At 61.5% G+C, this 57671-nt stretch carries 48 protein-coding genes and 1 tRNA gene (1 of these 49 running past the window's edge); 8 read left to right on the top strand and 41 right to left on the bottom strand.

Annotated features, from left to right (window positions below):
* Positions 1-65 precede the first annotated feature (65 nt).
* From GJA_RS15965 to GJA_RS15980, 4 genes are all read right to left on the bottom strand, one after another.
* Positions 66-389, bottom strand: a complete 324-nt coding sequence (locus GJA_RS15965) for a Dabb family protein (protein ID WP_038493997.1) — start codon at positions 387-389, stop codon at positions 66-68.
* Between the two features lie 3 nt (positions 390-392).
* Positions 393-1664 (bottom strand): glycerate kinase type-2 family protein, encoded by a 1272-nt coding sequence (locus GJA_RS15970; RefSeq protein WP_038494000.1) that lies wholly within the window; start codon positions 1662-1664, stop codon positions 393-395.
* 111 nt (positions 1665-1775) lie between these two features.
* Positions 1776-1851: transfer RNA gene (locus GJA_RS15975), tRNA-Asn, on the bottom strand.
* Between the two features lie 114 nt (positions 1852-1965).
* Positions 1966-3180: an amino acid aminotransferase gene (locus GJA_RS15980; protein WP_174525978.1), complete on the bottom strand. Its 1215-nt coding sequence runs from the start codon at positions 3178-3180 to the stop codon at positions 1966-1968.
* Between the two features lie 113 nt (positions 3181-3293).
* Here GJA_RS15980 and uvrB point away from each other — a divergent pair, with 113 nt between their 5' ends.
* Entirely contained in the window at positions 3294-5381 is a 2088-nt protein-coding gene (gene uvrB, locus GJA_RS15985) for an excinuclease ABC subunit UvrB (RefSeq protein ID WP_038494003.1), read from the top strand.
* 26 nt (positions 5382-5407) lie between these two features.
* Here the strand turns inward: uvrB and GJA_RS15990 are convergent, their stop codons facing one another.
* Complete coding sequence (locus GJA_RS15990) at positions 5408-5917, bottom strand: GNAT family N-acetyltransferase (RefSeq protein WP_038494006.1); 510 nt, start codon at positions 5915-5917, stop codon at positions 5408-5410.
* A 365-nt stretch (positions 5918-6282) separates the two neighbouring features.
* Between GJA_RS15990 and GJA_RS26815 the strand changes: the two genes are divergently transcribed.
* Positions 6283-7542 (top strand): protein kinase domain-containing protein, encoded by a 1260-nt coding sequence (locus GJA_RS26815; protein WP_144241566.1) that lies wholly within the window; start codon positions 6283-6285, stop codon positions 7540-7542.
* A 118-nt stretch (positions 7543-7660) separates the two neighbouring features.
* Here GJA_RS26815 and GJA_RS16000 read toward each other — a convergent pair whose 3' ends face one another.
* From GJA_RS16000 to ndk, 16 genes are all read right to left on the bottom strand, one after another.
* Positions 7661-8206: a phosphoribosyltransferase gene (locus GJA_RS16000; RefSeq protein WP_038494013.1), complete on the bottom strand. Its 546-nt coding sequence runs from the start codon at positions 8204-8206 to the stop codon at positions 7661-7663.
* A gap of 18 nt (positions 8207-8224) precedes the next feature.
* Positions 8225-9538 (bottom strand): adenylosuccinate synthase, encoded by a 1314-nt coding sequence (locus tag GJA_RS16005; RefSeq protein WP_038494016.1) that lies wholly within the window; start codon positions 9536-9538, stop codon positions 8225-8227.
* A 3-nt stretch (positions 9539-9541) separates the two neighbouring features.
* A complete protein-coding gene (locus GJA_RS16010) occupies positions 9542-10702 on the bottom strand; it encodes an ATP phosphoribosyltransferase regulatory subunit (RefSeq protein ID WP_038494019.1) in 1161 nt (386 codons plus the stop codon).
* Between the two features lie 232 nt (positions 10703-10934).
* Entirely contained in the window at positions 10935-11831 is an 897-nt protein-coding gene (gene hflC, locus GJA_RS16015; RefSeq protein WP_038494020.1) for a protease modulator HflC, read from the bottom strand.
* Positions 11831-13129: an FtsH protease activity modulator HflK gene (hflK, locus tag GJA_RS16020; RefSeq protein WP_038494023.1), complete on the bottom strand. Its 1299-nt coding sequence runs from the start codon at positions 13127-13129 to the stop codon at positions 11831-11833. The genes hflC and hflK overlap by 1 nt, the downstream gene beginning before the upstream one ends.
* Position 13130: 1 nt before the next feature.
* On the bottom strand, positions 13131-14348 hold the full coding sequence (gene hflX / locus GJA_RS16025; protein ID WP_038494026.1) for a GTPase HflX: 1218 nt from the start codon (positions 14346-14348) through the stop codon (positions 13131-13133).
* Positions 14349-14405: 57 nt separating this feature from the next.
* Entirely contained in the window at positions 14406-14642 is a 237-nt protein-coding gene (hfq, locus tag GJA_RS16030) for an RNA chaperone Hfq (RefSeq protein ID WP_008450615.1), read from the bottom strand.
* 215 nt (positions 14643-14857) lie between these two features.
* Entirely contained in the window at positions 14858-16201 is a 1344-nt protein-coding gene (der, locus tag GJA_RS16035) for a ribosome biogenesis GTPase Der (protein ID WP_038494031.1), read from the bottom strand.
* 4 nt (positions 16202-16205) lie between these two features.
* Positions 16206-17351: an outer membrane protein assembly factor BamB gene (bamB, locus tag GJA_RS16040; protein WP_038494034.1), complete on the bottom strand. Its 1146-nt coding sequence runs from the start codon at positions 17349-17351 to the stop codon at positions 16206-16208.
* Between the two features lie 78 nt (positions 17352-17429).
* A complete protein-coding gene (locus GJA_RS16045; protein ID WP_038494037.1) occupies positions 17430-18083 on the bottom strand; it encodes a tetratricopeptide repeat protein in 654 nt (217 codons plus the stop codon).
* Between the two features lie 69 nt (positions 18084-18152).
* Positions 18153-19511 carry a histidine--tRNA ligase gene (hisS, locus tag GJA_RS16050; RefSeq protein WP_038494039.1) on the bottom strand — a complete coding sequence of 453 codons (1359 nt, stop codon included), beginning with the start codon at positions 19509-19511 and terminating at the stop codon, positions 18153-18155.
* Positions 19512-19567: 56 nt separating this feature from the next.
* Positions 19568-20848: a flavodoxin-dependent (E)-4-hydroxy-3-methylbut-2-enyl-diphosphate synthase gene (ispG, locus tag GJA_RS16055; RefSeq protein ID WP_038494042.1), complete on the bottom strand. Its 1281-nt coding sequence runs from the start codon at positions 20846-20848 to the stop codon at positions 19568-19570.
* Between the two features lie 2 nt (positions 20849-20850).
* Positions 20851-21837, bottom strand: a complete 987-nt coding sequence (locus GJA_RS16060) for a RodZ domain-containing protein (protein WP_038494046.1) — start codon at positions 21835-21837, stop codon at positions 20851-20853.
* Positions 21838-21850: 13 nt separating this feature from the next.
* A complete protein-coding gene (gene pilW, locus GJA_RS16065) occupies positions 21851-22669 on the bottom strand; it encodes a type IV pilus biogenesis/stability protein PilW (protein ID WP_038494049.1) in 819 nt (272 codons plus the stop codon).
* On the bottom strand, positions 22669-23844 hold the full coding sequence (gene rlmN, locus GJA_RS16070) for a dual-specificity RNA methyltransferase RlmN (protein ID WP_038494053.1): 1176 nt from the start codon (positions 23842-23844) through the stop codon (positions 22669-22671). The genes pilW and rlmN overlap by 1 nt, the downstream gene beginning before the upstream one ends.
* 75 nt (positions 23845-23919) lie before the next feature.
* Positions 23920-24333, bottom strand: a complete 414-nt coding sequence (gene ndk, locus GJA_RS16075) for a nucleoside-diphosphate kinase (protein ID WP_038494056.1) — start codon at positions 24331-24333, stop codon at positions 23920-23922.
* A gap of 301 nt (positions 24334-24634) precedes the next feature.
* Here ndk and GJA_RS16080 point away from each other — a divergent pair, with 301 nt between their 5' ends.
* A complete protein-coding gene (locus GJA_RS16080) occupies positions 24635-25321 on the top strand; it encodes a Bax inhibitor-1/YccA family protein (protein WP_038494059.1) in 687 nt (228 codons plus the stop codon).
* Between the two features lie 43 nt (positions 25322-25364).
* On the opposite strand, the gene GJA_RS16085 is transcribed toward GJA_RS16080, so the two are convergent.
* The 4 genes from GJA_RS16085 to GJA_RS16100 form a co-directional block, all read right to left on the bottom strand.
* The gene (locus GJA_RS16085) at positions 25365-26252 is read right to left on the bottom strand and encodes a LysR family transcriptional regulator (protein ID WP_038494062.1); all 888 of its coding nucleotides are present in this window, start codon (positions 26250-26252) and stop codon (positions 25365-25367) included.
* A gap of 45 nt (positions 26253-26297) precedes the next feature.
* Positions 26298-27023: an HPP family protein gene (locus tag GJA_RS16090; RefSeq protein WP_422567914.1), complete on the bottom strand. Its 726-nt coding sequence runs from the start codon at positions 27021-27023 to the stop codon at positions 26298-26300.
* Positions 27024-27170: 147 nt separating this feature from the next.
* On the bottom strand, positions 27171-28193 hold the full coding sequence (locus GJA_RS16095; protein ID WP_038500086.1) for a cupin-like domain-containing protein: 1023 nt from the start codon (positions 28191-28193) through the stop codon (positions 27171-27173).
* 119 nt (positions 28194-28312) lie between these two features.
* Positions 28313-30001 (bottom strand): glycosyl hydrolase family 18 protein, encoded by a 1689-nt coding sequence (locus GJA_RS16100; RefSeq protein ID WP_242404559.1) that lies wholly within the window; start codon positions 29999-30001, stop codon positions 28313-28315.
* Positions 30002-30111: 110 nt separating this feature from the next.
* Between GJA_RS16100 and GJA_RS27430 the strand changes: the two genes are divergently transcribed.
* Entirely contained in the window at positions 30112-30363 is a 252-nt protein-coding gene (locus GJA_RS27430; RefSeq protein ID WP_144241568.1) for a hypothetical protein, read from the top strand.
* 154 nt (positions 30364-30517) lie between these two features.
* Here GJA_RS27430 and rlmD read toward each other — a convergent pair whose 3' ends face one another.
* The 7 genes from rlmD to GJA_RS16135 all read right to left on the bottom strand — a co-directional run bounded on the left by rlmD (position 30518) and on the right by GJA_RS16135 (position 39014).
* Positions 30518-31858 (bottom strand): 23S rRNA (uracil(1939)-C(5))-methyltransferase RlmD, encoded by a 1341-nt coding sequence (gene rlmD / locus GJA_RS16105; RefSeq protein ID WP_038494065.1) that lies wholly within the window; start codon positions 31856-31858, stop codon positions 30518-30520.
* Between the two features lie 125 nt (positions 31859-31983).
* Positions 31984-33030 carry an RNA polymerase sigma factor RpoS gene (gene rpoS / locus GJA_RS16110; RefSeq protein ID WP_038494068.1) on the bottom strand — a complete coding sequence of 349 codons (1047 nt, stop codon included), beginning with the start codon at positions 33028-33030 and terminating at the stop codon, positions 31984-31986.
* Between the two features lie 16 nt (positions 33031-33046).
* Positions 33047-34015, bottom strand: a complete 969-nt coding sequence (locus tag GJA_RS16115; protein ID WP_038494071.1) for a peptidoglycan DD-metalloendopeptidase family protein — start codon at positions 34013-34015, stop codon at positions 33047-33049.
* A 47-nt stretch (positions 34016-34062) separates the two neighbouring features.
* Complete coding sequence (locus GJA_RS16120) at positions 34063-34944, bottom strand: protein-L-isoaspartate(D-aspartate) O-methyltransferase (protein WP_038494073.1); 882 nt, start codon at positions 34942-34944, stop codon at positions 34063-34065.
* Positions 34941-35678: a 5'/3'-nucleotidase SurE gene (surE, locus tag GJA_RS16125; protein ID WP_038494076.1), complete on the bottom strand. Its 738-nt coding sequence runs from the start codon at positions 35676-35678 to the stop codon at positions 34941-34943. Before surE ends, GJA_RS16120 begins: the two co-directional genes overlap by 4 nt.
* Before the next feature lie 141 nt (positions 35679-35819).
* A complete protein-coding gene (locus GJA_RS16130) occupies positions 35820-38396 on the bottom strand; it encodes a tetratricopeptide repeat protein (RefSeq protein ID WP_081905452.1) in 2577 nt (858 codons plus the stop codon).
* Positions 38397-38405: 9 nt separating this feature from the next.
* Positions 38406-39014 carry a toll/interleukin-1 receptor domain-containing protein gene (locus tag GJA_RS16135; protein ID WP_038494078.1) on the bottom strand — a complete coding sequence of 203 codons (609 nt, stop codon included), beginning with the start codon at positions 39012-39014 and terminating at the stop codon, positions 38406-38408.
* Between the two features lie 276 nt (positions 39015-39290).
* Between GJA_RS16135 and GJA_RS16140 the strand changes: the two genes are divergently transcribed.
* The gene (locus GJA_RS16140; RefSeq protein ID WP_038494080.1) at positions 39291-40268 is read left to right on the top strand and encodes an NADPH:quinone oxidoreductase family protein; all 978 of its coding nucleotides are present in this window, start codon (positions 39291-39293) and stop codon (positions 40266-40268) included.
* 57 nt (positions 40269-40325) lie between these two features.
* Here GJA_RS16140 and GJA_RS16145 read toward each other — a convergent pair whose 3' ends face one another.
* The 9 genes from GJA_RS16145 to GJA_RS16185 all read right to left on the bottom strand — a co-directional run bounded on the left by GJA_RS16145 (position 40326) and on the right by GJA_RS16185 (position 52566).
* Entirely contained in the window at positions 40326-42305 is a 1980-nt protein-coding gene (locus GJA_RS16145) for a DNA repair helicase YoaA (RefSeq protein WP_038494083.1), read from the bottom strand.
* Between the two features lie 90 nt (positions 42306-42395).
* Positions 42396-42599 carry a YdcH family protein gene (locus GJA_RS16150; RefSeq protein ID WP_038494086.1) on the bottom strand — a complete coding sequence of 68 codons (204 nt, stop codon included), beginning with the start codon at positions 42597-42599 and terminating at the stop codon, positions 42396-42398.
* Between the two features lie 140 nt (positions 42600-42739).
* Complete coding sequence (locus GJA_RS16155; protein WP_081905642.1) at positions 42740-43471, bottom strand: hypothetical protein; 732 nt, start codon at positions 43469-43471, stop codon at positions 42740-42742.
* Positions 43472-43515: 44 nt separating this feature from the next.
* Entirely contained in the window at positions 43516-44613 is a 1098-nt protein-coding gene (gene zapE / locus GJA_RS16160) for a cell division protein ZapE (protein ID WP_038494089.1), read from the bottom strand.
* A gap of 91 nt (positions 44614-44704) precedes the next feature.
* On the bottom strand, positions 44705-46138 hold the full coding sequence (lpdA, locus tag GJA_RS16165; protein ID WP_038494092.1) for a dihydrolipoyl dehydrogenase: 1434 nt from the start codon (positions 46136-46138) through the stop codon (positions 44705-44707).
* Between the two features lie 4 nt (positions 46139-46142).
* Positions 46143-46499 carry a PspC domain-containing protein gene (locus GJA_RS16170; protein WP_038494095.1) on the bottom strand — a complete coding sequence of 119 codons (357 nt, stop codon included), beginning with the start codon at positions 46497-46499 and terminating at the stop codon, positions 46143-46145.
* A 119-nt stretch (positions 46500-46618) separates the two neighbouring features.
* Positions 46619-47875 (bottom strand): 2-oxoglutarate dehydrogenase complex dihydrolipoyllysine-residue succinyltransferase, encoded by a 1257-nt coding sequence (gene odhB, locus GJA_RS16175; RefSeq protein WP_038494098.1) that lies wholly within the window; start codon positions 47873-47875, stop codon positions 46619-46621.
* A 75-nt stretch (positions 47876-47950) separates the two neighbouring features.
* Positions 47951-50806, bottom strand: a complete 2856-nt coding sequence (locus tag GJA_RS16180) for a 2-oxoglutarate dehydrogenase E1 component (RefSeq protein WP_038494100.1) — start codon at positions 50804-50806, stop codon at positions 47951-47953.
* Between the two features lie 332 nt (positions 50807-51138).
* Positions 51139-52566: a M20/M25/M40 family metallo-hydrolase gene (locus GJA_RS16185; RefSeq protein WP_038494102.1), complete on the bottom strand. Its 1428-nt coding sequence runs from the start codon at positions 52564-52566 to the stop codon at positions 51139-51141.
* Between the two features lie 406 nt (positions 52567-52972).
* Between GJA_RS16185 and GJA_RS16190 the strand changes: the two genes are divergently transcribed.
* From GJA_RS16190 to GJA_RS16200, 3 genes are all read left to right on the top strand, one after another.
* Complete coding sequence (locus GJA_RS16190; protein WP_038494105.1) at positions 52973-55117, top strand: TonB-dependent receptor; 2145 nt, start codon at positions 52973-52975, stop codon at positions 55115-55117.
* A 167-nt stretch (positions 55118-55284) separates the two neighbouring features.
* Complete coding sequence (locus GJA_RS16195; RefSeq protein ID WP_051780981.1) at positions 55285-56277, top strand: sensor domain-containing diguanylate cyclase; 993 nt, start codon at positions 55285-55287, stop codon at positions 56275-56277.
* A gap of 142 nt (positions 56278-56419) precedes the next feature.
* Positions 56420-57671, top strand: partial view of a sensor domain-containing protein gene (locus GJA_RS16200; RefSeq protein WP_051780983.1) — the 5' portion only. Its footprint extends 1136 nt past the window's final position; 1252 of the gene's 2388 nt are visible here — the first part of the coding sequence; the start codon lies at positions 56420-56422; its stop codon lies off the right edge, out of view.

Consider the following 57671-nt stretch of genomic DNA (forward strand, 5'->3'; position numbering starts at 1 on the left):
GGTCCCGCCGCATCCGCTGCACCACTACCTGCGAGGCTGCTCAAGCAGCGTTTGGGCGCATAGCGTCACACCGGCGCCTGCGGCGTGTAATCGAACACCAGCACCCTGGCCAGCCACGGCTTGAGCAAATCGGTAAAGCGCAAATGCGCCGGATCGGACAGGTAGCTGTCGCGCTGGCACGCATTGTCGAACACCAGCGTGAAGCAATGGGTATAGCCGTCATCCAGGCCTTCCGGGCTGACGTTTTCGCCATATTCGAAATGGCGCACCTGCGGGATGAGCTCCTTCAGGCGCGCGAATTCGCGCACCAGTTCGGCGCCCTGCCGCTCCGGCATCTCTTCGTGAAACGCGCATAGCACGACGTGCCGCAAACCTGCTGGAATTATCATGGTTTATATCCTGTCCTGTTTTGGTTCGATCAGCATAGCGCGAAAATCGTTGACGTTGGTGTGCGTGGGTCCGCACGCCACCAGATCGCCCAATGCCGCGAAGGCGCGGTAGGCGTCGTGCCGCTCCAAGGCGCCGCGCATGTCGACGCCCTGCCGGCGGGCGCGGGCCGCGCTATCGTCCAGCCACAGCGCGCCGGCATTGTCTTCGCTGCCATCGACGCCGTCGGTGTCGCAGGCGATCGCGTGGATGCCGGGCGCGCCGCGCAAGGCCAGGCCCAGCGCCAGCAGGAACTCGGTATTGCGCCCGCCGCGTCCCGGTGTGACAGCGCCAAAACTGACCTTGGTTTCGCCGCCCGACAAGATCACCGCCGGCCCGGCCAGCGGCTGGCCGTAACGCTGCGCCGACAAGGCGATCCCGGCGTGCATTTGCGCCACTTCGCGCGCCTCGCCCTCGATGCAGTCGCCCAGTATCAGCGGCGCGTAGCCCAGCTCGGCGGCGCGCCGCGCGGCCGCCTGCAGGCTTTGCATCGGCGTGGCGATCAACTCGGTGCGGCAATGGGAAAAGTCGCCGCCCAGCGGCACGGCGACCTGCAAGGCTTTCCGCACATGTGCAGGCAAGTTGACGCCCAGGCGCTCGACAATCGCCAGCGCGGCATCGTCATGATCGGCACAGGATGGCGGCACCGTCGGCCCGGACGCGACCAGCGCCGGATCGTCGCCCGGCACGTCGGAAATCACCAGCGTCAGCACTTGCGCCGGCCATGCGGCGGCGGCCAGGCGGCCGCCCTTGACCAGCGACAGCGCCTGGCGCACGCGGTTCAATTCGCGGATCGTGGCGCCGGCCTGGAACATGTCGCGCGTCAGTTGCTGCTTGTCGGCCAGGCTGATGCCGGCCACCGGCTCGACCAGCAAGGCCGAGCCGCCGCCGGAAATCAGGCTGATCACCAGGTCGTCGGCGCTCAGGCCAGCCAGCGCCGCGTGCATCGCCCGGGCGGCGGCGATACCGTTTTGATCGGGAACAGGATGGGCCGCTTCCAGCACGCGCACCTGCCGGCACGGCACCGCGTGGCCGTAGCGCGTGACCACCACGCCTTCCAGCGGGCCGGGCCAGAGCGCTTCCAGTTGCGCGGCCATTTCGGCGGCGGCCTTGCCGGCGCCGATCACCACGGTCTTGCCGCGCGGCGGCGGCGGCAGGAATGGCGGCAGCCGCCTGGCCGGCTGCGCGGCGGCGACGGCGACCTGGAACAGGTCCAGCAAGATGGCGCGAGGAGTCATGGAGTCTGGTGAATGGCGAATGAACAACGCTCATTCTGCCATGAATGAGCAACTGTTTTCTCGCGCACAAACCAAAAAAGACCACGTTTTTCAACGTGGCCTTTTGAATTCTGGCTCCCCGACCTGGACTCGAACCAGGGACCTGCGGATTAACAGTCCGTCGCTCTACCGACTGAGCTATCAGGGAAAAGAGGCAATATTATATACTTCTTATCGCGCTTCAGCAAGCTTTCTGCATCGACTGAAGTATTTCATATTACCTTCCGGAAAGTTTTTTCAAGCGATCCGGAGAACAAAGATATTAAAGGACTTTGGCGATTGCGTCAATAACGATATCGATATTGCGCGAATTTAATGCTGCCACGCAAATACGACCGGTATCGAGCGCATAGATCGATTCCGCGCGCAGCGCTTCCACCTGGGTCTTGGTCAAGCCGGAATACGAGAACATGCCGACTTGCTGGCTGACGAAGGCGAAATCGTGGGCTGGCGCTTTTTCCTTCAGCTTGCGCACGAAGTCGACGCGCATTTCGCGGATGCGCACGCGCATGCCGGCCAGCTCGTCTTCCCACAGCTGGCGCAGTTCAGGGCTGGCCAGCACCGTGGCGACGATCTTGCCGCCCTGGGTAGGCGGATTCGAGTAGTTGGTGCGCACCACGCGTTTCAGTTGCGACAGTACCCGGGCAGCCTCTTCGGCGCTGGACGCCATCACGCTCAGCGCGCCGACGCGCTCGCCGTACAGCGAGAACGATTTCGAGAACGAGTTCGACACCAGCAGCGGGCCGCCGGCGGCCGCGAAACGGCGCACCACCGCGCCATCTTCCGAAATGCCGGCGCCAAAACCCTGGTAAGCCATGTCGAGGAACGGAATCAGGCCGCCGTTGGTCACGGTGGCGATCACTTCGGCCCATTGCGCGGACGTCAGGTCGGCGCCGGTCGGATTGTGGCAGCAGGCGTGCAGCACCACGATCGAACCGCGCGGCATCGCGTTCAGGTCGGCCAGCATGCCGTCGAAATTGACGCCGTGGGTGGCGTCATCGTAGTAGGCGTAGTTATTGACGACAAAACCGGCGCTCTCAAACAGCGCGCGGTGATTTTCCCAGCTCGGGTCGCTGATATACACTTGCGCGCCCGGCGCGAAGCGCTGCAGGAAGTCGGCGCCGATTTTCAGCGCGCCGGTGCCGCCCAGCGATTGCACGGTGACCGCGCGGCGCTCTTGAATCACGGCGCTGTCGGCCCCAAATACCAGTTCTTGCACCGCCTTGTCGTACGCGGCCAGGCCGTCGATCGGCAGGTAGGTGCGCGGCGCGGCTTGCTCGATCAGGATCGCTTCGGCTTTGCGTACGCACGATAACAGCGGCACCTTGCCATTGTCGTCATAATACACACCAACGCCCAGATTGATTTTCGCAGGATTTTGGTCCGCGTTGAAGGCTTCGGTAATTCCCAGGATAGGGTCGCGGGGAGCCATGTCGATGGCGCTGAACAGGCTGGCAGGAACAAGAGGGTTCGTCATGATAAGATTGAATTCGATTGAAGGCAGGTTCGCAGCGGAATTGCCGATAGCGCCCCTCCATTACCGTTCCAGGGCCGCTAGCAGCACCCTATTTTAACAAAGGTCTGATTCGTATGGCTGATTTATCCGTTGCAAGCGACCCGGCGCCGGCCGTGGTCACTTTTCCCGACTCCCCGTTCAGGCTGCACCAGCCGTTTTTGCCGGCCGGCGACCAGCCGACCGCGATCGCCCAGCTCAGCGAAGGCATCGAGGATGGACTGGCGTTCCAGACCCTGCTCGGCGTGACCGGCTCGGGCAAGACCTACACCATGGCGAACGTAATCGCGCGCATGGGACGGCCGGCCATCATTTTTGCGCCGAACAAGACGCTGGCGGCCCAGCTGTATAGCGAGTTCCGCGAATTCTTCCCGCAAAACGCGGTCGAATATTTCGTCAGTTATTACGACTATTACCAGCCTGAAGCCTATGTGCCGCAGCGCGACCTGTTCATTGAAAAAGATTCGTCGATCAATGAACACATCGAACAGATGCGCCTGTCGTGCACCAAGTCGCTGATGGAGCGGCGCGACGTGGTGATCGTCGCCACCGTCTCGGCCATCTACGGTATCGGTAATCCGAACGAATACCACCAGATGATTCTGACCTTGCGCGTCAAGGACAAGGTCAGCCAGCGCGACGTGATCGCGCGCCTGATCCAGATGCAGTACAGCCGCAACGAAGTCGATTTCGGCCGCGGCACCTTCCGCGTGCGCGGCGACACCATCGACATCTTCCCGGCCGAGCATGCCGAGCTGGCGGTGCGCCTGGAAATGTTCGACGATGAAATCGAATCGATCCAGCTGTTCGATCCGCTGACCGGCCGGGTGCGTCAAAAGATTCCGCGCTTCACCGTCTATCCCGGTTCGCACTACGTCACGCCGCGCTCGACCGTGCTGCGGGCGATCGAAACCATCAAGGACGAATTGCGCGAACGGCTGGAATTCTTCCGCAAGGAGACCAAGCTGATCGAAGAGCAGCGGCTGGAACAGCGCACCCGCTTCGACCTGGAAATGATGACCGAGATCGGCTTCACCAAGGGCATCGAAAATTATTCGCGCCATTTGAGCGGCGCCCTGCCCGGCGAGCCGCCGCCGACGCTGGTCGACTACCTGCCGCAGGACGCGCTGATGTTCCTCGACGAGTCGCACGTGCTGATCGGCCAGCTGAGCGCGATGTACAACGGCGACCGTTCGCGCAAGACCAACCTGGTCGATTACGGCTTCCGGCTGCCGTCGGCGCTCGACAACCGGCCGCTGAAATTCGAGGAATTCCAATCGAAGATGCGCCAGACGGTATTCGTCTCGGCCACCCCCGCCGAGTACGAGAAGCAGCATTCGGACCAGGTGGTGGAACAGGTGGTGCGCCCGACCGGCCTGGTCGATCCGCAAATCATCGTGCGTCCGGCCAGCAGCCAGGTCGACGACCTGATGTCGGAAATCCTGGACCGGGTCAAGAAGGATGAACGGGTGCTGGTCACCACGCTGACCAAGCGCATGTCGGAACAATTGACCGAATACCTGAGCGACCATGGTATCAAGGTGCGCTACCTGCACAGCGATATCGAGACCGTCGAGCGGGTCGAGATCCTGCGCGACCTGCGCATCGGCACCTTCCATGTTTTAGTCGGCATCAACTTGCTGCGCGAAGGTCTGGACTTGCCGGAAGTGTCGCTGGTGGCGATCCTCGATGCGGACAAGGAAGGCTTCCTGCGCTCCGAGCGCAGCCTGATCCAGACCATCGGCCGCGCCGCGCGCAACCTGAACGGCACCGCGATCCTGTACGGCGACCGCATCACCGATTCGATGCGCCGCGCCATCGATGAAACCGAGCGGCGCCGCGCCAAGCAGATCGCCTTCAACACCGCCAACGGCATCACGCCGATCGGCGTCAAGAAAGCGATCAAGGAATTGATCGACGGCGTCTACAGCCCGCAGGAAGCGCGCGAAACGCTGCAGGCGGCGCAAGAGACGGCCAAGTACGAGTCGATGAGCGAGAAACAGGTCAGCAAGGAAATCAAGCGCCTGGAAAAACTGATGATCGACCACGCCAAGAACCTGGAGTTCGAAAAAGCCGCCCAGGTGCGCGACCAGCTGCACATCCTGAAGCAGCAGCTGTTCGGTGCGCCGGGCAGCGACAACGTAACGTCGATCGCCGGCAAATAAGCCGGCCAGCGGCGTTGGTCTGGCCGTCAGGGCCGCGGCAAGCGGTACACCACGCAATCCAGGTCGTAATGGGCTTCGTTGCCGATGTACTGCATGCCGAGGCGCTGCATGACCTTGATCGACGCGGCATTGTCGGGGTGGGCGACCGCATACACTTCCGCCACGCCGACCGCAGTGAAAGCGTGGGACACGATGGCGGCGGCGGCCTCGCTGGCATAACCCTGGCCCCAGCCGGCGCGCGCCAGGCGCCAGCCGATTTCCAGCGGCTGGCTGACCTCGCCGTCCAGGTGCTGCAGGCACGCCATGCCGACCATTTCGCCATCGTCCAGGCGGATCAAGGCCCACCACGAATAGCCCCACTCGGCCCAGCGCCGCGTAATGCGCTCGACAGCGGCGCGGGTCTTTTCTTCGGCCTCCGGCTGGCCACGGTTCAGATAGGTCATCACCACCGGATCGCTATTGAGCGTGCGCATGCGATCGTAATGCGCCTCGGTAATCGGTTCCAGGCGCAAACGCGCCGTGTGCAAAATCGTCATAGGGCCATCTCCAGAAGAAAAACCGGTCGAAGACAGGTGTGCTAATCTTGGCTACGCCATATCCATACCATCCGGCACAGTTGTCTCTTGCTCAGTTCCAGCCTCCCCGCCCATTTTCATCGGTATTTTCATCCGACACGCTTACTTTACAGGAATTCTTGTGGGCACGGAACCGGCCTCCATCCTTTTGCTACACAGGAGTGTCGGGACGCTGCCAGCCCGCTTGGGAATCGCGCAAAGCCTACGCGCGCGCCTCGTCAACCACAGTTTCATAACGAGAGAACATCATTTCAAAATGAACTGCTTGCAACTCAGATTGCGGCGCATTGCCGTTTTTTGGTCACCCCTCCTTCTCGGACATTAACATGCCTTCCATCGGCCATTTTTTACCCATCATTTCGATCGACTCGCCCCAGAATTCCACAGCGACGCCCCCGTCCCTGGCAACGAGCGCCGATCATCCACCTGGCATGGGAGCGGCGCCAAGTGCCTCAATGAAAAGAAAAAAACCGGACACCCCCAACCCGCCATCCCCCCAGGCAAAACGCCCCCGTGGTTACACTCAACACCGTGACATTTCCCATTGGCTTTCTTCCCAGTCGGCACACTTGGCGACTCCACCGCGAAATACGTCTCGCTTGTCAACGGAGGAGGGTTCAGAGCACGGCATTCACAACCCCTTCGAAGCGTCTTTCAATATTGAAGAGGCATTGAGCCGTCATGCCGCTGATCGCTGGGATAAAAGAGAAGACGGCCTGCCCCCTACCATGATTCATTTCAAAAATAATAGCACCCTCTATTCTCTTCAATTTGACAATAAATGGACCAATAGAAAGGTACTAGGTGAAGGTGGGCAAGGTAAGGTACGTATCGCCTGTCGGCAGGATGGCCAAGTTGTTGCAGTAAAAAAATATCATCTGGATGACGATGAGTCCTCTACGCACAATTCCTCTTCTTCAATCAAGGAATCCGAAGTTGAGTATTTTATTTATCAGATGCTTGGCAAAGGCCATCATTTCCCGGAAGTTTATGACATTGCACATGTGAAGAAAGGCAATGACATAAAATCTTATCTTTTCATGGAATTGATCAATGGAGAAGATGGCGAAAAGGTGCTCAAAAAAATCACTGATGGAGAATTAACACAATCCGAGGCGAGAGCACAAATCAAGCATATCGCCCGGCAATATATACAAGCGATTGCAGACATGCATGACAAGGGAGTGGCATCTCCCGATATGAAACCAGCGAACTTTATCCATACGCCATCTGGAAACGTGAAAATAATCGACTTTGGACTGGGTAAATACTTTCCGCCCGACCAGCGCGCTCAAGATGAATTTGATGGATTTCATGAGGACCATATCCAGCTGGCTGGGATACTTGTCAGTGCACTTGGCAGAGCGCTATTGGGACTTCGCTCTGCATATACTTACGAGGAGAATGAGTATGATTACGATGCGCTTCAGGACGAATTTGAGGAAGCGCTTGAGGCTATGCCCGAAGACGACGAAACAAGACTGGATGCTGAATCCCTGGCAATTTTTGCGGAGATGCTGAAAGACAAAATATCCCCACGCCAACTATTAAGCGAAAACTACTTTGCTGAATCGCCCCGAACTTGAGGCAAGCTCCCCATTTGAAATTCAGACGAGATCAGAAGCGAGGAGCGATGCTGCGCTGCGGTATAAAAAAAGACGATCCAACGATCGTCTTTTTTGTACCAGCAAATACCACGGCAAATTACTTCGCCGCTTCGCCTTTTTTAATCCACGCCGCCAGCTGATGCGGGCGCAGGCCGTCGTAGTCTTCGAACGGCTGGTGTATCCATGGGTTGTGCGGCAGTTCTTCCAGGAAGTAATCCGGACGCACCACCGAGCTGCCCTTGAGCCAGATCACCGCCGATTTGACTTCGGTCACGCCTTCGAAGTTGTCCTTCAAGTGGCGGGTCACCTTGTTCAGCGTGACGCCCGAGTCGGCCAGGTCGTCCACCAGCAAGATGCGGCCGGCCAGCGGGCCCTTGGTCATGGTCATGTACTTGGCGATGTCGAGGTCGCCGCGCACGGTGCCGGCTTCTTCGCGGTACGAGCTGGTCGACAAAATCGCCAGCGGCAAGTCGAAAATGCGCGAGAACACGTCGCCCGGACGCACGCCGCCGCGCGCCAGGCACAGCACCTGGTCGAATTTCCAGCCCGATTCGTACACCTTCAGCGCCAGGCGCTCGATCAGGCGGTGGTACTCGTCCCAGTTGACCCAGAGGTGTTGATCGTTCGATTGTGGGGTAGTCATGTCAGTTCTTTACTCTGGTTATTCGAATGGATGGCGCAAGACGATGGTTTCTTCGCGGTCAGGACCGGTGGATACCATATCGACTGGCACACCGACCAATTCTTCGATACGTTTGATGTAGGCGCGCGCGGTGGCCGGCAACGCCGCCAGCGACTTGGCGCCGACGGTGCTTTCGGTCCAGCCCGGCATCTCTTCGTACACCGGCACGCAACGGGCGGCTTCTTCCGCGCCCGACGGGAAGATGTCCACGGACACGCCGTCGATGGTGTAGCCGGTGCACAGTTTCAGTGTTGCGATGCCGTCCAGCACGTCCAGCTTGGTCAGGCACATGCCGGTCACGCCGTTGATTTGCACCGAGCGGCGCAGCAAGGCAGCGTCGAACCAGCCGCAGCGGCGGGCGCGGCCCGTCACGGTGCCGAATTCATGGCCGACTTGCGCCAGATGGTGGCCCACGCCTGCATCGGTCGGCAGTTCCGAAGGGAACGGACCGGAACCGACGCGGGTGGTGTAGGCCTTGGTGATGCCCATGATGTAGTGCAGCATGTTCGGACCGACGCCGGCGCCGGCCGACGCATTGCCCGCCACGCAGTTGGACGAGGTGACGAACGGATAGGTGCCGTGGTCGACGTCGAGCAAGGAACCTTGCGCGCCTTCGAACAGCAGGTTGGCGCCGGCCTTGTGCGCGGCGTACAGCGCGCTCGACACGTCGGTCACCATCGGACGCAAACGCGGCACGTAGGCCAGCGCGTCATCCAGGGTTTTCTGGTACTCGACGCGTGGCGCCTTCAGGTAGTGCTCCAGCACGAAATTGTGGTAATCCAGGTTTTCGGCCAGTTTTTCGGCGAAACGTTTTTCGTTCAGCAAGTCGGCGACGCGGATCGCGCGGCGCGCCACTTTGTCTTCGTAGGCCGGGCCGATGCCCTTGCCGGTGGTGCCGATCTTGGCCGCACCGCGCGCCGCTTCACGGGCCAGGTCGAGCGCCGAGTGGTAAGGCAGGATCACCGGTGCGGCGTCCGACACTTTCAGGCGCGACGCGACTTCGACGCCGACTTTTTCCAGCTTGTCGATTTCGCGCAGCACGTCCGGCACCGACACCACCACGCCGTTACCGATGTAGCAGGCGACGCCCGGGCGCATGATGCCCGAAGGGATCAGTTGCAAGGCGGTTTTGACGCCGCCGATGACCAGCGTGTGGCCTGCATTGTGGCCGCCCTGGAAGCGCACCACGCCCTGGGCGTGATCGGTCAACCAGTCGACGATCTTGCCTTTACCTTCATCGCCCCATTGGGTGCCGATGACAACGACGTTCTTTGCCATAATTTTCTTTGACATCACTTAACCTAAGTTTTTAAGAATCCAGCTACTACCATTATCGGCAAGCACCAGCGCGCGATCGCACTCGAACTCGTCTTGTTCATTACTGTGACCAGGCATGCTCTGGATCACCACCTCGCCCGCTTTGCGCAGCGCGGCGATTTTTTCCTTCAATTCTGGTGCGTTGCCCCACGGTGCGCGGATCGAATGCTTGCGCTCCGCGGTCGGCAACAGGCGCGCCAGTTCGCGCAAGTCGAGCGAAAAGCCGGTCGCCGGGCGGGCCCGGCCGAACGCTTCGCCGACGTGATCGTAACGGCCGCCGCGCGCCACCGCGTTCGGCAAGCCCGGCACGTACAAGGCGAACATCGCGCCGCTTTCATATTGATAGCCGCGCAAGTCGGCCAGATCGATCGCCACCTCGGCGCGGCCCAACGCCGAGCCGGCCAGCGCGGCGAGTTCGGCCAGCGCGCGGGTCACGCCCGGCAGCGCCGGCAAGACTTCGCGGGCGCGCGCCAGCACGTCGATGTCGCCATACAGTCCCGGCAACGCCAGCAAGGCGCCGCGCGTGGCGGCGCCGTACCCGGCGCTGATGTCGCGCAGGCCCGGCGCATCCTTGGCGCGCAGCAGCGCGTACAGCGCCGCTTCGTCCTTCAGCGCGGCCGCGTCTTCGACGATGATGGCGCGCAGCAGTCCGGCATGCGACAAGTCCAGCCGCACTTCGGTGAAACCGGCCAGGGCCAGCGAGGCCAGCGCCAGTTCCTGGATTTCAGCGTCGGCTTCCAGGCCGCCGTGACCATACATTTCGGCGCCGATCTGCAGCGGTTCGCGGGTCGCGTGCAAACCCGACGGACGGGTGTGCAGCACGCTGCCGGCGTAGCACAAGCGGGTCACCGACGCGCGGTTCAGCAAGTGCGCATCGATGCGCGCCACCTGGGTGGTCATGTCGGCGCGCAGGCCGAGCATGCGGCCCGACAGCTGGTCGACCAGCTTGAAGGTGCGCAGGTCGGTATCCTTGCCGGCGCCGGTCATCAGCGACTCCAGGTATTCGAGCAGCGGCGGCATCACCAGTTCATATCCGTACAGACGGAAATTATCCAGCATCAAACGACGCAGCTCTTCGATCTTGCGCGCTTCCGACGGCAAAACATCGGCAATATTTTCGGGCAAAAGCCAATTCGGCATGAGGGAGCGAGTTACGGAAGAAAGTTGAAAAATGCACCATGCGAGGCAGCGGCGGGCGCGCCAGGCAAGAGGCCGAACCTGATATTTTACGCGAAAATATGGCGTTACAGGGAGGAATTGCCAAAATGATGTGCCAAAAACATCGGGGCCGGCCTTTGCGCGACGCCATTTTTGGAAAATAGCGACACTCAAAAACCGGCCCCGACGGGCTTGCGGCGTAGCCGCTACAGACTTACTTCCTGGCCGGAGCCGCCGGGCCGGCGGAGCCGGAACCCTTGAAGTATTTGAAGAAGTCCGAATTGGCGTCGACCACCATCACGTCGCCATGATTTTTAAAGGTGGCGCGATACGCTTCCAGGCTGCGGTAGAACTTGTAGAACTCCGGGTTCCTGCCAAACGCCTGGGCGTAAATCTGCGACGCCTTGGCATCGCCCTCGCCGCGGATCTTTTCAGCGTCGCGGTAGGCTTCGGCCAAAATCACGGTGCGCTGCTTGTCGGCGTCGGCGCGGATTTTTTCCGAATCGGCCGAACCGGTCGAACGCAATTCATTCGCCACCCGTACCCGCTCCGACTTCATGCGGTCGTACACCGAGTTATTGATCTGCTCGACATAATCGACACGCTTCAGGCGCACGTCGATGATCTCGACGCCAATCAGCTTGGCTTCCGCCACCACCTTGGCGCGGATCGATTCCATCACCTTGCCGCGCTGGCCCGAAATCACTTCGCGCACGGTGCGCTTGGTGATTTCATCGTTCAGCGCCGCCTTGACGATTTGCGACATGCGGTCGCGCGCGCGGCCCTCATCGCCGCCGAAACTGACGAAATACAGTTTCGGTTCGATGATGCGCCATTTGACGAAGGCATCGACCAAAATGTTTTTCTTTTCGGCGGTGATAAAACGTTCCGGTTCAGGCGTATCGATGGTCAGGATGCGCTTGTCCAGGTACAGCACGTTCTGGAACGGCGGCGGCAGCTTGAAGTGCAAGCCCGGCTCGCTGATCACCTGCTTGACCTCACCCAGGGCGAACACGATGGCGTACTTGCGCTGGTCGACCACGAACACGGTGGACGACAACAGCAGGATCACGATAAAGCCCGCGATCAGGGCTGCTACGATACGATTCATTAACGACTCTCCCGTTCACGTGAGGAATCCCGGGAACGACTGCGCGACCCTTCGATGACGACTTCCTGCGGCAGCACGGCATTGACCGGCGGCTGCGGCGCGGCGGCGGCACTGGCGGCCGCGCGCGCCGCGGCTGCCGTGGCGTCGCCGGCGGCGGCCTGGGAGATCAGCTTGTCGAGCGGCAGATACAGCAGGTTGCTGCCGTTCTTGGCGTCGACCATGACCTTGCTGGCGCTGGAGAACACTTGCTGCATGGTTTCCAGGTACATCCGGTCGCGCGTGACGGCCGGCGCCTTCTGGTACTCGACCAGCACTTGCTGGAAGCGCGAAGCATTACCCTCGGCGTTTTCAGTGACCAGCGAACGGTATGCCTCGGCTTCCTGGATCAGGCGGAATGCCGCGCCGCGCGCTTTCGGGATCACGTCGTTGGCGTAGGCCTGGCCTTCGTTCTTTTGACGCTCGCGGTCCTGGCCCGCCTTGACGGCGTCGTCGAACGCGCTTTGCACCTGCTCCGGCGGCTGCACCGCCTGCATCGTGACGTTGGTGATTTGCGCGCCGACCGCGTAACGGTCCAGCACATGCTGCATCAGCTGCTGCGTGTCGAAGGCGACCTTTTCGCGGCCTTCATACAGCACGAAGTCCATCTTGCTGCGGCCGACGATTTCGCGGATCGCCGTTTCGGCGACCTGGCGCAGCGACTCTTCCGCGTCGCGGTTGTTGAACAGCCAGGCCACCGGGTCCTTCAGCGTGTATTGCACCGCGAACTGGATGTCGATGATGTTTTCATCGTCGGTCAGCATCAGCGATTCGCCGGCCTGCTTGTTCTTCAGCGTCGAACGGTAGCCGACTTCCACCGTGCGCACTTGCGACACGTTGACGATTTCATTCGACTGTATCGGATACGGCAGGCGCCAGTTGAAGCCGGACGGCGTGGTATGGCTGTATTTGCCGAACGTCAGCACCACGCCGGACTGGCCTTCCTGGACGATGAAGGCGCCGCTGGCAAGCCAGATCAGCACGGCGATGCCGCCGACCACGCCGGCGGTGATGCCGGCGCCCTTCATGTCCGGACGCTGGCCGCCGCCCCCCGCGCCACCGCCATTGTCGGGCCGGTTCTTCTGGCCGAAAAAGGCGTTCAGGCGCTGGTTGAAATCGCGCCACAGTTGGTCGAGGTCGGGAGGACCTTCGCCTGGCTTTTTGCCTTCTTGGGCTTTCTTGCCGTCATCCTTGCGATTGCCCCAGCGGGGATCGTTGAGGGATAACTTCAAGCCTAGTTTTTTGTTGAGGTTGACAAGCATACTATCGTGTTCCGACTTGGGAGTGGGTTGGAATACTATCAGCCTGGTCAGCTTCTACTGCCTGATCCTGGCCGGCGTCATCCTGCAGATCATCCGCCTGATCGTCCTGCATTGCGGCGTCGCCGTGATGATAGAGATGGGCCGCCGCCGGCGCGTCCCTGGCCGCTTCGACGATGGCCTCACGCAACAGGTCGAGACCGCTGCCGGTCCGGGCACTGATGAAAACGCGGTGCAGCTTGTCGTTTTCATCGCGTTCGACCGACGGCTCCAGGTCAGCCGCGTCGATCTTGTTCCACACCAGAATCTGCGGAATGTGATCGGCGCCGATCTCTTTCAAGACCAGGTTGACCTGTTCGATCTGCTCCATGCGCACCGGCGACGCGGCGTCGACGACGTGCAGCAGCAAATCCGCGTGAATGGTCTCTTCCAGCGTGGCGCGGAAAGCCGCCACCAGCTGGTGCGGCAATTCGCGCACGAAACCGACCGTGTCCGAGATCACCACGTTGCCCACTTCCTGGCCGAGATAGACCCGCCGCGAAGTGGTATCCAGGGTGGCGAACAATTGGTCGGCCACGTACACGCCGGCCTTGGTCACGGCGTTGAACAGGGTCGACTTGCCGGCATTGGTATAACCGACCAGCGACACTGAAAACGTATGGCTGCGGCCGCGCGAGCGGCGCTGGGTTTCGCGTTGCTTGTGCAGCTTTTCCAGCCGCGCGCGCAAGGCCTTGACACGGTCGCCGATCAGCCGGCGGTCGGTTTCCAGCTGGGTTTCGCCGGGACCGCGCAAGCCGATACCGCCTTTTTGCCGTTCCAGATGGGTCCAGCCGCGTATCAGGCGGGTGGCCAGATGCTGCAACTGGGCCAGCTCGACCTGCAATTTTCCTTCGTGGCTCTTGGCGCGCTGCGCAAAGATATCGAGGATCAGGCTGGTACGGTCGAGCACCCGGGTATTCAGGCGTTTTTCCAGGTTGCGCTGCTGGGCAGGCGACAAGGCGTGGTTGAAGATGACGATTTCCAGCCCGTCGTTGAGGACGGCGTCGCCGATTTCATCGGCCTTGCCGCTACCGACGAAATATGCGGAATCGGGACTGGAGCGCTTTGCCGTGATGGTCATGATCGGCTCCGCTCCCGCGGAACGCGATAGCAACGTCAATTCCTCGACGCTGGCGGCAAAGTCGCCCTGGCCGAAATCGACGCCGACTAGGGCCGCGCGCATGGCAGCCCGGCGATGGTTGAGTGGAAGGCCCGGCCTGGGACCGTCATGCTCAACGGTTTACTCCGCTTCGGATTCAATATTGAGATTGACGGCGCGAGCCGGCACCACTGTCGAGATGGCATGCTTATAAACCATCTGGGTTACCGTATTGCGCAGCAACACGACATATTGATCGAAAGATTCGATATGGCCCTGCAATTTAATGCCATTAACCAGGTAAATCGACACTGGAACATGCTCTTTGCGTAATGCATTGAGGAATGGGTCTTGTAACAGTTGCCCTTTGTTGCTCATAACAGCTCCATAATGTTGTTGTATTTAAGAATTGGAGGCGACTCGCTTGATTTCAAGTGCTGGGGCATCATTCTCTGCAAAGAGAATGATGCCTCGGAGCTACTGTAACCTGTTTTTGCGCTGCCTGTCGCACGAACCTTATTTTTTTTATACGACCTGAGCCGTATTAACGCGGTATTGCCGCAAACGTTACGCCAGAAGGCATCTGCCGGGTTTTATTTCGGCGTTCGGGCAAATGGATTTTTACCGGTACGCAATTCAATGCGCAACGGCGTGCCGACCAGTGAGAATGTATCCCGGAAATGTTTTTCCAGATAACGCTTGTACGGGTCGCCGACGGCGTCCAGCGCATTACCGTGAATCACGATCACCGGCGGGTTCATGCCGCCCTGGTGCGCATAGCGCAGTTTCGGACGGATCGATCCCTTGCGGCGCGGTTCCTGCTTCTCCACCGCCTCGATCAGCGCGCGGGTCAGCTTCGGCGTCGACAGGTCGCACATGGCGGCCGCGTAGGCCGCGTTGAGCGACTTCATCAGCGGAGCGATGCCGCTGCCCTTCAGCGCCGAAATGAAGTGGGTCTGGGCAAACGACAGGAAGTCCAGCTTGCGGTCGATATCGATCTTGATTTCGTCGCGCTGGTGCGATTGCAAGCCATCCCATTTATTCACGCCGACCACCAGCGCACGGCCGGTTTCCAGCACGAAGCCGGCGATATGCGCATCCTGCTCCGAGATATCCTGCTGCGCGTCGAGCAGCAGCACCACCACGTTGGCTTCGGAAATCGATTGCAGGGTTTTCACCACCGAGAATTTCTCGATCGCTTCGAATACCTTGCCGCGGCGGCGGATGCCGGCGGTATCGATCAGCGTGTATTTCTGGCCGTCGCGCTCGAACGGAATCTCGATCGAGTCGCGGGTCGTGCCCGGCATGTCGAAGGCGATCACGCGCTCTTCGCCCAGCAGCGTATTGACCAGCGTCGACTTGCCGACGTTCGGCCGGCCGACGATGGCGATCTTGATGCCGCGGTCGGCTTTTTCCAGCTCTTCCGGTTCTTCCGGACGCTGCGCAAAGGCCAGGTCCAGCGCCACTTCGACCAGGTCGGTCACGCCGTCGCCGTGGGCCGACGAAATCGCGTACGGATCGCCCATGCCCAGTTCGTAGAACTCGGACACCACCGCCGTATAGCGCATGCCCTCGCTCTTGTTAACCACCAGCAATACCGGACGACCGCTCTTGCGCAGGAAGTCGACGATGGTCTTGTCGTGCGGCGTCAAACCCTGGCGGCCGTCGACGATGAAGACCACCACGTCGGCCTCGGCCACGGCTTGCTTGGTTTGCAAGGCCATCTGGTGCATGATGCCTTCCTTGGCGACGGGCTCGAAACCGCCCGTATCGATGACCAGGAAGGGACGTTCGCCGACACGGCCCTCGCCATAGTGACGATCGCGCGTCAACCCAGGCAAGTCCGCCACCAGCGCATCGCGCGAGCGGGTCAGACGATTGAATAAAGTCGATTTCCCAACGTTGGGTCGACCTACTAGTGCAATTACCGGCTTCATTGTATTACTCGACCGCGAAAGCGGTCACTGTCCCTGATTGGGTTTGAAAAATCAAATTCGTGCCGGCGATGACCGGGTCCGATACGATCGAACTGCCGTCGGTGCTGACACGACCTATTATTGCGCCATCTTCCCGTGACAGGAAGTGGATGTAACCCTGATAGTCGCCGACGGCGACGGTGCGCCCGAACGATGCCGGGGTCGACAGGCGGCGGAAAGCCAGCGTGTCGGTTTTCCATGCATTCTGGCCGCCTTCGCGGCTGAAGGCCGAGACCGCGCCTTTTTCATCGGCGGTGAAGACGAAGCGCTGGTCGACCGCCACGCCGACATCCGACGACTGGTCCTTGTTCCAGCGGCTGACGCCGGTAGCAGCGTCGAAGCAGGCCACCTTGCCCTGGTACGTCACGGTGCAGATATCCTTATCGAACAGTACCGGCGTGCCCGAAATATCGGTCACGCGTTCCAGCTCGGTCGCGCCGCGCGGCTCGCCGACCACCGATTCCCAGCGCTGCACGCCGGTCGCCAGCGCCAAGGCCAGCAATTTGCCGCCCGGCTGGGCGATGTACACGTTGGCGCCGCCGATCACCATGCCCGGCGCATTGCGCAGCGTCAGGGCCGGCGTGGTGCGCTGCACGGTCCATTTCTTTTCGCCGGTCCTGGCATCCAGGCCGACGATGCGGTTATCCACGCTGCGCACCACCACCACGCCCTGGCCGACCACCGGGGCCGACAGGATTTCGCTGGAAGCCTGCTGGGTCCACAATGGCTTGCCCTGGCCGTCGAAAGCCAGCACCACGCCCTTGATGCCGCCCACCGCCACCACCGCGCCATCGCTGCCGACGCCGCCGGTCAGCTCATTGCCGGCCTTGACGCGCCACTGCTCGCGTCCGCTTTGCACGTCGAGCCGCGCCAGCGCGCCGTCGTTGCTGGCGACAAACAGGCTGCCATCGGCCAGCGCCGGCGTGAAGCTGTACACGCCAGCCTTGCCGATCGAGTATTTCCAGCTGGTCTTGACAGGCAATTGCGACTTGATGTCGACCAGCTTGGCCGGCTGGTTCTTGGTTTCCTTGGAGGCGAACGGATTTAATGACGAACATCCGGCCAGCACGGCCAGCAAGCTTGCAGCTATCAGTTTCTCGGTGATGCGCATGAGTTTAACCCTACCTATCTCTTGTTTTTCTATAGCCGCGGCGGCGGCGCCCTGGCGCTGCCGCCGCGGACCGCGATATTAAGCGGCTGCTTTTGCGTCAGGCAAGGTGCCGCCGATCGCTTCGAGCTTGACTTCGATCAGTTGACGGCCAGGGCTTTTCTTGTCGGTCGCGGCCAGCGCGGCCAGGTAGGCGGTGCGCGCTTCGGCGATCTTGTTTTGCGCCACCAGGATGTCGCCCTTGCGGTCGGCCACGGCGCCGGCAAATTGCGCGGTGGTGTCGCCAGCCAGCACTTTCAGCGCTTCATCGTAGGCTTTTTCATCCAGCAGCACGCCCGCCAGGCGCAGCTTCGCCACCGCCTGGTATTCCTCGGAACCATGGTCGGCCACCCATTGCAGCTGGGCCTTGGCGGCTTTCAAGTCGTTGGCGTCGAACGCGCTCTTGGCCGCCACCAGCGCGCCCATCGGCGCGTAGGTGGTGCCGCCGAAACGCGACTGCATGTCGCCGGCGGCGCGCTGCACCTTGGCATTGTCCTTGGCCTTGACGGCGTTTTGCAACTCGTCATACAGCTGCGACGCCGACGCCGACTGGGTGCGCTGGTAATATTTCCAGCCAGTCCAGCCGCTATAACCTGCCAGCGCGACTATCAGCACCCAGGAAGTCAGGTTGCCGTACTGATTCCACCATGCTTTGAGGGAAGCTAATTGTTCTTGTTCTTCGTGATCGTATGCCATGTCTATTCAGTTTTGGGTAGTTAATCAAAGGTGAAACCGGGAACAGCGACGGGGTAAAACACAATCTAATCAGTGATGATAATGCACGTGGCCATCGCTGTGGTCATGGCCGCAATCGTTGCTGCCGACAATCTGGTCAACCAGGTAATCGACCACATCGTCGAACGGCACCGCGCTTTGCTGCTGCTCGGCGTCGGCTTCGCGCAGCGCCTTGACGTTGGCCACATGCTGCTCGACTTCGGCGTCGCCGAGGATCACGGCAAACGCCGCGCCGCTGGCGTCGGCTTTCTTCATCTGGTTCTTGAAGGCCGCGCCGCCGTTGCTCGCAGCGCAATGTAGCACAACGTCCAGGCCGGCATCGCGTATCCGCTCGGCCAGCACGAACGCTTGCAATTGCGCGCCCTCGCCCTGGTGCACCAGATACACGTCGCACAGCGCCGGCGCTTCCGGCGCGCCGGCGTCCTTCATCAGCAACACCAGGCGTTCGATGCCCATCGCAAAACCGACCGCCGGGGTCGGCTTGCCGCCGAACATTTCGACCATGCCGTCGTAGCGGCCGCCGGCGCATACCGTGCCTTGCGCGCCCAGGTTGTCGCTGACCCACTCGAACACGGTGCGGTTGTAATAATCCAGGCCGCGCACCAGGCGCGGATTGATGGTGAACGGAATATTGTTGTGGTTCAAGATCTTTTGCACGCCCTCGAAGTGGGCCAGCGATTCCGCGCCCAGGTAATCGAGCAGTTTCGGCGCGCCATCGACCATGTCTTGCATGGCGGGATTCTTGGTATCGAGAATGCGCAGCGGATTGCTGTGCAGGCGACGCTTTGCCTCTTCGTCGAGCAAGTCGGCGTGGCCTTCCAGGTAGGCGATCAAGTCGGCGCGGTGCAGCTGGCGCTCGGCCGCGTCGCCGATCGAGTTCAGTTCCAGGCGGATATTTTCCAGGCCCAGGTCATCCCACAGGCGGCGGCACATCATGATCATTTCGGCGTCGATATCCGGGCCGGTGAAGCCGATCGCTTCCGCGCCGAACTGGTAAAACTGGCGGTAGCGGCCCTTTTGCGGACGCTCGTGGCGGAACATCTGGCCCTTGTACCACAGCCGTTTCGGACCTTCGTAGACCAGGTTGTGCTCGACCACCGCGCGCACCACGCCGGCCGTGCCTTCCGGGCGCAGCGTCAGCAAGTCGCCGTTCATCGAGTCGGTGAACGAATACATTTCCTTTTCAACAATATCGGTGACGGCGCCGATGGCGCGCGCAAACAGCCTGGTTTCTTCGACGATCGGCGTGCGGATATGCTGGAAGCCATAACTCTGGAAGACCGACTGGGCAGTGTTTTCAAACAATTCCCACAGCGGCGCATCGGCCGGCAGCAAATCATTCATGCCTTTGACGGCGCTGATCTTTGCTGGTTTTTTATTTTCTGACATGATGTTCTATCTTCTATTGTGTTCTTGAAGGCCGCAATTGCTTGCAGCCGGGCTAGTCAGACCGTGGCCGCCTGTTTGCCGTAATGGCTTTTCACGTAGTCCAGCACGATGTCCTGGAATTCCTCGACGATGCGCTCGCCGCGCAGCGTCACCACTTTCTGGCCGTCGACAAATACCGGCGCGGCCGGCGATTCGCCGGTGCCGGGCAGGCTGATGCCGATATTGGCGTGTTTCGATTCGCCCGGGCCGTTGACGATGCATCCCATCACGGCCACGTTCATGCCTTCCACGCCCGGATAGGCTTTTTTCCATTCCGGCATCTGCTCGCGCAAATAGCTTTGTATATTATCGGCCAACTCCTGGAACGTGGTCGAGGTGGTGCGGCCACAACCCGGACAGGCGATCACCATCGGCGCGAACTTGCGCAAGCCCATGGTTTGCAAGATTTCCTGGCCGACGATCACTTCGCGGCTACGGTCGCCGCCCGGCTCCGGCGTCAGCGAAATGCGGATCGTGTCGCCGATGCCCTCCTGCAGCAGCACCGACAGCGCGGCGGTCGACGCGACGATGCCCTTGCTGCCCATGCCCGCCTCGGTCAGCCCGAGGTGCAGCGGGTAGTCGCAGCGCCTGGCCAGTTCGCGGTACACCGCGATCAAATCCTGCACGCCGGACACCTTGCACGACAAGATGATCTTGTCGCGCGCCAGGCCCAGCTGTTCGGCGCGCACGGCGTTTTCAATCGCCGACGTGACCAGCGCTTCATACATCACCGCCTGCGCAGGCCAGGGTTCGGCGCGGCCGGCGTTTTCATCCATGATGCGCGCCAGCAGCGCCTGGTCCAGGCTGCCCCAGTTGACGCCGATGCGCACCGGCTTGTCATATCTGCAGGCCGCTTCGATCATTTGCGCGAATTGCGTGTCGCGCTTGGCGCCCTTGCCGACGTTGCCCGGGTTGATGCGGTACTTCGACAGCGCCCGCGCGCAATCCGGATAATCGTTGAGCAAGGTGTGGCCGTTGTAATGGAAATCGCCGACCAGCGGCACGTCGATATCCATCTTGTCGAGCTGTTCGCGAATGTACGGCACGGCGGCGGCCGCTTCCGGCCGGTCCACCGTCAGGCGCACCAGCTCGGAACCGGCGCGCGCCAGTTCCTTGATCTGGATCGCGGTGCCGATCGCATCGGCGGTATCGGTATTGGTCATCGACTGCACCACCACCGGCGCATTGCCGCCGACGTAGATGCGGCGCTGGCCGTGGGCGATCAACACGCTGCGGCTGTCGCGCCGGGACGACGGGCCGGAGCCGATCGCTTCGATAACTGTAGTCGGGGAAGCCATGATTATTTCAGATTCAAACGTGAAGTGGTACCGCCCGGCACTGGCGTCAGTGTCAGCGGCGCGCCGCGCAAGGTCGCTTGCACGCCGGCCGGCTTGCCGACCACCAGCAGCACCGGTTCGGTGACGTTGACGGTTTCCGTACTGCCCGCCTTGACCAGGCGCGACATCAGCGGCGCGCCGCCGGCGCTGCGCCGCACTTCGATCCAGGAATCCTGGGTCGTGGTCAACACCAGCGCATTGGCCGCCGCGGCGGCATCAGTGCCGGCCGCCGGGGCGGCCACTGGCGCGGCGGCCGGCGTTGCCGCCGGGGCCGGAGCCGGGACTGCGGTGGCCGGCACCGCCGGTGCAATCGCCGGCGCCACATTCGAGGTCGCGGCCGCGCTGTCGCCGGCTGGCGGCGGCACCGAAATCAGCGGCACCGAATTGGTCGGCGACGGCAGCGGCGACAAATCCTGGCCCGGCTTGACCAGCGTGGTTTCGACCGCGCCCGTACCCACCGCCGGGGCGTGCACCGCATCCTTGTCGGCGTGCGCCAGCAGCGATGGCGGAATATATCCCATTTTATAGGCGCCGAAAGCGGCGGCCAGCGCCGCCACCAGCACCGCGCCGGCGATCCAGCCGGCCTTGTTCGACGACCGCTGGGTCAGCGACGGAAAGCGCGATTCGGAAAACGAGGCCGAGATTTCGCGCCGGGCCGGCGCGGCTTCCTGGGCCGGCTCCTGATTGACGGCAATCATCGCCACCAGCGGCGCGGCGTCCAGCTTGACCACTTTGGCGTAGGCGCGCACAAAACCGCGCACCACCGCCAGGTTCGGCAAGGCCGCGGTATCGCCGTCTTCCAGTGCGATGACCTGGCGCGGCGCCAGCTTCAGCTGGTCCGCCACCTGTTCGATGCTCCAGCCCAGCGCCACACGCTGCGCCTTCAGTTGCGCGCCCGGCGCTCCCAGGTTGCGCTGGGGCTGTGGCTGCTCTGCCCACTCTGCATTCATTGGTATCCCTGTCTCACTCATCAAACGCCCCACGTTGATAAGCAGCATACTCGGCCGAACCGGCATGGCGGCGGCGCAATTGCGTCGCCAGGCCAGCTTCCGCACCCGTGTCGCCGAGCTTATGCTGCACCTTGATTCCGAGCCACAGCACATCGGCTGTCAGGCTCTCCATTTTTGCTATTTTACTCAGCCTGGTCATGAAAGAGCCGGCCCGTTGATAATCCCCGCGCCCGTAATACACGCGCGCCAGGTTGAAATTGGTTTCCAGCAAATCCGGCGTCAGTTGCAACGCTTGCAATAAATACGGTTCGGCGCCAGCGTAATCCTTCAAGTTTACACGGCAAGAGCCAGCATTGTTCAACACATTGCCCTTGGAGGCATCGGTGGCCGGATTTTTCAGCGCCAGGTCGAAATACGGCAGCGCTTCCTTTTCACGGCCATGATGGCACAGGAATGCCCCATAATTATTATTCAGGTCAGCATTATTTGGCGCCAGCTTCAGGGCGCGCTGGTAATTATCTTGCGCCAGCGGCAACTGGTTCATGTCCGAATAAATCAGTGCTCGCACACCATACGATTCGGCGCTGTCCGGATCGGCTTGCAACGCCTTCTTGATTTCATCGAGCGCCACCTCCAGCTGGCCTTGCTGGTAATAACCGATCGCCAGCTCGCGGCGGATTTCGGCGCGTTTTTGCCCCGCCGTCATATCGGAACTGGTCAGCAATTCGGCCGTGCCGCTGCCATTCCCGGCGCCGCCGGCACAGCCAGCCAGCAGCCCGGCCAGGCATAAAGCGGCCAGCGGCAGCGCGCAGCGCTGTACCAGTCCCGGCATCAGGAACGGATCTCCACGATCTTGCCGAAGTTGGCGCCGAATTTTTGCTGATATTCGCTCATTTTTTCCATCCGCTGCTGGACCCGGGTGCGGTCCTGGACTTCGCCGGCCAGCTGGCCGCAGGCGGCGTCGATATCGTCGCCGCGCGTCTTGCGCACGGTGGTGACGATGCCGCCATCCATCAGCACCTGGGCAAACGCCTTGATGCGCGGATTTTTCGACCGCAACAAACCCGATTCCGGGAACGGGTTGAATGGAATCAGGTTGAATTTGCAGTTGAGACCGAATTCGCGGTCTTGCACCAGCGCCAGCAATTCACGCGCATGCTCGTCGCTGTCGTTGACGCCGTCCAGCATGCAGTATTCGAAGGTGATGAAATCGCGCGGCGCGAATTCCAGGTAGCGCTTGCAGGCCGCCATCAATTCCTTCAGCGGATATTTCTTGTTCAGTGGAATCAAGCCATCGCGCAGCGTATCGTTCGACGCATGCAGCGACACCGCCAGCGCCACCGGCACCTCTTGCGACAGCTTGTCCATCATCGGCACCACGCCCGAGGTGGACAAGGTCACGCGGCGGCGCGACAGGCCGTAGGCGTTATCGTCCAGCATCAGCTTGAGCGCGGTGACGGTCGGTTCGAAATTCAATAAAGGCTCGCCCATGCCCATCATCACCACGTTGGTGATCTGGCGTTCGCCTTTCGGGCCGGGTTCGATGCCCTTGGTCCTGCGCAATTCAAATTCCGCCATCCACAGCTGGCCGATGATTTCGCCGACCGTCAGGTTGCGGTTGAACCCTTGCTTGCCGGTCGAGCAGAAGCGGCAATTGACGGCGCAGCCGGCCTGGGTCGAGATGCACAATGTGCCGCGGTTATCTTCCGGAATGAACACGGTTTCCACGGCATTGCCGTTGCCCACGTCGACCAGCCACTTGCGCGTGCCGTCGGTCGAGGTATGGTCGCTGATCACGGCCGGCGCGCGCACTTCGGCGCGGGTCGCCAGCTTGTCGCGCAGCGACTTGGCCAGGTCGGTCATGGCGTCGAAATCGGACGCGCCGAACTGGTGTATCCAGCGTTGCAATTGCTTGGCACGGAACGGTTTCTCTCCCAACTCGGCGCAATAAGCGATGAGTTGCGCGGGATCGAGGTCCAGCAAGTTGGTGAGTGTCGTCGTGTTCATAATTTTTTCAAAACAATTCTAAAAATCCGTTCCCGCGCGCAGCGGCGCGGCGGAAACGGCGGTGTATTACTTAACTTAAGCCACTTCCGGGAAGAAGTAAGCGATTTCTACTTTAGCAGCTTCGACAGCGTCGGAACCGTGTACGGCGTTAGCGTCGATCGAATCGGCGAAATCGGCGCGGATGGTGCCTTTTTCCGCTTTCTTAGGATCGGTCGCGCCCATCAGGTCGCGGTGTGCCAGAACGGCGTTTTCGCCTTCCAGGGCCTGGATCATGACTGGGCCCGACACCATGAAATCGACCAGGTCTTTGAAGAAGCCGCGTTCTTTGTGCGCGGCGTAGAAACCTTCAGCTTGTTCGCGCGACAGTTGGGTCATGCGAGCAGCGACGATTTTCAAGCCAGCGTTTTCGAAACGGCTGTAGATTTGGCCGATTACGTTTTTTGCAACTGCGTCTGGTTTGATGATCGACAGGGTGCGTTCGATTGCCATTTGTGAAAACTCCAATAAAAAGAAAGGTTTAAAACGATAAATTGATAACTCAATCAACCTTCGATTTTACCATACAACACCCTGCATCACCCATAAGCTTGCGCTGATGGCATCATCAAATAACTTGTTTAATTGATTCTTAAGCAGGTTTTTTTGCGAAAATCAGCAGTCATGCTATGCTTTGCATAAGGAATAACCTGAGCTAGGGGTGTCTAACAAAATTCTCGGGGTGACGCAATACCACACGACCGGGGAGATTTTGTTAGACACTTCCAGAATTGAACCACGACTTGGAGGCAGTATGAATCAGAACATGCAACGAACCTTTGACCTGTCGGGCGGCATGCAGCAAGTACGCCATCGCGTACTGCGCAACACCTATTGGCTGCTGGCGCTGTCGATGATCCCTACTGTGCTGGGCGCCTTCGTCGGCGTGCAGCTGCACCTGCCGATGCTGCATGGCGGCATGGGCTTCATCATTTTCATGGCAATCGCCTTCGGCTTCATGTTCGCGATTGAAAAAACCAAGAATTCCGGCCTCGGCGTTGCCGTATTGCTCGGCTTCACCTTCTTCATGGGCTTGATGCTGACGCCGATCCTGACCCGCACCCTCGGTTATTCGAACGGTGGCGCACTCATCATGACGGCATTCGGCGGCACCGCGACCATTCTGGCCGTGATGGCGACTATCGCCACGGTATCGAAGCGCGATTTTTCGGCGATGGGCAAATGGCTGTTCGCCGGCGTGATCGTGCTGATCCTGGCATCGGTGGCCAACATTTTCCTGGGCATGTCGGCGCTGTCGATCGTGATCTCGGTGATGGCGATCGCGATTTTCTCGGCCTACATCTTGTATGACGTGCAGCAAATCATCAACGGTGGCGAAACCAACTACATTTCGGCCACGCTGCGCATCTACCTCGATGTGTACAACATCTTCACCAGCCTGCTGTCGCTGCTGGGCTTCGCCGGCGGCAGCCGCGATTAAGATGCATACGTAACGCAAAAAAACCGGCCCATGGCCGGTTTTTTTATGCCTGTGGACGAGCCTCGATGGTATGCCGCAAGCCCGCTCCGCCATGGCCGGCCGCCACCTCGCGCAAGCCGCCACGGGCCCGCTCCACGGTCGGATTGCCGCCCTGCCCCGCATGCACCGCGTACACCGAATGCGAAAACTCCGGCGCGCCAGCGACGCGGTACAGCTGACCTGCGTCAAGGAAAGGCTGCACCGTGCCGCTGCGGAAATAACCGGCGCCGCCGACGCTGAGGAGATACGTCAGCGCCAACGGTCCCAGCGATACCGTCACGGGCGGATTGCCCAGTTCAGGATAGGCTGCATGGTGATTGGCGGCAAAACTCGGACCCCAATCGACATACACGTAGACATCCGGGTCCAGCATGCCGTCGGCGCTGCTGGTGATCATGATCAGTTTTTCCTCGGCCAGCAATTCGCTGACCAGGCCCGGCCGCTGCGGCGGGTTGTACAGCACGGCCAGGTCGAGCGAGCCGTCCTGCACCCCATCGAGCAGGCGCGGCGCACTATCGACTTCGGTCCGCAAGGCGATTTCAGGGGCATGACGTTTCATCCAGATCAGCCAGTCGGCCAGCAGCGGATGCCACAAGCTCAGCTCGCCGCCGATGCCGACGCCGTCTTCGCGGCCGGGCGGCAGCGCCACTTGCTGGCGGGCCCGCTCCCACACTTGCACCATGGTCGCCGCATGGCGCATGAAACGCTCGCCGGCCGGCGTCAGCCGCGCGCCAGCCTTGTTGCGCACGAATAGCCGGCGCCCCAGTTGCTGCTCCAGCGCGCGGATGCGCGCGCTGACCGCCGTCTGGGTCAGGTGCAAGCGCTGCGCCGCCACGATAAAACTGCCGCTGGCGGCGGCTTCCAGAAAGGTACGGGCCAAGTTGATATCCATGCGCCATCTTATTGCATCTGTTCATGATGACCAAGCATCGTGACCTTATGCGGCCTTGCGCAGCGGCTCAGGCTGGCGGCGCAGCATGCGGCTTTCGACTTCCGCCAGCACTTCCTGCAAGTCGCCGATATCGACGTCCAGCACTTCATTACGGCTGGCCAGCACCGCGTCGAGTTCGGCCCGCAGCAGCGTGGCATGGCGGTCAGGCGCCACCGGCAGCGGCGCGCGGTGCGGATAGGCGTGGCGCGTGGCGGCGTGGTACACGATCGCCACCGCCAGCAGTATCAAGGTATTGAGACCGACCGGCAGCCATACAAAACCATAGCCCAGCGCATGGATCGCCGGTCCGCCCAGCACCGCCGTCAAGGCCACCGCGCCCGATGGCGGATGGATGCAGCGCAGCCAGAACATCAAGGCAATCGACATGGCGACCGCCAGTGCCGCCGCGGCCAGCGGATCGCCGATCCAGCGCGCGCACGTGATGCCGGACAAGGCCGACACCAGGTTGCCGCCGACCAGCGCCCACGGCTGGGCCAGCGGACTGGCCGGCACCGCGAACAGCAGCACGGCAGACGCACCCATCGGCGCGATCAGCATCGGGATCGGCAAGCCGGCCTCCGGTCCCAGCAGCAGGCGCGTGGCAGCCGCGGTCACGCCAATGCCAAGCAAGGCGCCCAGGCAGCTGCGCAAGCGCTCCTTGTTGCTGATGTGGCTGGAAGTGGAATACGCGGCGGGTAAGAAGCTGTGCAGCCAGGCGGTAAAAGGACGCAAGATCATCTCGTTCTGAAGAGTGAGCAAGATTATCGCATCGCCATTCACAGCAGGATAATGAAAGATATTGACTGTTTATATCAATATTTTTGCACTGAAAATGAAAACCGGCCTGACGGCCGGTTAGTCTGGCGATTGCCGACGCGTTCAGAAATCGTGATGGCTGGGGTACATGGTATAAAAATCGTTATCCCATTTAAAATTGGTAAACGCCACCGTCACCGAGATATCCAGTCCTTCGACAAAATGCCAGCAGCCGACCGGCAAGAACAGGATTTCGCCCGGTTCCAGCACACATTCCAGTACTTGCACATTGGCCATTTGCGGGAAGCGCTGCAAGTCGATATTACGGCCGTCGACCTGGGTGAAACAATGGCGGTGATTGGCCACGTTGGCCGTTTCGCAGGCCGGGATGATGCGCAGCCGCTTGCGTCCGCTCACTTGCGCCATGAAGTTATTGGTCAAATCGTGATGGAAGGGCGTCACCGTGCCGGCCGGGCCATACCACAGGAAACCGCGGGCCTGGCCGTCCGGTTTCAGGTATTCCGGCAATTGGCCGATGTCGTCCCATAATTCCGTCAACGCGCGCCGGTTCAAGGAATCGTTATTGGCGGTCATGTAGAAATCGTTGGTCTTGCCGCTGTTTTGCACCAGCTCGACATAGTCGCCGAACGCCATCTTGCGTTTATGGGCGATGCTGTTCAGTTCGTAATTGTCGTCGGCGTTGCGGCCGAACTGTACTTCCACTTCGCGCTCGCTGAATTTGCCGCGGAAATAATCCGCGCTCCATTTTTGGCGCGCCGGCCAGTCTTCCATCATGCCGGTGATGATCACCGGCTGGTTGATGCTGTAATACTCGTCGAGAAATTCTTGCGCCGTCAATTGGTGGCGCCGTTCGATCTGCGGCGCGCGCAAACGGTTCAGCTTGCACTGGATGCCGAGCACCCAGTCGCGCTTCAGCAAGCGGTTCTTCAAACGGTTGGCGCCCTGCAGGTACGGACTTTTCAAGGCCAGCGCCACTTCCAGCGTGGCGACGTGTTCGCTGATGCCAGACTGCATCAAGATCGGGATCAAGCTGCCCGGCGCGGTTCCCAGTATCAGGTTTTCCGCGATCCAGCCGCGCCATTGGTCGCTCAAGTCAGTCGATTGCGCAGTCGGCAAGGCACGCATCCGGTCCATATCATTCTCCTTGTGGCAAGGTGACGCTCAGGTATCGTTAATAACGCAAAAAGGTGGTGCACGGTAACAACCCATGCACCACCCGTCAGTGAGTCAGTGACAGCGCCGGATTACCGGGCTTTCCAGACTTCAGTTGCCAGCGTGCCGGAAGGATCGCCGTCCAATTCCCACGAGAACGCACCGCGCAGGTTTTGATCCTTGACGTATTGGACCTTGGTGCCGATCACAGTCGCATCGTCATAGCTCCACCATTGGCCGCCGGCACCGGTGTACAGGTACAGTTGCTTGGTGACCGGATGGTAATAACGGGTGCCAGGCTTGGTCGCGAGAATTTGATAATCCTCGATGCCCGACTCATACTTGCCCTGAGCCGGGCCGGTCGCGCTTTGGTACAGGCCGTTGCCATTCGGTCCAGGCGCCACGCCGGTCCAGCCGCGGCCATAGAATGGGATACCGAACAACAGCTTGCTACGCGGCACGCCTGAGGCGATCATATACTGGATCGACTTGTCGGCCGTGTATTCGCGCACCACGCCTACCGAAGGATCGTTCGGATCGGCATACAGATGGGCGTTGAAGTTGGTGGTATTTTCCCAGCCGCCATGGAAGTCGTAGGTCATCACGTTGATCCAGTCCATGTACTGCGAGTACAGGGCCGCTTCAGTATTGTCGACCTTGTCCTTGCCCGCGCCGACCGCCGCCGTCAACAGATAACGCTTGCCGTCGATCGCACCCAGCGCATCGAGCTGGCTGCGGAATTCCGCCATCAGCAAGGTGTAGTTGCGCTTGTCGGCAGGGCTGTTGGTGTTGTACGGCTGGCCGCCGCCGACCGGGTATTCCCAATCGATGTCGATACCGTCGAACACGCCTTTGGCCGCACCCGGACCGCCACGGCCGCCTTGCACCGGCAAGTTGCCTTTCAGGTAAATGTCGATACAGGAACGTACCAGTTGCTTGCGCAGCGCATCGGTGGCGGAACCCACGGAGAAGTTCTTCGACCAGCTCCAGCCGCCCAGCGAAATGAGGACTTTCAAGTTCGGATTCAACGCTTTCAGCTTTTTGAACTGCAGGAAGTTGCCCGACAATGGCGCATCCCATGGAATCGCCTGGCCATCGACCGTGCGTTTCGGGGTGCGGATGTAATCGGACTCGGCGTCGCCACCGGTACCGGCGTCCGGCGCGTTCGGATTGGACGCGCCCGGTTCGGCCTTGGTGATCATGCCGCACTCGTAACCGCCGTTTTTGGCGTAGATATTGCCGAAAGCGTAGTTGATGAAGGTCAGCTTGCCGGCCACGCCGCTGGACTGGATGTTGGCCACTTCATAGTCGCGGTCATACACGCCCCATTGCGTAAAATACGAACCGACTTCGCGGCCATTCGGCGTTGGGGTCGGGGTCGGGGTCGGGGTCGGCGTCGGGGTGGGCGTTGGAGTCGGGGTGGGCGTCGGGGTGGGAGTAGGCGTCGGGGTAGGCGTCGGAGTCGGCGTGGCCGAGCAGTCGTCGACCTTGGTCCACGGCTGGCCAGTGCCAGGGCCGCCATTGCTGGTCGCCGGGTTGTTACCCTGGGTCCAGTAGTTGGCCTTGTAGTTCACGCCGTTATAGCTGACCGTCGCACCGCCGGTGTAGGCCGTGCTGGCCACCCATGGCGCGCTGCAGGCCGCCGCACTGGCGCTGGCCGCCAGCATTTTCGATTGCGCCGCGGAGTTGGAGGAATCGCCGCCGCATGCCGCCAGTAAACCGCCACTGGCCAGCAACAGCACCATGTTTTTGATCGTATTTTTTAAGATTACATTTTCCACGTCTTCTCCTGATTTCAGTTGATGGAATTCGTTCCTGCCCGATTCTTTTTTAAATGTAAAACTACCCCTGCGTCAGCCCTTTTTCTGTTGTTGAGTGAGCGGAATCGAGAATGCGTCTTTCAAAAATGGTGGTCAAGTGGTTTTATAGTGGCATCAAAAATCGCCATACCACTTGTGGCATAAAAACAAATGAGCGACATGGAAACCGCTTTATTTCCTCCGGGCAAGTGGCCTGTCGCCAGAATGACATATTGGGACAAAAAAACGCCGCCCAATGGCATGCACCGGACAAGACCAATTCGCCGTCAAAATCGAAGTGGTATCAATCTGAAATGGCAGAAGAATATGCGGAATTGCTATAACCGTGACGCCGGATTGGGAAATGTGTGAAATCGACCTGCACCGCCGCGCTGCATGATGCCAGCGGTGATCGCCGGCGGCATCAGGCGGGGTAGTACGAAGAAAGACGGGGCGCCTGCCTGGCCGCCCCGCGTGGGTTCCTTACCTGAGCCGCGTTTAAGCCAGATCAAATACCGCCATCGATTCAACGTGGGAAGTGTGCGGGAACATGTTGACGACACCCGCCTTATTGAGGATATATCCCGCTTCCAGCGCTAAAATACCGGCGTCGCGCGCCAGCGTCGACGGGCTGCACGACACGTAGACGATGCGCTTCGGCAGCATCTCGGGGCGCACCTGGCGCAAGCCGGCCAGCGCCTGGCACAGGGCCATCGCGCCATCGCGCGGCGGGTCGATCAGCATGCGGTCGAACTTGCCCAGCGCGATCAAATCCTCGGTCGTCACTTCAAACAGATTGCGCGTCGAGAACGAGGTCTTGGCCGACAAACCATTGGCCTTGGCATTTTCCAGCGCCCGTTCGGTCAGAGTGGTACTACCCTCAATGCCAACCACTTCACTGCCCTGCGTCGCCAGCGGCAAGGTAAAGTTGCCCAGGCCACAGAACAAGTCGGCCACCCGGTCTTCGGGCTGCACTTCCAGCAGGCGCAGCGCCTTCGATACCAGCACCCGGTTGATGTGGTGGTTGACCTGGGTAAAATCGACCGGCTTGAACGGCATCTTGACGCCGAATTCCGGCAACAAATAGTGCAATTGCTTATCCAGCGGATAAAACGGCACGGCGGTTTCCGGCCCCTTGACCTGCAACCACCATTGCACACCCCATTGGTCGGCAAACGCCTTCAATTTGGTTTCATCGTCGGCCGTCAGCGGCGCCATGATGCGCAGCACCATCGCGGTGACGTCTTCGCCGACCGCCAGTTCGATTTGCGGCATTTGCTCGAAAATCGACAGCGAAGCGATCAGCGCGCGCAGCGGCAACAGCATCGCCGATACGTGCGGCGGCAAGATTTCGCAGCTATCCATGTCGGCCACGAAGGCCGATTTTTTTTCATGGAAACCGACCAGCACCGCATCTTTTTTCTTGACGTGGCGCACCGACAGGCGTGCCCGGTAACGGTAGCCCCAGGTCGGGCCGTACATCGGCCGCATCACGGTCAACGGCCGCACCTTGCCGATGTGCCACAGGTTATCTTCCAGCACGCGCTGCTTGATGGCGACCTGGGCAGTTGGCTCCAGGTGCTGCATCGAACAGCCGCCGCAGTTATCGAAATGCACGCATTTCGGTTTGACCCGCATCGACGATTCGCGGTGCAGCGCGGTCATGCGCGCCGCTTCCCAGTTTTTCTTTTTCTTGAAAGTGACAAAGCTGACGCGCTCGCCCGGCAACGCCCCTTCGACGAACACCACCTTGCCCGGCGTGTCGTCTTCATTGTGCAAATGGCCGACGCCGCGGGCGTCCATGTCGAGCGATTCGATTTCGATGATATTTTCTTGCATAGCGTTCAATAGATAAGGTTAGCCGCGAAAAGCGGGCCGCCAAGTGCAGGGCCGGGCGTGAGCGGGGCGTATGATAGCAGATGCGCATCGGCCGGACGGCGCCGGCGATGGCGACGCAGCAGGTTTTACAGCAGCGAGTCGCGCACCACGCCGCGCGCCGCCATCGCCCGCTTCAGCTTGACCAGCGCTTCCTGCTGGATCTGGCGCACCCGTTCGCGGGTCACGCCCATTTCCTCGGCCAGCGTTTCCAGCGTGGCCGGATCGTCGTTATCGAGGCCGAAACGGCGCATGATGACCAGCCGCTGTTTTTCCGGCAGCTTGGTCAGCCAGTCGCGCACCAGTAGCGTCATTTCATGCTGTTCGGCGCGGGTGTCCGGCGCTTCATTGCTATCGCCGGGCAACATGTCCATCAGCGACGATTGCGGGTCGTTGTCGAGCGGCGCGTCGAGCGAGGTGGCGTGTTCGGACAGCGCCAGGATATCCTGCACTTCCTCGACCGGCCGGCCGACCAGTTCGGCGATGTCTTCGGCGGTGGCGTCCTTGCCGTTGTGGTGCTGCGCTTCGAGGTGGTACTTGCCGCGCAGGATCTGGTTCAGTTCGCGCACCATGTGCACCGGCAGGCGCACCGTACGGGCCTGGTTCATGATGGCCCGCTCGATGCTCTGGCGTATCCACCAGGTGGCGTACGTGGAAAAACGGAAACCGCGCTCGGGCTCGAACTTGTCGATCGCCCGCATCAGGCCGATATTGCCCTCTTCTATCATGTCGAGCAAGACCACGCCGCGGTTGATGTAGTGCTTGGCGATCGACACCACCAGCCGCAGGTTGTGCTCGATCATGGTCTGGCGGGCCTGGAAATCGCCCTGCTTGGCCAGCGTGGCGTAATGCACTTCCTGCGGCGCGGTCAGCAAGGCGCGCGTGCCGATCTGGTTCAGGTAATGCTGGGTGGTGTCGGTCGACAGTTCCGCCGCCAGCACTTTTTTCAATTCATCGACGCTTTCCAGCAGGCCGCCGGCCGGCGCGGCGGCCTCTTGCGCCGCCTCGCCATGTCCCTGCCGCGCACCATCGACGGAATCGATGTCCAGCTCATCGGCCAGCTCATCCATCGGCTCATCCGGAAAATCTTCCGGCGCCGTATCATCTTCCAATCGATCGTGCGGCATGGTTGTCATCGCATCATCATCGCATCTAACGGTTAGGCAGGAATTTCGACGGATCGACCGGTTTGCCTTGCTGGCGTATTTCAAAGTGCAGCTTGACCGTGTCGGTATCGGAATCTCCCATTTCGGCGATCGCTTGCCCCTTGCTGACGGTCTGGCCCTCTTTCACCAGGATGCTGCGGTTATGCGCATACGCCGACAGCAAACTATTACTGTGCTTCACAATGACGAGATTACCATAACCGCGGATGCCGCTGCCGGCATACATGACTTTACCGGCGCCGGCGGCCACCACTTGCTGGCCGGCGCGGCCGGCGATATCGATGCCCTTGTTCTTGCCTTCATCGAAAGTGGCGATGATCTTGCCTTCCGATGGCCACATCCAGCTCAGTTTTTCATCGTCGGCGCTGCTGGCCGAGGCCGCTGGCGACGGTGCCGCTGGCGGGGTGGACGCAGGGCGCGCCGCAGCCGGCGCGGCGGCTGGCGCCGGCGCAGGCGTATCGGCGGCCTTGCCTTCCGGTGCGCCATCGGCGCGCATGTCCGCCAGCGCGCCATCGGAATACGGCCGTTTTTCGCCGCGCGGGCCAGTCTTCTTCGTCACTGGCGGGGTCGGCGCCGGCCGGGTTTCGGTTGGCGGCGGCATGATCACGGCCGAGGTTTGCGCCCCGCCCTGCAGATTCGACGCGCTGGCGCCGCCATCCGGCGGCGCCACGCGCAAGACCTGGTCGACCTTGATGTCGTTCGGGTTCGTCAAATTATTCCAGACCACCAGGTCGCGGTAATTCTGGCCATGTTCCAGCGCGATGCGGATCAACGTGTCGCCGCGTTTCACGGTGTACAGCGCCGGGTCGCGGTCCTTGGCGGCTTCGTCGGCGGCGCCACGGCTGGCTTCGCCGGGGCTGCGCTCGACCACCGGCGCTTGCAAGCCGGTGCTGCTGCAAGCGCTCACCAGCGCCAGTGTCAGGCTCAGTAAAATTAAATTGCTGTTTTTAGTCATTCGCATAATGTGGTTGGATAGGTCCGGCTTTTTTTTCTTGGCAAGCATCACACCGTTCCCGGACGCAAGGGCACAAAATGGCAATCTTCCAGTGTTTCGCTGGTCCATTCCATTGTTCCGACCCGGGTGATTAATTGTAAATGCTGCAATCGGGCGCCTACCGGCGCCACCAGTCGCCCGCCCGTGGCCAGTTGCTCCAGCAAGGCTTGCGGCACTTCCAGCCCGGCGGCGGCAAGGATGATCCCGTCGAAGGGAGCCGCTTGCGGCAGGCCAAGCATACCATCTCCGTAGTGCAAACGCAGGTTCGGCACGCGCAGAGGCCGCAAATTGGCCTTGGCAAGCTCATGCAGGGGCCTGATCCGTTCGATCGAATACACTTCCTGCGCCACCAGCGACAATACCGCCGCCTGGTAACCGCAGCCGGTGCCGATTTCCAGCACCCGCTTCAACCTGCCGCCGTTGCGCATCGCTTCGATCATGCGCGCCACGATATACGGCTGCGAAATCGTCTGGTGATGGCCGATCGGCAGCGACGCGTCGATATAGGCCTGGCTCGCCATCGCCTCTTCGACGAACAAATGGCGCGGCACTGTTTGCAGCGCCGCCAGTACCACGCCGTCGCGCACGCCCTGCCTGGCGACCCGCGCCACCATGGCGCGCCGCACCGCCTCCGACACCATCGCATCCGGCCGCGGCGCCATGGCGCCGCTGGCTGGCTGGGTACGCTCTTGCGCATGGCTGTGCGAACGCGACGGCGACGCCGCCGCATCGGCATAACCATGGCCGCCACGGCCGGCGTTTTGCGCCGCGTTCTGGGTCGCCGTTTGCGGCGTGGCCACCTTGGCGGGAGAAAATGTGCCCGCTTTTTTCACCGGTTTATCTACCACCGACGATAAAGGCAGGGGGAAGGTCCGGTGTTTATCGTTCATGCGAGGCCTTTTGCCAATGCATCCAGTTGGGTTTTGTGGGTCAGGTCGATTTGCAGCGGGGTAATCGAGACATGGCCTTGCGCGGTGGCATGAAAATCGGTGCCCTCGCCGGCGTCCCTGGTATTGCCGACCGGCCCGATCCAGAAGATTTCGCGGCCGCGTGGATCGTGCGCCTTGATCACCGGCTGGGCCGAGTGGCGCCGCCCCAGCCGGGTGGCGACCGTGCTTTTCAATTCATCGTAAGGCAGGTTCGGGATATTGACATTCAGCAGGTACGGTTTTTCCAGCGCATCGAAACGGCGCAGCACGATGTCGCGCGCGACCCGCGCCGCACTGTCCAGGTTGGCCCAGCCGTAGGAACCTTGCGAAAAGGCCAGCGCCGGAATGCCGAACAGATACCCTTCGGTGGCCGCCGCCACCGTACCGGAATACAAGGTGTCGTCGCCCATGTTCGGGCCATTGTTAATGCCCGACACCACCAGGTCCGGCTTGTAGTCCAGCATGCCGGTCAGCGCCACGTGCACGCAATCGGTCGGCGTGCCGTTGACAAAATAAAAACCATTGGCCGCCTGCTGCACCGACAAGGGCCGGTCCAGCGACAGGGAGTTGGAGGCGCCGGAGCGGTTGCTGTCGGGTGCCACCACGACGATCTCGGCGATCGTGGACAGCACCTCGGCCAGCGCGCTGATGCCGGGGGCGAGGTAGCCGTCGTCGTTACTGATAAGAATTCTCATGCAGAGATTTTACCTGAAGCAACGCCCCGGCTACACAAACCGTGTACCGATCAGCATCTAAATTTTGCAAGCATCGCCAGCCCTTTCACCATGGCCTGCAGCGCGCTGGCCGCCGCGCCGCGTGTCGGCACGGCCGCCGGCTCAGCGGTTGGCCACCCGCGCCTGCGACAGCGCGCCTTCCAGCGCCGACACTTCATCTTCTTGCAAGGACACCAGCGCATCCTTGTCGCCCTCCATCTTGTACATTTTCTTGAGCAAGGCCATGCCGCGCTTGCGTAACTTCCCGGCGACGCCGGGCTTCAGCAACGGTTCGCGCAAACGGTCGGCCAGGTCGCGCGCTTGCCGATATTGCTCGGCGTCCATCAATTCCTGCACCTGGCTGATCATATTGGCCAGCGCTTCGGGCTGCTCCACCGCGCGGCTGCTGGCGCGCGCCGCCAATATCGTTTCCTGCAAGCTGCGCGCGCGGCGCAACTGCCAGTCATGCGTCAAACGGTCGGGCGCCAAACCATGCGGCAACAGCGCCCCATGCACCATCCCGCCATGCGGCACGCCGTCATGCTGGGCCAGGCCGTGATAATTCAAGCCATTATGGATCAGCCCGTCATGCGGCATCGCGTCCAGTCCTGACGAGGAATGGCCGTTAAGCAAGCGGTCACTCGCGCTCAGCACCGCATCTTCCAGCACCCGCGCGGCATCCTGCTCGCCCTGCCGCTGCAAGGTGCCGGCCAATTGTTTTTTACTGTGCAAGGTGTCGAGATGATCGTCGCCCAGCAAACGCTGGTGCACCTGCACCACCTGCTCCTGCACGCTGCGCGCCGCCGCCAGTTCGCCATCCTGCACCAGCGCCTGCGCCAGGTTACGCTGGCTCATCAGCGTTTCCGGATGATCGAAACCACGGCTGCGTCCGCGCGCCGTAACCAGGTTTTCATGCAACTGGCGCACCGCCGGCCAGTCGCCCTGGCGCGTCAGGATCTCGCCCAGCGCATCCCAGGCCGCCAGCGTCTGCGTATGATCGATGCCGAGCCGCCGCTCTTGCGCGCGGGCCACGGTGTCGAGCAGGCGGCGCGCGCCGGCCAGGTCGTTTTGCGCGGCCAGCGTTTGCGATAGTGCATGCTTACTGCTGAGCGTATCGGGATGTTCGGCGCCGAGCAAGCGCTCACGCACCGCCACCACGGTTTCGAACTGGCTGCGGGCCTGCTCTTGCTGGCCCATCCTGGCGAACGTCGCGGCGCGGCTGGCCAGCGCGCCGAGGGTCAGCAGGTGCTCGGTACCCAGTTGGCGCATATACGCGTCGAGCACGGTATCCTGCAGCACCAGCGCCCCCAGGTGATCGCCGCGCGCCAGCAAGGTGCTGGCCAGGTTGGACTTGGCGCTGAGGGTGTCCGGATGGTCGCGGCCGAGTAAGCGCTCACGCGCCTCGACCACGTCTTCTTCGATGAACTGGGCTTCATCGAGCTTGTCCATCTGGCGCAGCATGCGCGCCAGGCCGCCCTTGCTGGCCAGCGTGTCGATATGTTCCTCGCCCAGCACCTGGCGGCGAATTTCCAGGCTGTGCTTGAAGCTTGCCAGCGCCTGCACGGCCTTGCCCTCCTTGCGGTACAACTCGCCGAGGCGGGTCAGGTCGCGCGCCATCGGCAATGCCACGGTGCGGCTCGGCACTTCGTCCAGTGCGCGGCGGGCTTCGTCGATGGCGGCCAGCAAATGGATTTCGCGGCTCGATTGCCACGGAAAGAAATCGCCGGTCAGCCATTGCAGGAACGCTTCGAAGGTACGCGTCAGCGAAAAACGGTCGCCGCCCTGGTCTATGCGCACCGCCAATTGTTCGCCATACGCAAAGGTCTTGGTCTGCTGTAATTGCACTTCGTCGAAATAACTGTCCATCGCGATGTGCGACAGGCCATAGGACGAGCGCAGCAGGCGCTCGAACATCGGCTGGAAGCCGAAGATGGCCTTTTGCGGATCGCCGCGGCGCCATTCGGCGCGCTGTTCGCCATCGCCCATTTCGATGCGCGACGGCAGCGGATACACCAGCAGCTGGCGCTGTTCGTCTTCGTGGCTGCGGCGGTATTCGATGGCGCGCGTGACCAGCGCATCGACGCCTTCCAGGCTTTGCCGGTTCGGCGTAAACACCACCACCAGCTTTTTCGGCAGCAAGGTGGTGCAGATGCCGGCGCTGTCGGTGCGCCCGGTGCGCGAGTCGACCAGCACATAGCGGAAATGGCGCGCCAGGTTTGCGGCGAAGCAGCGGAACAGCGCCGGGCAGGAATGGAACAGCTTATCCCAATGCATTGCCGCCAGCCGGTCGTTATAGGTGGCGTCGAAGCGCCCGGCGCGCATCAGGTACAGCGGGCTGCTTTGATCGACCCGCACCACGTACTGCTGCCAGTCGATCGCGTCGAGCACCCGCCTGGCCAGCTCGGTATCGTCGGCCTGGCCGTCGGCGGCGCCGAACAGTTCCAGCTGCGCGCGGCACGCTTCGAAGAATTCCAGCACGCCGGGACGTTCCTCGTGCTGGCCGAAATAATGGTGCAGGCCGGGCGCTTCCATGTCCCAGTCGACCATCAGCACCGGCACTGTCGCATTCTGGCGCTTGGCCAGCAGTACGGCGATGTTCGACAGGGCCATGGTGCGGCCGGTGCCACCTTTATAGGAATAAAAGGTGACGACTTCGCCGGGCGCTGTCAGCGGCGGCAGGAACAGGCGGTGGAGTTCCATGGCGAACCTTTAACGTGGAAAGTGAGGGGGCGGAACGATACGCCATTCCGGCGGAATATCGGGCATCACGAAACGGCTGCAATCGTGGCCGGGCGGGGTGGAACTTTTTAACAAGTGGTAATGACTGGCGATGCGCTCGACGATTTTCTGGATCGCGGGCAAGTAATCGGGATTGGCCTTCAAGTCGCCGCTGGCCAGCGTATAGCCGGAAAAATCGAGGTACATGCCCGGCTCGGTGATTTGGCGCGGCAAGCCGGCCGGATGGCGGGTCATGATGACGGGAATGATCAGATGGCTGGGCAAGGTGTACCAGCCGCGCCGTTCCAGTTCGATCAACTGCATCGCGGCAAACTCGCGCCGGGTATAGGGATGGGCTTCATACTTGGGCGTGTACAGCAGGATCATGCAAACGCTCTCGCACAAGGCGCGCGCAATGCGCTGGTCCAGGTCGTCGCCTCCCCCCAGCTGTTCGCTGTCGACAAACAAGGCATGCTCGTTGTCAAGATGTGGTTCCAGATAGCATTGCAGCGCTTCAATCAAGTCATTCTTGAACTTGTTCATGAACACATAATGGCCGTGCGCATAACTGAAGAAACAGCCGTAGCGGACAGTATCCATATCATCCCCCCTTCCTGTTCCTTCTCATTTGTTGCCTTACTGATAATGCGACACTTTTACCCACTCTAATCAGCTGGGTCACTGGCACTTTGCGCTGGCGCAAAGATACATCGGCCTCATGCATATGCATGCGGCAAGGGGCGTCAGTTCGTTTGCAGCAGGAAATAAATCTCTGGAAAGAGCATCGGAAACGCGTGTCCGGAGCCGGATTCAGGCATAATCAAAAAAATAAACGGTCGTACTATTTTCTGATGACATCAACCCTGGAGGAGACAAATGAAAGCGATAGTATGCAAGGCGTGGGGCTTGCCGGACAGCCTGGCGGTCGAGGAGTTGCCGGACCTGGTGGCGGGGCCGGGCCAGGTAGTGCTGGACGTCAAGGCAGCCGGCGTCAACTTTCCCGACGTGCTGATCATCCAGGGTAAATACCAGTTCAAGCCGGAACTGCCCTTCATACCCGGCAGCGAAGTCGCCGGCGTGGTGCGCGCGGTCGGCGACGGCGTCAGCGCTTACCAGCCGGGCGACCGTGTCATCGCCTTCAGCGCCGTCGGCGGTTTTGCGCAGCAGCTGGCGGTGCCGGCGCAAGCGTTGATGCCTATGCCGCCCGGCATGGATTTCGATACCGCGGCCGCCATCACGCTGACCTACGGCACCTCGCACCATGCGGTGCTCGACCGCGCCGCGCTCAAAGCTGGCGAGACCATGCTGGTTCTTGGCGCGGCCGGCGGAGTCGGACTGGCCGCCATCGAGATCGGCAAGGCGCTCGGCGCACGCGTGATCGCGGCGGCGTCCAGCGATGACAAGCTGGCGGTCTGCACCGCGCACGGCGCCGACGCCACCATCAACTATGCCAGCGGCGACTTGCGCGAGGCGATCAAGGCGGCCACCGACGGCAAGGGGCCGGACGTGATCTACGATCCGGTCGGCGGCGTTTATGCGGAAGCGGCGTTCCGCGCGATCGGCTGGCGCGGACGTTACCTGGTGGTCGGTTTCGCCAATGGCGAGATACCGAAATTGCCGCTCAACCTGGCCTTGCTGAAAGGCGCGTCGCTGGTCGGCGTGTTTTGGGGCGAATACGCCAAGCGCGAGCCGAAGGCGAACCTGGCGGCGATGCGCCAGTTGCTGGGCTGGCTGGCCGAAGGCAGGATCCGGCCGCATATCTCGGCCCGCTATGCATTGGAAGACACGGCGCAGGCATTGAACGACATGGCGGCGCGCAAGGTGACCGGCAAGGTGGTGATCTTGCCGGGGTGAGGTCAGGAAGGTCGGCGGGCGCGCGGTGCGCCGGGCCGGCCTGCGCATCGCTGCAAACTATTGCTTGGCCGGCAAGTTCTTGAAGAATTCCACCACTTCGGCCGTATCGCGCGTGCGCTTGAATGGCGGCAAGCTTTGCCAGATGCGCTTGCCGTACGGCTTGGAAATCAGGCGCGGATCGCAAATCATCAGCACGCCGCGGTCGCCCTCGTCGCGGATCAGCCGTCCGGCGCCCTGCTTCAGGTTGATGATCGCTTCCGGCAGCGAGTGATGCATGAAGCCGTTCAGCCCCTGCTTTTCCATCACTTCGATGCGCGCGGCCAAGACCGGATCGTCGGGCGGCGCGAACGGCAATTTGTCGATGATGACCAGCGACAAGGCGTCGCCGCGCACGTCGACGCCTTCCCAAAAACTCTGGCTGCCGATCAGCACGCCATTGCCGGCGCTGCGGAACTGGTCCAGCAATTCGGTACGGCCCCGCTCGCCCTGCACGAACAGCGGAAAGTTCAAGCCGCGCTTGGCGAACTCATCGGCCAACCGCTCGGCCGCCCGCTTCACCGCGCGCAAGGTGGTGCACAGGAAGAAAGTACGTCCGCCAGCCGCTTCGATGATCGGCAAGGCGCAATCGATGACGGCGTCGGTATAGCCCATCGAATTGGGTTGCGGCAAATTCTGCGGCACAAACAGCAAGCCTTGCTGGCCATAGTCGAACGGACTCGGCCAGGTGCGCGCCGGTTCGCCGGTCAAGCCCATCTGTTCGGAAAAATGCTTGAAGTCGTTTTTGACGGCCAGCGTCGCCGACGCGAAAATCCAGCTGCGCGGCGCGCCCTCGCGCTGGTTATTGAAAATCGGCGCGATCGATAGCGGGGTCTTATGCAATTGCAAGGAACTGGAAAACGCTTCGACCCAGAACACCGCCTCTTCGCCGGTGGCGACCTTGGCCTTCGGATCGAACTTCCAGCCGGCCAGCTGCTGCGCCAGCTCGACGCCGCGCACGCGGCATTGTTCCAGCGTCTCGGCCCGTTCGGCCTGGCTTTCCAGTACCGCCACCATGCCGTCCAGCTCATCCTTCAGCGTGTCCAGCGCCGGGAAGAAATCGCTCGATGCGGCGATTTGCGGCAGCGACAGGCGCACGATATCTTGCGGGAAAGTCAGGCGCAAATCGCGCGCGGCCTTTTCCACCACCGTCACGGTCCTGGCCCAGTCGATGCCGCGCGCGTGCGCCAGGCCCTCGGCCAGCACATCGCGGCACAATTCGAGGATTTGCGAGGTCGAGATGGTATTGCCAAAGAATAGCGTGGCGGTGTCGGGCAACTGGTGCGCTTCATCGAAGATGATGGTGTTGGCCGATGGCAGCAGTTCGGCGACGCCGGTATCCTTCAAGGCCACGTCGGCAAAGAACAGGTGGTGGTTGACCACCACCACGTCCGCCTGCTGGGCTTCCTTGCGCGCCTTCATCACAAAACAGTCCTGGTAATACTGGCATTCCGCGCCCATGCACGTGTCGCGGGTCGACGTCACCAGGTTCCAGATCAGCGCGTTTTCCGGCACCTTGGTCAATTCGGCCTTGTCGCCGGAACTGGTCATCTTGAGGAAGCGCGAAATTTCGCGTAAATGGCCGACGTCGTCGCGCGACGTCATGCGGCCATTCTGCAAGGTGCGCTCCAGGTGGTAATGGCAAACGTAGTTCGAACGGCCCTTCAGCAGCGCCACCGAGACCGGCGCCTGCAATGCCGCGCGCACGGTCGGAATATCGCGCAAGAACAATTGGTCCTGCAAGTTCTTGGTGCCGGTCGAGACGATGGTCTTGCCGCCCCACAGCAGCGCCGGCACCAGGTAAGCAAAGGTCTTGCCCGTGCCCGTGCCCGCCTCGGCGATCAGCGTGGTCTGGGTATCGATCGCATGGGCAATCGCCTTGGCCATCTCGGTTTGCGAGCGGCGCGGCTTGTAGCTGCCGACCGCCGGCCCGAGCGGACCGCCGGCGCCAAACAGGCGTTCGATATCCTCGTCGTGCTTGCCGGGCTCTTCAAGCGGCAATAACTGATCGGCTGGTTGAGCCTGGTCGGCCGGTATTAAATGTTGTTCGGTCAAAATAAACTTTGGTGAGGCCGGGACGCGGGACGCGGTTCAGGCCGGGACATCGGGAACTAATTGCATTTTCAGCAGGGTGATATAGTCTTTCAACTGCAACTTGCGCTTCTTGAGGCGGCGCAATTGAAGCTCATCGTGATGGCCGTCGAGTACCAATAATTCGATCACCGCGTCCAGGTCGCGGTGTTCGACATCGAGTTCAATCAGGCGCCGCTGTATTTGCTGCTGTGCATCGGTCATGGGTCGCATTCTTGGCAGGGTGATACGAATGATAATGCCGGCGCCGCAGTTGCGCCAGCGCCGCAAGCGCGTAGTGTAACCCGCCGCCGCCCGGGCGGCACCTGGTTTTGGCGCCGCGCCGGGCTGGACGCGGTTTCAGCTTATTTTTTCGCGTCGGCCGCGGCTGCGGCGGCCTCCGCTGCGGCCGCCGCGGCGGCATCGGCGGCTGCCTTGGCGGCCGCCCCGGCTTGTTTTTGCGCCACCGTATCGGCAACTTTCTTTTGCCGCTCCAGCGCTTCGGCCTGGCGGCGCTGGTACTCTGCCGCCTTGGCCGCGCGCGCGCCCGCTTCAGCCTGCTCTTGATCGGCCAGTTGCTTGATCTTCAAGTCATGCTCGGCCTGGCGCTGGGCCAGCGTCTTGCCGGAGGCCGGCGGCGCCGGTTCCGGCGCCACCACTTTCAGCGGCGCCGGCGGCGCGGCGGCCCGCGCGGCGGCATCGGCGGCGGCGTCCTGCAAGCCACGCTCCAATTCCGCGTCGCGCCTGGCGACCGAATCGGCGCGCTTGAAATGGCTGGCCTCGACTTCGATGGCGCGCAATTGCAGCAGCGCCATGCGGCGGACTTCCTTGGCCTTGTCGAGGCAATTGTTGACGAAGAACTTGGCGTAGCACACTTGCTCGCTGGCGGCATACACGGCTTCCGCTTCAGCCCGCTCGAGGCTCACTTTTTCCAGCTTGGCGTCGGCGCCTTCCACCGTCGTGGTGAGCGGCACCACGATAGGCGCGGCGTGGCGCGGTGCTTGCGCGCAGCCGGCCAGCGCCAGGAGCAATGCCAGCGCCGGCGCCCAGCCCGCGCGCAGCGGGCTGGACAGGGATTGTTTGAATTGACTTGCCATCTTGCTTGTTTCCTTATCCGATTTCAATCCGCGGCGCATCCGCGTCACACCATCGCATCGGCCGCGCCGCGCTGTTCTTTTTCCATATATTCGCGCGATTGCATCTCGACAATGCGCGACACGGTGCGATGAAATTCATTCGACAGCGTGCCGTTGGTATACAGTTCTTCCGGCGGCACTTCGGCCGACATCAGCAGTTTCACCTTTTGATCGTAAAACACGTCGATCAGCCAGGTGAAGCGGCGCGCCTCGGAAGATTGTGCCGCCGACATCGCCGGTATCCCGGACAATATCACGGTATGAAAACGGCTGGCGATTTCCAGGTAATCGTTTTGCGAGCGGGGGCCGCCGCACAGCGTCGCGAAATCGAACCAGATGATGCCGCCGGCGCGGCGCAGGCAGCGGATTTCGCGGCTTTCGATCAGGATGCGTGAATCGTCGTCGGCGGTCTCGGCCACGCTGGCGTAGGCGTGCCGCAGCGCCTTGTCGGCGGCCGCGCCCAGCGGCGTGTAATACGAATCGACCTGTTCCAGCGCGCGCGAACGGTAATCGATGCCGGCGTCGATATTCATCACGTCCAGCTTTTCCTTCAGCAGCGCGATGGTCGGCAGCATGCGGTTGCGGTGCAAGCCGTCCGGGTACAGCAAGTCCGGATCGTAGTTCGAGGTCATGATGAACGACACGCCGTTGGCGAACAGCGCCGACAGCAGGTTGTACAGGATCATCGCATCGGCGATGTCGGAGACGTGGAATTCATCGAAGCAGATCAGCCGGTATTTCTTGGCGATGCGGCGCGCCACCTCGTCGAGCGGGTCGGCCACGCCTTTCAATTCATCGAGCTGGCGGTGCACGCCGCGCATGAATTCATGGAAGTGCAGCCGCGTCTTGCGCACCAGCGGCACCACCGAATAAAAACTGTCCATCAAAAACGATTTGCCGCGCCCCACCCCGCCCCACATGTAGACGCCGCGCGGCACCTCGGGACGCAGGATCAGGCGTTTCAAGCCATTCGAGCGCCGCGCCTTGAAGGCCACCCATTCCTCATAGGCGCGCTGCAGGCGGTCGACCGCGCGGCGCTGGGCGTCATCCGGCTTGAAGTCGCGTTGCTGCAACGCGTTCTGATAAAACTCTTCGACATTCATGTGATTCGATCAACTTTATAGTGCAAACGGGCCGGCAAGGCAGAAACTGCTTTGCCGGCCCGCCGCGAGGTACGCGAGGTACTACCGGGTATTAGAAGTTCAAGGTGCGTTTATCGACGGCCAACGCGGCTTCCTTGGTCGCTTCCGACAGCGATGGGTGAGCGTGGCAAATGCGCGCGATGTCTTCCGCCGACGCCTTGAATTCCATCGCCACCACAGCTTCGGAAATCAATTCCGACGCCATCGGGCCAACGATGTGCACGCCGAGAATTTCGTCGGTGACCGCATCGGCCAGGAACTTGACCATGCCCGAGGTGTCGCCCAGCGCGCGTGCGCGGCCGTTCGCCATGAATGGGAAGGTGCCGGCCTTGTACGCGGTGCCGGCGGCTTTCAGCTGCTGTTCGGTCTGGCCGACCCACGCGATTTCCGGCGCGGTGTAGATCACCCATGGAATCGTGTTGAAGTTGGTGTGGCCGTGCTGGCCGGCGATGCGTTCAGCCACCGCGACACCCTCTTCTTCCGCCTTGTGCGCCAGCATCGGGCCGCGCACCACGTCGCCCACCGCCCACACGTTCGGCAGGTTGGTCTTGCAATCGCCGTCGACCGCGATGAAACCGCGCTCGTCGAGCTGCAGGCCGACCTGGTCGGCGCCCAGGCCGTTGGTGTTCGGGGTGCGGCCGATCGAGATGATCAGCTTGTCGAACACGGCTTTTTGCGCTTCGCCCTTGGCGTCCGCGTATTCCACGGTGACGTCGTTCTTGCCCGGGGTGATCGCGCCGATCTTGCAACCCAGGTTGATGTTCAGGCCCTGCTTGGCGAACAGCTTGGCCGCTTCCTTGGCGATTTGCTCGTCGACCGCGCCGAGGAATACCGGCAAGCCTTCCAGCACCGTCACTTCAGCGCCCAGGCGGCGCCATACGCTGCCCATTTCCAGGCCGATCACGCCGGCGCCGATCACGCCCAGCCGAGCTGGCACGGCGTCGATCGCCAGTGCGCCGGTGTTCGACAGGATCAGTTTTTCATCGAACGGCGCGCCTGGCAATTCGCGGGCGTTGGAGCCGGTCGCGATCACCACGTGCCTGGCGCTCAGCGTTTCGGCGGCGGCGCCGCTGACGCTGATTTGATAACCTTCGGCGCTGGCGGCGCCGGCGAATGCCGCGCGGCCATGGAAGAAGGCGATCTTGTTTTTCTTGAACAGGTACAGGATGCCGTCATTGTTTTGCTTGACGACGGTATCTTTGCGCTTGAGCATCTGGCCCAGGTTCAGCGTCAAACCGGCGACGTCGATGCCGTGCTCGGCAAAGCTGTGGCCGGCGTGTTCGAAATGCTCGGACGATTGCAGCAGCGCCTTCGATGGAATGCAGCCGACGTTGGTGCAGGTGCCGCCTGGAGCGGGACCGCCCTTGGCGTTCGACCACTCATCGATACAGGCCACCGAAAAACCCAGTTGCGCGGCGCGGATGGCGGCGATATAACCGCCAGGACCGGCGCCGATGACGACTACGTCAAATTGTTTAGTACTCATATTTTTAAATCCCAATCTCTTCGTCTGGTACGAATATCCACAAAAGAAGGTAAATCACCACGCCGAAGCCGAACGTCAGCGTAAACAGCGCGAACACCAGGCGCCAGATCCAGGACTCCATGCCGGACGCCCTGCCCAGCCCGCCGCACACGCCGCCCAGCCAGCGGTCGCCGCGCGAACGGCGCAAACGGTTGAATTCCTGCACCAGGTCATGCGATGCCTCGTCCGGCGCAGGCGCTTCCTTGTCGAGCTTGACGCCGCCATTCAACAGCCGGGCTTTCGCTTGCGCGAATTCCGCATCGGTTAACGCGCCAGCCTGGTGCAACTCATGCAGACGCTGGATTTCTTCAGAGACGATCATATCGCTACCTCATTCAAAAAAGGTCAAGGTTCCCGCCGGAGCGGGAACCGGTTGCGTCTTCTGGTATGGCTTGGTGTTGCGTGGTGATGCTTTACCTAAGCGTCTGAGATACGCTCAGCTTACAGGTCCAGCAATAAACGGGCCGGATCTTCCAGCGCTTCTTTCATCGCCACCAGGCCCAGCACGGCTTCGCGGCCGTCGATGATGCGGTGGTCGTACGACATGGCCAGGTAGTTCATCGGACGCACCACGACCTGGCCGTTTTCGACCACGGCGCGGTCCTTGGTCGCGTGCACGCCCAGGATCGCCGATTGCGGCGGGTTGATGATCGGGGTCGACAGCATCGAACCGAAGGTGCCGCCGTTCGAGATCGAGAACGTGCCGCCGGTCAGGTCGTCCAGCGTCAGCTTGCCTTCCTTGGCCTTGGCGCCGAATTCACCGATTTTTTTCTCGATGTCGGCGATCGACAATTGGTCGGCGTTGCGGATGATAGGCACCACCAGGCCGCGTGGCGAACCGACTGCGATGCCGATGTCGAAGTAGCCGTGGTAAACGATGTCGTTGCCGTCGACCGACGCATTGATGATCGGGTATTTTTTCAGGGCGGCGACCGCCGCCTTGACGAAGAACGACATGAAGCCCAGCTTGACGCCGTGCTCTTTCTCGAACTTGTCCTTGTATTTGTTGCGCAGGTCGATCACCGGCTGCATGTTCACTTCATTGAACGTGGTCAGGATCGCGTTGGTCGCTTGCGATTGCAGCAGGCGCTCGGCGATACGGGCGCGCAGGCGGCTCATCGGCACGCGCTCTTCCGGACGGTCGCCCAGGTTGGCGGCGCCTGGCGCGGCAACTTGCTGCAGCGCCGGCTTGGCGACGGCTGGCGCCAGCGGCGCGACCGCAGGCTTGGCGGAAGCGGCCAGGGCGTCGCCCTTGGTCACGCGGCCATCCTTGCCGGAACCGGCGACATCGCCGGCGGCCAGGCCTTTTTCGGACAGGATCTTGGCGGCGGCAGGCATCGCCACGTCGCCCTTGGTCGCTGCGACCGGCGCGGAAGCGGACGAAGCGGCTTCGGCGGCGGCGGCCAGCGCAGGCGCAGGCACGGCCGACACTTCCATCGGGCTGACCTTGGCGCTGCCATCGGTATCGATGATGGCGATGACTTCGCCGGCGACCACGGTGGCGCCGTCGGCCTTGATGATCTGGACGATCACGCCGGCGGCTGGCGCAGGCAATTCCAGGACCACTTTATCGGTTTCGATGTCAATCAGGTTTTCGTCGCGCGAGACTGGTTCGCCGACTTTTTTATGCCATGCCAGCAGGGTCGCTTCCGCAACCGATTCCGACAATTGAGGGACTTTGACTTCGATTTGTGCCATGTATAACTCCGTGTTTTTGTTCAGTACAGCACCGCGCCGCATGGGCATCCCCCCATGCGGCGCGGCGTCTTGTGATTATTTGGTCAGGATGAAGCCCTTGAGCTTCGAAAATGCCGTTTCCAGCAAGTCCTTTTGCTGCGCGTAATGCTTGTCGTAGTAACCGACCGCAGGCGACGCGGAAGCAGGACGGCCGGCGTACGCCAGGCGTTGGCCCGCTTCCAGGCCTTCGAAGATGTTGTGCTGGATCTGGAACCATGCGCCCTGGTTTTGCGGCTCGTCCTGCGCCCAGACCACTTCGGCCAGATTAGGGAACTTTTTCAGTTCGGCGGCAAACGATTTGTGCGGGAATGGATACAGCTGTTCCAGGCGCACGATCGCGGTATCGGTCTGGCCGCGGGTTTTACGCGCATTGACCAGGTCGTAATACACTTTGCCCGAGCAGGCGATGACGCGCTTGACTTTCTTGGCGTCAATCTTCTCGTCCACTTCGCCGATCACGGTGTGGAACGCGCCCTTGGCCAGGTCGGTCAGCGGCGAACCGGCATCCTTGTTGCGCAACAGCGATTTCGGGGTCAGGATCACCAGCGGCTTGCGGAACTGGCGCACCATTTGGCGGCGCAGCAAGTGGAAAATCTGCGAAGCCGAGGTCGGCTGCACCACTTGCATGTTGTTGTCCGCGCACAGTTGCAGGAAACGCTCGGGACGTGCCGACGAGTGTTCCGGGCCCTGGCCTTCGTAACCGTGCGGCAGCATCATGACCAGGCCCGAAGCGCGGCCCCATTTCACTTCGCCGGAGCTGATGAATTGGTCGATCACCACTTGCGCGCCGTTGGCGAAGTCGCCGAACTGGGCTTCCCAGATGGTCAGCGTGTTTGGCTCGGCGGTCGAATAACCGTATTCGAAGGCCAGTACCGCTTCTTCCGACAGCACCGAGTCGATCACGGTGAAAGGCGCCTGGCCTTCCGACACGTTTTCCAGCGGCACGTACGAACCGGCATCCCAGCGTTCGCGATTCTGGTCATGCAGCACGGCGTGGCGGTGCACGAAGGTGCCGCGGCCGGCGTCCTGGCCGGTCAGGCGGATCGCGTAGCCGGACGATACCAGCGATGCGTAGGCCAGGTGTTCGCCCATGCCCCAGTCCAGGTTCATTTCGCCGCGGCCCATGGCGGCGCGGTCGCCCAGTACTTTTTCGACCAGCGAGTGCACCTTGAAGTCGGCCGGCACGCTGGTGATGCGGGTCGCCAGGCGTTTCAGTTCGGTCATCGGCACGGCGGTGTCGGCGCTGTCGGTCCATTTGCGGTTCAGGAACGGCAGCCAGTCGACCGCGTATTTGTTCTTGAAGTTCGAAATGACCGGATCGACGGTGTGCTTGCCGGCGTCCATCGCGTCGCGGAACGCGGCCACCATTTTTTCGCCGCCATCGGCGGGGATCACGCCTTGCGCGACCAGCTTGTCCGCGTACAGCTTGCGGGTGCCTGGATGCTGGCCGATTTTCTTGTACATCAGCGGCTGGGTCAACGCAGGGGTATCTTGCTCGTTATGGCCCAGTTTGCGGTAGCAAATGATGTCCAGCACGATGTCTTTCTTGAATTCCATGCGGTAGTCGAGCGCGATTTGCGTCGCCAGCACCACGGCTTCAGGATCGTCGGCATTAATGTGCAGTACCGGCGCCTCGATCATCTTGACCACGTCCGAGCAATACAGCGTCGAACGGGCGTCGCGCGGGTCGGAGGTGGTGAAGCCGATCTGGTTGTTGATCACGATATGCACCGTGCCGCCCGTGCCGTAGCCGCGGGTTTGCGCCAGGTTCAGGGTTTCCATGACCACGCCCTGGCCTGCGAACGCGGCGTCGCCGTGCACCAGGATCGGCAGCACTTGCGCGCCTTGCGCGTCGTCGCGGCGGTCCATGCGGGCCTTGACCGAACCTTCGACGACCGGGTTGACGATTTCCAGGTGCGACGGGTTGAACGCCAGCGACAGGTGCACCGGACCGCCGGCGGTCGAGATGTCCGACGAGAAGCCCTGGTGGTATTTGACGTCGCCGGCCGGCAGGTCGTCGCCGTGCTTGCCTTCGAATTCTTCGAACAGGTCTTGCGGCGATTTGCCGAGGGTGTTGACCAGCACGTTCAGGCGGCCGCGGTGGGCCATGCCGATCACGATTTCCTGCACGCCTTTTTCACCGGCGCGCTGGATGGTTTCATCCATCGAGGCGATAAAGGTTTCGCCGCCTTCCAGCGAGAAGCGCTTTTGGCCGACGTACTTGGTGTGCAGATAGCGCTCCAGGCCTTCGGCCGCGGTCAGGCGGTCGAGGATGTGGATCTTTTTCTCGGGCGTGAAATTCGGGGTCGAGCGGATCGCTTCCAGCTTTTCCTGCAACCAGCGCTTTTCGGCCGGGTCGGAAATGTACATGAATTCGGCGCCGATCGAACGGGTGTAGGTATCGCGCAAGAAGTTGAGCAAATCGCGCAGCGATGCTGTTTCAGGGCCGAAGTAGGTATTGCTGATGTTGAACACGGTGTCCATGTCCGCGTCGGTGAAACCGTAGAAGCTCGGCTCCAGTTCCGGGATGCTCGGACGCTCCTGGCGTTGCAGCGGGTCCAGGTTGGCCCAGTGCGAACCGAGGTAGCGATAGGCGGCGATCAGTTGCGTCGCGGCGACGCGCTTGCGGCCCATTTCGACGTCCGGCGAAGCGGTGACGACACGGATCGGACCGGCCTTGGCGCGCTCGGCGAACGAGGCGACGACGGAGGCGTGGGCGACATCGGGTTTGTTGCTGCCGTCGACTGCCGGCACGTGTTGCATCGCGTCGAAATAGGCGCGCCAGTTGTCCGGCACCGAACCTGGGTTATTGAGGTACGCTTCGTACAAGTCTTCGACGTACGGAGCATTCCCACCAAACAGGTAGGAGTTGGACGTAAATTGCTGCATCATATTGCTCACCTTTCTTCGCGCTTCGCGAGATTAGCGGGTTAATCTAACCTTCCGCGACACGGCCTGACCGGTTAGCGGATTGCACATCAAGTTGTGGGGAAGGGCTTTGTTGCACCAGCATTCTAAATACAATCATTCGGAATAGCACGCGGTATTGTAACGCACTGAAGAAAAAATCGAATTAAAATGTTTGGCCGCGGCGGGGCCGGAGTGCGGCGGTTTCGGGCCAGGCTTTGCCCTGCCGGCGGCCATGCATGCGGCTTATTATCTGCTTGTCATCGCGCGCATGCCATGCCGTCGGGCGACGGCATGGCATGCGATGACGCGCGCTGTTACTGCTCCGCGTAAATCTTGACCAGGTCATACAGGAAATCGCGGCCCTCCATCAGCGATTGCACGCTGAGGAATTCGTTGAGGCCGTGGATATTGTTCAGGTTCGGGCCGACGAAGATGCCGCTGATGCCATAGGTCGGAATCCCCGCCGCCGCCGTGAACAGGCCGTCGGTCGCGGCCGATTGCAGGATCGGCATCACCGGCACGCCCGGCCACATGCTCGCCGTCAGGCGCTCCACCGGCTCCATGATGGCCCGGGTCAGCTCGGGCGGCGGCGAACTTTCGCCGCGCAGTTCCAGCGTTTCCACTTTCACCGCCGGATCATTGATGGCCTGCTCCAGCGCCAGCCGCACCGTCTCGCGCGTTACGCCCGGAAAGATACGGCAATTGATATTGGCCCGCGCACGCTGCGGCAAGGCGTTGGTGGCATGGCCCGCGTCGAGCATGGTCGCCACGCAGGTGGTGTGCAGCATCGCGCCCCAGCCGATATCGCGCGCCGCCAGCAGCGCCGCCGCATCGGCGTCGGCCGGATTGTCGAGGATGGCCAGCATCGCGCTCGCCACATCGTAATGGCCGGCCGCTTCCTGTATCTTGGCCATTGCCTTCAGGTAACCACGGCTGCCGTCCGCCAGCTGGGTCGGGAAAACGTAGCTTTCGACCTTCTTCAGCGCGCCGGCCAGGCTGTAGATGGCGTTGTCCTTGGTCGGACGCGAACTGTGGCCGCCCGGGCTGGTCACTTCCAGCCGATAGTTTTGCATCAGCTTCTCGCCCGCCTCCACCGTCATCGAAATCCGCTTGCCGCCGGCATCGAGCTCGCCGACCGCGCCTTCATTGAGCGCAAACCCGGCGTCGATCAAGCCCCGCCGGTTCCTGGTCAGCCATTCCGCGCCGTTGAAGGCGCCGATGGTTTCTTCGCCGCAGGTCAGCGCCAGCTTCAAGGTATGGCGCGGCCGGTAGCCTTCCTGCTTGTAGCGGATCAGCGTATCGGCCCAGATCGACGCCTGCGCCTTGTCGTCGAAGGCGCCGCGCGCGTAAAAGTTGCCATCTTCTTCGGTCAGTACAAACGGATCGCGCACCCAGTCCTCGCGGCGGGCTTCGACCACATCCAGATGCGCCATCAGCAATATCGCCGGCGCTCTCGCATCGCGCCCCGGCAAGATCGCCACCAGGCCGCCCTCCTTCGGATGATCGGGATCGGCAAACGGATACAGGTCGCTATCGGGGAAGCCGGCGCTCTTGAGGCGGGTCGCGATGCGTTCGGCGGCCAGCGTGCAACTGCCGGCCGACAGCGTGGTGTTGGTTTCGACCAACTCCTTGTACAGCTCGCGGAATTGCTGTTCGCCGAAGCCGGCGTCAGCATTGTGTACGCAAGCCATTAATGCAGTAGCGGCAACGAATGAAAAACGCGATGAAAAACGAGACTTCATGTCCTATCCTTTATTCCCGGGTGATTAACATTGCATCGGCAAACTCCTTCGGCGCTGGAAGTAACCTGAAGGAGTCGTCATGGTTAACTTTTTGTAGTTAACTAAAATGAATTTTATTACCAAGGAATATATTTCCACAATGCAATTTAATCGAATGGCATGTCTTTATGGTCACGGCGGCGCTTTTGGCGCTGGCACGTGGTGAGTTCGTCGTTTTATGGCAACATTTCAAACTTGCCAAAGTGTTGGGCGCGCACCGGCATGCCACACGATAAAAATATTAATTTAATAACATTAGTTCCTTTGCTGCATTTCTCTCCAAAAGTTGCATCGAGAATTCTTTACCTTGAAACACTCTGATAGAATGATAATCATTATTATTATCATTCAAGATCAGGGAGCCGTCATGCAGTTGCGTATCAAGCCGGGAGTCATCGCAATAGTGGGAGCGTTTTCGCTGGGAGTCATTTTGCCGGGCGCGGCCCGGGCGCAGGAAGTGATGCCGACGGTGCAAGTGACTGGCGCCAAGGATGGCAATGACGGCTATGCGGCGCGCAGTTCGGCCAGCGGCACCAAGACCGAAATGGCCTTGCGCGACGTGCCGCAAACCATCAACGTGGTGCCGGCGGCGGTCATCCGCGACCAGCACGCGACGTCGCTGCAAGACATCATGAAAAATATTCCCGGCGTCGGCCTGTCCACCGGCGACGGCCAGCGCGACCAGGTCTTCATCCGCGGCTTTACCGCCATCGGCGACCAGTTCGTCGACGGTTTCCGCGACGACGCGCTGTATTTCCGCGACTTGTCCAATGTCGAGCGGCTGGAAGTGGTCAAGGGCCCCGCCGCCGTGCTGTACGGGCGCGGTTCGTCGGGCGGCCTGGTCAACCGGGTCACCAAAAAACCCGGCATCGATATCAACGACGTCAGCCTGAGCCTGGCCAGCCATGCCGGCAAGCGCGGCGAAATCGACTTCGGCCGCGCCGGCGACGCGGCTTCGTGGCGCCTGACCGGCGCGACCGAACACGCCGACAGCTACCGCGACCAGCAATTCCTGAACCGCAGCGCATTGGCGCCATCGGTGTCGCTGCGCGTCTCGGCCGACACCAAGGTCTTGCTGCAAGCCGATTACCTGGAAGACCGCCGCCTGACCGACTTCGGCATTCCTGCGTACCAGGGGCGCCCGGTCGACGTCGATCCGGCCACCTATTACGGCGCCGCCAATGCGCGCGACGCCGACTACAGCCAGTCGCGGGTGGTGTCGACTTCGGCCACCGTGACCCACAAGATCGACAGCACGCTATCGTTGCGCAACGCCAGCCGTTATTACAATTACCACCTGGACCGCAACAACACCAATATTTCCGGCAACGTCAATCAGCTGGCCGGCACCATGACGCTGGCGCACGCCAAGCTGAACCGCGACGAACACGGCTGGTTCAACCAGACCGAACTGACGCAAAAACTGGGCCTCGGCGACACCAGCCATGACATCCTGTACGGCATCGAATTCGGCCGGCAAAGCAAGGATGCGACCTCGTACGCGGCCACCACGGTGAAGAGCAATGTATCGATCTTCAACCCGCTGCTGCCGCTGGTCGATCCGGCCGCGCTGGGCGCGCGCAGCAACACCTACGGCACTTACCGGACCAACGCCGCCTACGTGCAGGATGCGATTTCCTTCAATCAAGAATGGAAGGCGCTGGCCGGCTTGCGCTACGACAGCTTCAAGCAGCAATCGCGGCTGCTCAACGCGGCCGGGACCACCACCGCCGACCTGGCGCGCACCGACACCGCCTACAGCCCGCGCGCCGGACTGGTCTGGCAACCGGGCGTCACGCAATCGTATTACGCGTCGTGGAGCCGTTCCTTCCAGCCGAGCGGCGAAACGCTGGCGCTGGCGGCCAGCAATGCCGACCTGGCGCCGGAAACCACCCGCAATACCGAAGTCGGCGCCAAGTACGACTTGTGGAATGGCCGCGCCAACGCCACCGTGTCGCTATTCCGCCTGGAACGCGACAATATCAAGACCACCGATCCGCTGACCAATGCGGTGCTGCCAGTGGGCACCCAGCGCACCGACGGCCTGGAACTGACCTTCAATGCGGACCTGTCCGGCGGCTGGAAAATGCTGGCGGGCTATGCTTACCTGGACGCCACCATCACCGATTCGATCGCGCTCGACAAGAGCGTGAACTTACCGGGTAGCAATATCACCAGCGCGATTCCGGTCAAGGGCAAGCGCGCCACGCTGACTTCGCGCAACACCGCCAACCTGTGGCTGAGCAGGGACCTGGGCCAGGGTTTCACGGTCGGCGGCGGCATGAATGCGATCGGCAGCCGGTTTGCCAATCCGGGCAACAGCGTGGTGCTGCCCGGTTATGTGACGGCCGACGCAATGGCCGCCTACCGCAGCGGCAAGTACGAAATTCAGCTGAACCTGAATAATATCGGCAACGCCGGCTACATCGTTTCCGGCCACGGTTCCAGCCCCAACCTGAGCTTGCCGGGCGCGCCGCGCAACGCGGCGCTGACCTTGCGCTACAGCCTGTAACAGCCAGTTACGCTGGCGCGTAGTGGTGACGACTCGCGGCCAAGTTGTCACCATGCACCGAAAGTTATCAGAGATAAATTTGGTCGATTACTTCAATGCATGGGCCGGCAGACGTAAAATAGCCTGTCAAGGAGATCATCATGCACGAAATTTCATCAAGTAAATTAATGGCAATTATTGCCGCGCAAGTCAGGCTGGTCAGCCTCGGCAACGACCTGAGCGCGGTGATGGATACCGCGTCGGCAACCGCGGTCGAACTGACCGGGGCCGACGGCGCGGTGGTCGAACTGCTGGAAGGCGACGACATCGTCTACCGTTCCGCCTGCGGCCTGGCCGAACCCCAACTGGGCTTGCGCATGCCGGTGGCAAACAGCCTGTCCGGCTTTTGCCTGAGCAATCAGAGCGCCGCCATCTGCAGCGACAGTGAAACGGATAGCCGGGTCAACCGGGAAGCCTGCCGCAAGGTCGGACTGCGGGCGATGGTGATCGTGCCATTGATTGCGGATGGCCAGGCAATTGCCGTCATGAAATTAGTATGGACCGCGCCGCGCGCCTTCGAACAGGGCGAAGCCGACATCGCGCAGTTGCTGGCGAACATGACCGCGGTGCTGATGCAGCGCGCGGCGCTGGAAGGCCCGGACATTCTGCGGCAGCGCCTGACGCTGGATGAGGAAACCGGCACCCCGAACCGATCCTTCTTCCATGAACAGTTGCAAGCGAAGCTGGCCCCGGGCAAGGCCGACAGCGGCCCCACGGCGATTGCCCTGTTCCGCATCGAAGGCCTGGACAGCTTGCGCGGCAAGGCTGGCGACGAGATGCCCGCGATGCTGCTGGAAATTTCACGCCGGATCGAACGCGAGTGCCGCGTCGGCGACATCGTCGCGCGCACCGGCGCCGATGAGTTCTCCGTCCTGCTCAGCATGGCGGCGCGGCGCTCGATCGTGACCAGCCAGGTGCACCGCATCAGCCAGGCCATCATTTCCGAGCCATTGAGACTGCGCCAGGAACTCGGCCTGGACATAAAAAGCCGGCTGACGCTGCGCGCTGGCAGCGCCCTGTTTCCGGAAGACGGCCGCTCCGCCGCCGCGCTGGTGCAATCGGCCCGTGTCGTACTGGGCAATGATGCGCTCAACATGGAGCTGCGGGTGCGCTCTCAATGAATGGTTGAGCCGCCACAAATTAACCCAGCAATGGGGGAACCAGCAGCGCCATGCTCCAGTCTACTTTCCATGGCACACGTGGCCTCGGTACGCCTGGCAATCTGTCCAGGCGTTTTCAAGCGTCATTCTTGATGGAGAGGACATGGACGGCAAGCACGCCTCTGAAAATCCGGCATTTTTGATCGGCCCGACCGGGAAAATCACCACCTGGAACGCGGCCTGCCACGCGGCGCTCGGTTATACCGAGCTGGAGGTATTGCACCAGCCGCTGCACACCCTACTCAAAAGCAACGATCAAGACCCCCTTGCCCGCCGCCTGCAGCGGCCGCCGCAGCAGGCGGAAGAGCTCGACCTCGAGCTGTGGCATGCCGACGGCCATCCGCTGCCGTCGCGGCTGGCCTTGCTGCCGCAATTCGGCAAGTCGGGCCGGCTCATCAGCTGCATCGCGCTGATCATCCCCGGCCGCCAGCCGATCCAGGTCGACACCGCCAAAGAAGTCGGCAACATGCCGCTCAAATCGGCGATGGACTTGATCGTCGGCTTGCTGATCGTCAGCGATGCGAAGGGCCAATTCGTGCTGTGGAACGAGAAAGCCGAAACGTCAATGCAAATGAGCTCGGAGCAACTGCGTAACAGCAGCATTTCAAGCTTGTTCAGCGAACAGGAATGGCAGCGGGTGGCGGCCAGCGTCGACGACGTGCTGGCGCACGGCAAGCGCATGTGCATCGAAGCGCAACTGCGTTCCGGCGATGGCTGCGAAACCCCCTATGTGATCAGCGGCGCCCGGCTGACCTATTGCGGCAGGCACTACCTGTGCATCATGGCGCTCGACGGCACCGAACGGCGGCGCGAACGGCACGACTTGCAAGTGCGCGAGCGCGCCTTGCACGCGGTCAGCAACGGCATCGTCATTTGCCGCAGCGGCGGCAAGGATAATCCGATCGAATACGTCAATCCGGCGTTCGAACGCATCACCGGCTATACGCTGACGGAAGTGGTGGGGCGCGATTCGCGCTTCATGGCCGCGTCCGGCCTCGACGATGCCGAGCGCCAAAAGTTGCGCATTGCCGTCGAGGCACGTGAGGAAATCAATGTGGTATTCCGCAATATGCGCAAGAACGGCGAAGTGTTCTGGAACGACTTGTCGATCACGCCGGTGCCCGATGAAAACGGCAAGGTCAGCCATTTTATCGGCATGATCAACGACGTCACGGCCTTGAAGCAGCGCACCGCGCACCTGGAACATGAAGTCAACCACGACGCGCTGACCGGCCTGGCCAACCGCAACCTGCTGTGGGACCGGCTGGACCAGGCCTTGCATGTGGCGCAGCGCAAGAAATCGCTGGTGGCGACGATTTTGCTGGACTTGAACAAATTCAAGTTCATCAACGACA

Origin of the sequence: Janthinobacterium agaricidamnosum NBRC 102515 = DSM 9628, from assembly GCF_000723165.1 — a bacterium.
Lineage (GTDB): Bacteria > Pseudomonadota > Gammaproteobacteria > Burkholderiales > Burkholderiaceae_D > Janthinobacterium > Janthinobacterium agaricidamnosum.

Excerpts from the sequence above, each read along its gene's own strand:
- GJA_RS15965 (WP_038493997.1), bottom strand. The coding sequence starts at position 389 with ATGATAATTCCAGCAGGTTTGCGGCACGTCGTGCTATGCGCGTTTCAC.
- GJA_RS15970 (WP_038494000.1), bottom strand. The coding sequence starts at position 1,664 with ATGACTCCTCGCGCCATCTTGCTGGACCTGTTCCAGGTCGCCGTCGCC.
- GJA_RS15980 (WP_174525978.1), bottom strand. The coding sequence starts at position 3,180 with ATGACGAACCCTCTTGTTCCTGCCAGCCTGTTCAGCGCCATCGACATG.
- uvrB (WP_038494003.1), top strand. The coding sequence starts at position 3,294 with ATGGCTGATTTATCCGTTGCAAGCGACCCGGCGCCGGCCGTGGTCACT.
- GJA_RS15990 (WP_038494006.1), bottom strand. The coding sequence starts at position 5,917 with ATGACGATTTTGCACACGGCGCGTTTGCGCCTGGAACCGATTACCGAG.
- GJA_RS26815 (WP_144241566.1), top strand. The coding sequence starts at position 6,283 with ATGCCTTCCATCGGCCATTTTTTACCCATCATTTCGATCGACTCGCCC.
- GJA_RS16000 (WP_038494013.1), bottom strand. The coding sequence starts at position 8,206 with ATGACTACCCCACAATCGAACGATCAACACCTCTGGGTCAACTGGGAC.
- GJA_RS16005 (WP_038494016.1), bottom strand. The coding sequence starts at position 9,538 with ATGTCAAAGAAAATTATGGCAAAGAACGTCGTTGTCATCGGCACCCAA.
- GJA_RS16010 (WP_038494019.1), bottom strand. The coding sequence starts at position 10,702 with ATGCCGAATTGGCTTTTGCCCGAAAATATTGCCGATGTTTTGCCGTCG.
- hflC (WP_038494020.1), bottom strand. The coding sequence starts at position 11,831 with ATGAATCGTATCGTAGCAGCCCTGATCGCGGGCTTTATCGTGATCCTG.
- hflK (WP_038494023.1), bottom strand. The coding sequence starts at position 13,129 with ATGCTTGTCAACCTCAACAAAAAACTAGGCTTGAAGTTATCCCTCAAC.
- hflX (WP_038494026.1), bottom strand. The coding sequence starts at position 14,348 with ATGCGCGCGGCCCTAGTCGGCGTCGATTTCGGCCAGGGCGACTTTGCC.
- hfq (WP_008450615.1), bottom strand. The coding sequence starts at position 14,642 with ATGAGCAACAAAGGGCAACTGTTACAAGACCCATTCCTCAATGCATTA.
- der (WP_038494031.1), bottom strand. The coding sequence starts at position 16,201 with ATGAAGCCGGTAATTGCACTAGTAGGTCGACCCAACGTTGGGAAATCG.
- bamB (WP_038494034.1), bottom strand. The coding sequence starts at position 17,351 with ATGCGCATCACCGAGAAACTGATAGCTGCAAGCTTGCTGGCCGTGCTG.
- GJA_RS16045 (WP_038494037.1), bottom strand. The coding sequence starts at position 18,083 with ATGGCATACGATCACGAAGAACAAGAACAATTAGCTTCCCTCAAAGCA.
- hisS (WP_038494039.1), bottom strand. The coding sequence starts at position 19,511 with ATGTCAGAAAATAAAAAACCAGCAAAGATCAGCGCCGTCAAAGGCATG.
- ispG (WP_038494042.1), bottom strand. The coding sequence starts at position 20,848 with ATGGCTTCCCCGACTACAGTTATCGAAGCGATCGGCTCCGGCCCGTCG.
- GJA_RS16060 (WP_038494046.1), bottom strand. The coding sequence starts at position 21,837 with ATGAATGCAGAGTGGGCAGAGCAGCCACAGCCCCAGCGCAACCTGGGA.
- pilW (WP_038494049.1), bottom strand. The coding sequence starts at position 22,669 with ATGCCGGGACTGGTACAGCGCTGCGCGCTGCCGCTGGCCGCTTTATGC.
- rlmN (WP_038494053.1), bottom strand. The coding sequence starts at position 23,844 with ATGAACACGACGACACTCACCAACTTGCTGGACCTCGATCCCGCGCAA.
- ndk (WP_038494056.1), bottom strand. The coding sequence starts at position 24,333 with ATGGCAATCGAACGCACCCTGTCGATCATCAAACCAGACGCAGTTGCA.
- GJA_RS16080 (WP_038494059.1), top strand. The coding sequence starts at position 24,635 with ATGAATCAGAACATGCAACGAACCTTTGACCTGTCGGGCGGCATGCAG.
- GJA_RS16085 (WP_038494062.1), bottom strand. The coding sequence starts at position 26,252 with ATGGATATCAACTTGGCCCGTACCTTTCTGGAAGCCGCCGCCAGCGGC.
- GJA_RS16095 (WP_038500086.1), bottom strand. The coding sequence starts at position 28,193 with ATGCGTGCCTTGCCGACTGCGCAATCGACTGACTTGAGCGACCAATGG.
- GJA_RS27430 (WP_144241568.1), top strand. The coding sequence starts at position 30,112 with ATGCGTCTTTCAAAAATGGTGGTCAAGTGGTTTTATAGTGGCATCAAA.
- rlmD (WP_038494065.1), bottom strand. The coding sequence starts at position 31,858 with ATGCAAGAAAATATCATCGAAATCGAATCGCTCGACATGGACGCCCGC.
- rpoS (WP_038494068.1), bottom strand. The coding sequence starts at position 33,030 with ATGACAACCATGCCGCACGATCGATTGGAAGATGATACGGCGCCGGAA.
- GJA_RS16115 (WP_038494071.1), bottom strand. The coding sequence starts at position 34,015 with ATGACTAAAAACAGCAATTTAATTTTACTGAGCCTGACACTGGCGCTG.
- GJA_RS16120 (WP_038494073.1), bottom strand. The coding sequence starts at position 34,944 with ATGAACGATAAACACCGGACCTTCCCCCTGCCTTTATCGTCGGTGGTA.
- surE (WP_038494076.1), bottom strand. The coding sequence starts at position 35,678 with ATGAGAATTCTTATCAGTAACGACGACGGCTACCTCGCCCCCGGCATC.
- GJA_RS16130 (WP_081905452.1), bottom strand. The coding sequence starts at position 38,396 with ATGGAACTCCACCGCCTGTTCCTGCCGCCGCTGACAGCGCCCGGCGAA.
- GJA_RS16135 (WP_038494078.1), bottom strand. The coding sequence starts at position 39,014 with ATGGATACTGTCCGCTACGGCTGTTTCTTCAGTTATGCGCACGGCCAT.
- GJA_RS16140 (WP_038494080.1), top strand. The coding sequence starts at position 39,291 with ATGAAAGCGATAGTATGCAAGGCGTGGGGCTTGCCGGACAGCCTGGCG.
- GJA_RS16150 (WP_038494086.1), bottom strand. The coding sequence starts at position 42,599 with ATGACCGATGCACAGCAGCAAATACAGCGGCGCCTGATTGAACTCGAT.
- GJA_RS16155 (WP_081905642.1), bottom strand. The coding sequence starts at position 43,471 with ATGGCAAGTCAATTCAAACAATCCCTGTCCAGCCCGCTGCGCGCGGGC.
- zapE (WP_038494089.1), bottom strand. The coding sequence starts at position 44,613 with ATGAATGTCGAAGAGTTTTATCAGAACGCGTTGCAGCAACGCGACTTC.
- lpdA (WP_038494092.1), bottom strand. The coding sequence starts at position 46,138 with ATGAGTACTAAACAATTTGACGTAGTCGTCATCGGCGCCGGTCCTGGC.
- GJA_RS16170 (WP_038494095.1), bottom strand. The coding sequence starts at position 46,499 with ATGATCGTCTCTGAAGAAATCCAGCGTCTGCATGAGTTGCACCAGGCT.
- odhB (WP_038494098.1), bottom strand. The coding sequence starts at position 47,875 with ATGGCACAAATCGAAGTCAAAGTCCCTCAATTGTCGGAATCGGTTGCG.
- GJA_RS16180 (WP_038494100.1), bottom strand. The coding sequence starts at position 50,806 with ATGATGCAGCAATTTACGTCCAACTCCTACCTGTTTGGTGGGAATGCT.
- GJA_RS16185 (WP_038494102.1), bottom strand. The coding sequence starts at position 52,566 with ATGAAGTCTCGTTTTTCATCGCGTTTTTCATTCGTTGCCGCTACTGCA.
- GJA_RS16190 (WP_038494105.1), top strand. The coding sequence starts at position 52,973 with ATGCAGTTGCGTATCAAGCCGGGAGTCATCGCAATAGTGGGAGCGTTT.
- GJA_RS16195 (WP_051780981.1), top strand. The coding sequence starts at position 55,285 with ATGGCAATTATTGCCGCGCAAGTCAGGCTGGTCAGCCTCGGCAACGAC.